The following is a 57,671-nucleotide window of genomic DNA, read 5'->3' as shown; positions in this document are numbered from 1 at the left end:
AGTCGAAGGTCTGGCCATCGGCCGTCGTGATCTTGCCCTTGCCGATGAAATGCGCGTTTTCATCGAGGCTGAAGGCGGCCGCGCGGTTGCTGCCGTTGGCGCCCGAGACGCTGGCGCTGCCACTGCTGAAGCTGGAACCGGCCTGCAGGTCGACGGAATCGAAGGCGACCGTGGCGCCGTCGCCGAACAGCTGGCGCGTCATGGTGGAGAGGAAATCCTGCGCCACGTCGACGGTGGCGTTGCCCAGCGCATCGGTCCGTTGCGACAATCCCTTGGCCGACAGGTCAAGGCCATTTTTCGACAGCGCCACCACGTCTTGCGCCGTGCGCTGCATCAGGGGCGAAGCGGCCAGGCCGGACGCGCCGGCGCCCGCTTTTGGCGGCGCCTGTCCTGCCAGGGGATTGGCGGCGGGCTGGCGCGAGCCGGAAAGGAGGGCGGGGAGCTGGGACATGGTCGGTTCAAATGGGGAAGATAGGCGAATTAACGGCAATATCGCCCCATTCTTTAACCATTAGTGGTGGTGCGACCAGCTACCGTCTGCCGATTCCAGGTAGGACTTGACGGCATCGGCCTGGCCCGTGGCGTGACGCTTGAGTTCGCCACATGCGCAAATGCCCTGATACGGCTGGATATGCGAGCAGGCGGAGACTTTTTGCAGGTAAACCTGCATGGATTTGTGACATTTTACGCACTTGAAGGTGAGGCTGCGGGCGGCTTTCATGGGGTTCCTTGAACTGTTGCGGGGCGTAGAGTTCGTCTACGCGAAGGCGGCGATTTTAACGCACTCCGGCCATGGTTACACGTTGTTGCATCTGCGCCACGCGCACGTCAACTGAATCCGCGCCGTGACGTTGAACGTATATAGGAGGTCGTCTGACCGCCATTGAAGAGGTAGCACCATGGACAAGCGTGACAAGGAAAAGCCTGTACAGCCCGCCAAGGAGCTGGTGAGAAAATGGTTGAAAGCGGAGCTGGAACAGCGCCGGCCCCCGCCCGACCCCGAGCAGATCCGCCGCGAACTGGGCTGGGATTTGCTCAGACTGGGACGCGAACCGCTAGCTCGATGACGCCTTTGCCACGCCCTTAGAGCCTATCCCGGTAGATGAATACATCCCCTGCTGGCGCCCCTCAGAAGCGGGGACGGCGTTGCTCGTCGTCGCGTGGCTCGCCACGCGTCCTCCTCACGCCTTGTCCGCGCTCCAGATGCGCTGCCAGCAGAAGACGCTCCCTACCGGGATAAGCTCTTAGCGCACCGTCAGCACGCTCTTGCCGCCGGACCCAGGCTGCACGAGGATGCGGGTGGCGATGCGCTCCGTCATTTCCTGCACGTGCGAGATGACGCCCACCTTGCGGCCCATCGCTTGCAAGCCGTCGAGCGCATCCATGGCCACGCGCAGGGTTTCCGTGTCCAGGCTGCCGAAGCCCTCGTCGATGAACAGCGATTCCACGCGCACCCGGTTCGAGGATAGCGAGGCCAGGCCCAGCGCCAGCGCCAGCGAGACGAGGAACGATTCGCCGCCAGACAGCGAATGCACGGAGCGCAGTTCGCCGCCCATGTCCTGGTCGCGCACCATCAGGCCCAGCGACGGGTTGTTCGGGTTGTCGATGCGTTCGAGCTGGTAGCGGCGCGCCAGGTGGGCCAGGTGCGCGTTGGCATAGCCGAGCAGCACTTCCAGCGTGAATTGCTGCGCGTAATTGCGGAATTTCTTGCCGTCGGCCGAGCCGATCAGTTCATTCAGGCTGGCCCAGCGCCGCTCGATGAGGGCTTGCGCCTCGATCTGCGCCAGCATCGCTTGCGCGCTGTGGCGCCTGGCGTCGTCCTGCGCGATGGCCAGGCGCAGCCGCGTCGCTTCCTGGTTGGCCGCCTGGCGCTCGGCGCCCAGCGCGTCGAGCGCCGCCTGCAGCATGGCCTCGTCCATTTCCAGTGCTTCCGGCGGCTGCTGCACATGCGCGGCCAGTTGCTGCCGGCGCTCGGCCAGCACGGAAACGGCCGCCGTGTGGCGGTCGGCGATCACTTGCAGGGCATCGCGCTCGGCGCGCATGGCGTCCATGGAGATGGCCAGGCGCGCGCGCAGCTCGTCGAGCGTGGCGGGCGCGTGGCCGGAGTGACGCTGCCGGAATTGCTGCAGCCAGTCGTGCAGGGCGACGGTCGCGGCGTGTTCCTGTTCGCGCAGGGCGGCCAGGCGCTGCGCCAGCTGCGCGCACGCTTCGTCGAGGCGCGTGCGCTGCGCGCTGGCCGCGTGGGCTGCCGCCTGCTGCTGCGCCAACTGGTCTTTGGCCTGCGCGATGGCCGCCGTGAGGCTGCGTTCCACCTCGGCCACGCTCTGCCCCTGCCACAGCGCGTTGCGCTCCGCTTGCAGTGCCGTGAGTTGTTTATCGGCGGCGGCAAAGGCGGCGTGGGATTCCTGCGCCGCTTGCCGCGCCTTGCCGGCCGCCAGCTGCGCCGCTTCCAGCTGCGCGGCCAGGGTCGCCAGCGCGTGGCCGCGCTGGTCCTGGTCCGCCTGCTGTTTCAGCCATTGCCGGCTTTCCGTTTCGCGCGCCGCGCGGAAGGCGGCGGGGCCGGCGCGCCAGCTGTCTTTCCAGCCTTCGGCGTCTTCCACGTCGGCAAACGCGGCATCGAGCTGCGCCAGCAAGCCGTCAAGCGCGCCGCGCGACGTTTCCGCCTTGTCCAGACTGGCCGCCTGCTGTGCCTGCAATTGCGCCAGACGCGTCTGCGTTTCGGCGACGGCGCTAGTGCAGCGCGCGTGTTCGGCGCCGGCCAGTTCGTGCGCCGCCTGCGCCTGCTCACGCCGCGCGCCGGCCTGGCGCAGCGCCGCCTCCTGCTGCGCCAGCGCTTGCAGGGCTGCTACATTGGCCGTCAGCTGCTGCGCGAACCAGTCCGCGCGCTGGTTTGCCGGCGGCAGTTGCAGGGTGTCCGCATGCGGCTGCCATTGCGCGTTCAAGCTATCGATGGCGGGCGGCAGGATGGCCAGTTCCGCATCCGTCTGCGCCTGTTCTCGCGCGGTCGCGGCCAGCGCCGCCTTGTGCGTGGTCAGCCGTTCCAGATTGCTGCGCGCCTGCGCGCGGCAAGCCAGTACCTCATCCTGCAAGCTGGCCAGCATCGCCTGCAGGGCGTCGTCGGCGTGGGTGTACGGGTGTTCCAGCGCGCCGCAGACGGGGCAGGGCTGCTCGTCCTGCAAGGTGGCGCGCAGTTGCTCCACGCTGGCCGCGCATGCCGCTTCCGCCCTTTTCAAGGATTTTTCCGCCTGCGCCAGGCCCGCTTCCAGCAGCGCCGTTTGTGCCGCCTGTGCCGCCAGGGCCGTCGTTTCCGTTTGCGCGGCTTGCGCCAGTTGCGCCGCCCTCGCTTGTCCGTGCGCCAGCTCCTGCTGCTTGCGCGCCAGTTCCGTCCACGTCTTTTCCGCCGCATTCAACTGGCGCGCATGGTCTTCCAGCTGGCCGCGCTGTTGCTGCAGCAGCTGTCCATCGATGGCTTGCACGGCGCACTGCGCCTCGCGCCGCTGCGCATCGTGCGCGGCGAGCGTGGCGGCGGCCGCCGTCAACGCGGCCTGTGCCTCCTGGCCCGCGGCGCCTGCCGCGCGCACCAGCTGCGCCGCGTCGGCCGCCCTGGCGTCGGCAGCATCGGCTTGCGCGGCCGCCTGGCCGGCCTGGGCGAACAACTGGTCCGACAATTGCCATGACGCGGCCAGCGCTTGCCAGTGCTGGTGCGACGCCAGCCACAGGCGGCCCGTTTCCTGCTCCGCCTGCATGGCGTGCTGGTGCTGCTGCAGCTCGTGCAAGGTGGCGCGCGCCGTTTCGTTGGCCTGGTCGGCCGCCAGTGCGCCATCCTGCGCCTGGCGGTGGGCAGGCAAGTGTGCCGCAATGCCGGCATCGAGCGCCTTGGCTTGATCGAGCCGGGGCGCCGCGTCGCGCTGCGCCGTTTCCCTGGCTTGCAAGGCCGCCGTCGCCAGTTGCACGCTGGCGGTCAGCTGCGTTTCGCTGGTCACGGCTTGCGCCGTCTGCGCGCGCGACGCTTCCAGCGCGGCACCGGTGCCGGCGATGTCGTTCGCCAGGCGCGCCACGTCGTCGATGAGGGGTCGCGCCGGCTGCAGCAATTCCCACTGCGCCAGCGCCGCGCGGCGTCCTTCGGACGCGGTGCGTTCGGTGTCCGCGCTATCGAGCGTCTCTTGCGCCGCCGTTATCTGGCTTTGCAGCTTGTGCGTCTCCTGGTGCCAGCGCTGCTGCAGCTCCAGCACCGCCTTGCGCAAGTCGATGGTTTGCAGGGCGGTGTCGGCCGCGCCGCACAGCGCCTCGGTCTCGGCCCGCTCTTCCGGCGACAGGGGCCGCTGGTCGGCCAGTTTTTCGCCCAGGCGTTCGAGGACCAGCTTTTCCTTTTTTGCCCGCTCGAAGGCGCGCATGGAAATGTCGGTATAGATGCTGCTGCCCGTCAAGGTTTCCAGCAACTCGCCCCGTTCATTGTCTTCCGTCTTGAGGAAGGTGGAAAACTCGTTTTGCGCCAGCAGTACGGCGCGCGTGAACTGGTCGAACGACAGGCCGATGCGCTTTTCGATTTCTTCCTTGACTTCCGTCTTGGTGCCGCCGATGGGCTGCAGCGCTGGCAGCTGGTGCAAGCTCATGGCGGTCGCCTGCAATGCCCCTTCGGCCCGGGTACGCGAGCGGCGCACGCTCCAGCGCGCGCGATAGCTGGCACCGTCGTTGCCGACGAAGTCCACTTGCGCGTAACCGTCCGGCGTGCCGCGGCGCAGCAGGGTGCGCGTATCCTGGGCGTTGACGGTTTCCTTGCCCACGTCGGGCAGGGCGCTGCCCCGGCCCAGCACCTTCAGCAAGCGCGGCGTGGCGTCGTACAGGGCCAGGCAAAGGGCGTCGAGCAGGGTGCTCTTGCCCGCGCCCGTGGGGCCGCTGATGGCAAACAGGCCGGAAGACGCCAGCGGTTCCTGCTGGAAGTCGACTTCAAATTCGCCGGCCAGCGAGGCCAGGTTCTTGCCGCTGATTTTCAGTATTTTCATGGTTCTTCAGGTACCGTCAGGCGCCGGGCAGCAGCAGTTCGGCCAGGGCCGACAGTTGTTCGGGCGGCGCGGGCCGGCCGTATTTTTGCAGGTACAGGCGTCGGAAGATGTCGTCGGGCTGCAGCTGGCTCAATTGGTCCAGCGTCATGTTGTCGGGCGCGCTGCTGCGCGCGGCGCTCGACGTTTCGATCTTCGCCAGGCGCACGGGCTTGCCGTCGAGCGCCGTTTCGATGCGCGTGCGCAGGCCCGGTTCCGGCGCATCGAGGCGCACGCGCACTTCCAGGAAGGGCTGCGCTTCCGGTGCGGCGGCGGGTACGTCGAGGGCGGCCAGCTGCGCCAGCACCTCGTCGATCGGCGCCGGTGTGGCGGGCACGCGCAAGAGGGGCACGGCGCGCGGCACCTCGATGGTGCGCACGTCCTTCAGCTGTTCGCCGTCGATGTCCAGGCACAGCACCTGGTGGCGGTAGTGCACTTCCGCAAACGACAGGGGAATCGGGCTGCCGCAATAGCGGATATGCTCCTGGCCGCCCACGGCCTGCGCCTTGTGCAGATGGCCCAGCGCCGCATAGGCGATGGCCGTATCGAAAATCCCCGAGGGCAGCATTTCCGTGCCGCCGATGACGATGCGGCGCTCGGAATCGTTCGACATTTCGCCGCCCACCATGTGGCAGTGGCCCATGGCTAGGATGGCTTGCCCGGGCTGGCGGCGCGCCAGCGCCAGGTCTGTCAATTGCCGGTACAGCAGGGCGATGCCGCCCAGGTAGGCGTCCTGGGTATCGCCGGCCGGCAGTTTCGGCACGTCGCCGGGACGCAGGAAGGGCACGGCCAGGCACCAGGCTTGCACTTGCCCATCGGCGCCCGTCAAAGGCAACAGCAGGCGCTCCAGGTCGATCTGGCCATCTTCGTCGCGCAGCAGATGGCCGATCACGTGCGTGCCGTGTGCGGCCAGCAGGGGGCCGGGCGCTTCGAGCCGGCCGGCCGAATCGTGGTTGCCGGCGACGACGACCAGCTGCAGCGCGGGCAGGCGCGCGCGCGCCTGCTGCAGGAAGACGTACAGCTGCTTTTGCGAGGCGGCCGACGGGTTGGCGTTGTCGAACACGTCGCCGGCCACTAGCAGCACGTCGACCTTTTCGGCCACGAGCGTGTCGAGCAGCCAGTCGAGGAAGCGCTGGTGTTCGTAGCCCCGCTCGTAATTGTGCAGGGTCTGGCCCAGATGCCAGTCGGAAGTGTGCAGCAGGCGCATGGTGGGCCAAGGGTAGGGAAGACAGGCGCCAATATAGCAGGAATGATAGGGGTCAGACCCGCGCCATGCGCCAGCGGCTAAATCAAGTCGTCAGCATCCCGGCGCGATAGGTATTCCGGCCATCCTGTTTGGCCTTGTACAGCAGCACGTCGGCCCGCTGCAGCAGCACGGCGGGGGAAATGTCTTCGTCGCGGTAGAAAGCCAGGCCGATGCTGGCGGAAATGCGCACGGTGATGCCATCGAGTTCGAACGGTTGCTGCATGGCGGCGACGATTTTTTCCGCCAGCACGGCCGCGTCCTCGGGCCGGGTGATCTGTTCCATGATGATGGTGAATTCGTCGCCGCCCAGGCGGGCGACGATGTCGGTGACGCGCATGGTTTGCGTCAGGCGCTGGGCGAAGGCGCGCAGCAGCGCGTCGCCGGTGCCGTGGCCGTGCGTGTCGTTGACGGGCTTGAAACGGTCGATATCCATGTACATGACGGCCATCAGGTGCTGATGCTGGCGGCTCGCGTGCATGGCGTCGCTGAGTTTTTGCTGGAAGCCGGCGCGGTTCGACAAACCCGTCAGCGCGTCGACCTGGGCCAGTTTCAGCAGGCGCTGTTTTTCGCGCTTTTGCACGGTGATATCCTGGCGCATCACGTGAAAGCCCACCACCTGCAGCTTGTCTTCGCCGATCTGCGGGATGTAGATCACTTCCAGGCAGCGCTCGATGCCTTCCTTGTCGTCTTCTTCCTCGAAGCTCAGGGTTTCGCCCGCCAGCACTCTTTCGATGTACGGCGCCACCGTGCGGTAGCGCGCCTCGCCCACCGTGTCGCGCACGCTCTTGCCCAGCGCTTGCCGGCCCGTCAGGCCGAATTCGCGTTCATAGGCGATGTTCAGGAAGCGGTAGACCTGGTCGGCGTCGATGTAGGCGATCATGGCCGGCAGGGTGTCGGCGATGGTGCGCAGGCGCGCTTCGCTTTCCAGCAGCGCCACTTCCGATTCGCGCAGGATGGTGATGTCGTCCAGGCTGCCCACGTAGCCTTCGATCCGGCCGTCGATGAGGATGGGGGCAATTTTGACGGAGACCCATACCAGCCTGCCGCCGCGGTGCAGGCAGCGCAGGGTGGACTGGAACGGCGCATGGCTGCGCGTGAGCTGTTCCAGCGCCACGTGCATCAGCGGATAGTCGTCCGGGTGCAGGGCGCTGGTCCAGCCGGCGCCCAGGGCGGCCGCGCGCGGCAAGCCCGTGATCGATTCGAAGGTGCGGTTGACGTAGGTGCAGCGGCGCTGGCGGTCCAGGCGCACCAGGCCGAGCGGGGAAGCGTCGTTGACGGCGGCCAGTTCGGCCTGTTTCTGGCGCAGTTCCAGTTCCTGCTGGCGGCGCTGCGAGATATCCTCGGCGATGCACAGGATATGTTCGATCTGCTGGCGCTCGTCGAACACGGGTACGGAGACGGCGCGCAGGTAGCGCAGGCTGCCGTCAGCCAGGCGCAGCGGTTTTTCCGTATGGTCGATGACGCCCCGCTCGGCCAGGATGGCGCGGTCGTCCTCGGCGTCGTGCAGGCCGAAGTCGGGCGGGAAGGCCTGGCAATCGGTCTTGCCGATGACGTCGGCGGCCAGGTGGCCGGTGATGTCCTCGGCCGCCTTGTTCCACACTTCCATCTGGCCGAAATTTTCCGGGCGCGCGCTTTTTACGTAGACCAGCACGGGCAGATGGTCGATCAGCGACTGCAGGAAGCTGCGGTTGTCCTGCAGCGCCAGTTCGTCGTGCTTGCGCGCGCTGATGTCGCGCGAGGTGACGGCCACGCCGTCGGCGATCGGCACCACCTGGTGGCGCAGCCAGCGCGTGCCGCCCGAGGCCAGCGGCAGTTCGAATTCATCTTCCAGCGGCTGGCCCGTTTCCATCACCAGCACGAAGCGCTTGAAGAAACGCTCGCCGCGCAGCAGCGGTATCAGCGGCAGCACGCGCTGGCCCAGCAGTTCGGAGCGCGGCTTGCCCAGCATGTCGGCGGCGCGCTCGTTGATGTCGGCAAAGGTGAAGTCTTCCACCGGCTTGCCCGGCGCGGCACGCCAGGCTTTCAGCAGCAGCACGGCATCGAGGCTGCCCTGGTGCGCCGCGCGCAGCAAGGCTTGCGTTTCCGTGGCCTGGCGGATGCTGCGGCGCAGGCGCGCGCTCTGGCGCATCAGCAGGGTCGTAAAGCCGGCAATGAGCACGCTGGCGGCGAGCAGCGCGCCGACATATATCAGGCGGCGGTGTTCGAAGCGCGCCAGGGCGACGGCGCGGCTCACGCCCACCACGGCCAGCAGCGGGTAGCGCGGCAGCTCGTGGTAGCTGTAGATACGGGACGTCGCGTCGACGGGCGGCTCGATCAGCAATTCTTCGGCGGCGTGCTGCGGCGGTCCCGGCATGCGGAAGTCGATGCGGTCGCTGAGGATCAATTGTTCGCCGATGCGCCCCGCCGTCAGGCCGCTGTCGCGCGCCACCAGCATCAGCGCGCCCTGTTCATCGAGGTTCAGGCGGTCGTAGTCGTCGACAAAATACGTGGGGTCGACGAGGATGACGATGGCGCCGGCAAAGCGGCCTTGCGCATCGTTCAGGCGGCGCGCCAGGCGGATGGTCCAGTGCTTGCCGCCCACGTCGAGCAGGGGCGTGTCGACCAGGGCCGTGTCGGACGCATTCGCGGCCAGCGCCCTGAAAAATGCCTGGCCGGCCAGGTTTTCCGGCAGGTAGGCGTTGGCGCTGTCGAGCACATTGCCCTGCGCATCGACGAGGGCGATCGGCAATGCCAGCTTCGACGGCAGCACGCTGTCGAGCAAGCCCTGGCGGCGCGTGAATTCATTCAGGCGCAGGCCGCCGTCCGTTTCCTCGTATTTGAGCTTGAACAATTGCGTGGCGTGATCCGTCTGGCGCAGGGTGAAACTGGTATGGTCGGCCAGGGTCCGCGCCAGCGACTGGCTGACGGCCACGGCGTCGCGCACGGCGCTGGCCCGCTCCTGGCCCACCTGGTAAAAGACGGCCGCCCACAGCGCCAGCAGCAGGATGAGCGCGAACAGGGGCACCAGGCTGAGACGGTACAGGCGGCGGGCAAGGCGTTGCAGGGGTCTTGTTATCGCTATCACGGGCGCTTGCAGGCTATATTCATGGAAAAGGGGAGGGGCGGCGTGGCGCGCATGATAGCCGAAATCGGCCGCCTTGCGCGTCAGCGTGTTGCCGCCGCGGCCATCGTCTGTTCGCGGTCTGTCGCTGGCCTTATTTTGCTTTAAATCAAGTAGCCGTGGTGCCGCGCACGCTAAAAAAAGCACGTCGGCGGCGACACGGGCTGGCGCCGTGGCAGAAAAAGTACAATTGCGCCCCCATCCTCATTAAAATGGATGCTTCTTCCTCCCATATCGAAAGTTGTCATGCAGAGTAAAAAGCCCGACGCGGCACGGCTGGACAAGATCGTGGCTGAAGCGCGGCGCGCCGCCGACCAGCGCGAGAGCGGCTACCGCGAGCGTTCGCTGAAGATGTACCCGTGGGTCTGCGGCCGCTGCATGCGCGAATTTACGCGCGCCAACGTGCAGCAGCTGACGGTGCACCACCGTGACCACAACCACGACAACAATCCGCCCGATGGCAGCAACTGGGAACTGCTGTGCCTGTATTGCCACGACAATGAGCACTCGCGCTACCTGGAAGCGGACCGGGGCGCCGGCCTGCTGTCGGCCGAGGTGGCGCCCGCTACGCACAATCCGTTCGCCGCGCTCGCTGGCCTGATCAAGAAAAAGGACTGAGCGGCCCGTCCGCCTCGCACCCCATGCGCATCTTGCTGACCGAAGACGACCCGCAGCTGGGCCGCGCCACGCAGATCGGCCTGGAACAGGCCGGTCATGCCGTCGACTGGGTCACGAGCGCCGAACACGCGCACACGGCCGTGCGCCTGCACGACTATGGCTGCATTTTGCTCGACCTGGGCTTGCCGGGACAGGATGGCATGCAGGCGCTGGGCGTGCTGCGCGATAATGGCTACAGCGGCGCCGTGCTGGTCGTCACGGCGCGCGACCAGGTGGGCGAGCGCATCGCCGGGCTCGACGCGGGCGCCGACGACTTCATCGTGAAACCGTTCGACCTCGACGAACTGGCCGCGCGCATCCGCAGCGCCTGTCGGCGCGCCACGGGCCGCCTGCGCGAGCACCTCGTGCACGGCGACCTGGTGCTCGATATCGCGGACCGGCAGGTGACGCAAGGGGGATTGCCCGTGATGCTCACGATGAAGGAGTTTCGCATCCTGCAATTGTTGCTGGAACACGGCGGCCGGGTGCTGAGCCGGGAACAGCTGGAGAAAAACCTGTACAGCTGGGGCGATGAAGTGGAAAGCAATGCCGTGCAAGTGCATATCCACCACCTGCGCAAGAAGCTGGGGCGGGACTTGATACGCACCGTGCATGCGATCGGCTATTGCATTGATAAAGCGCAAGCGGCCTGATGAAAAAACGGGCTACCCTGAGGCAGCCCGTTGGCATCGATGATGCGGATGGATTAGCGCATCAGAAATCGACGGTGGCCGACAGCCACAGACGGCGGCCGTCCAGGCTGTTGACATAGCGGTTGGCGTAGGTCAGCGTCGGTGCGCGGTACGGCTGGTAGTCGACGAAGTCCTTGTTGAGCAGGTTGTACACGGCCGCGTTCAGGGTGACGCGCTTGTTCAGCTGGTAGCTGCTGCCCAGGTGCAACATGGTGTAGCCCTTGTAGTCGCCCAGCGCGGCCTTGGCGGCGCGCGTGGAAGCGGAGGTGCCCGGATCGCGGAAGCGCTCGCTGCGGTACTCGGCGCGCAGCCAGCCGTTCCATTCGCGCGAGATATCCCAGCTCAGGCGCGCGTTGACGGCGTGCTTGGGCGTGTCGCTCAGGGGCTTGCCCGCGTTGCTGCCACTCTTCTGTTCGCTTTCCGTGTACGTGTAGTTGGCGCTGGCCGACAGGGTCTTGCCCAGCGGGAAGCGCGTATTCAGCTCGACGCCGCGCGTGACGGCCTCATCCACGTTGACCGACTGGCCAAACGCATCGACGTTGGGCCAGTTGCCGAAGCTGACGCAGCCGGGACGGTTTGGCGACGGACGGTAATCGCAGTTGACGAGGCCTGTGCCCGTCGTGATCTTGTCCTTGAATTGATTGTTGAACAGGGAGCCGCTGGCGGTCCAGCCGGCCAGGTTGTCGAAATACGCGCCGATTTCCGTCGTCGTGCTCGTTTCCGGCTTCAGGTTCGGGCTGCCGACGAGGGGAATCGTGCCCTGGCCGCCGAAACCGTTGATTCCTGGCGACAATTGTTCCACGCGCGGCGTCTTGTAGCCCTTGCTGACGCCGCCCTTGACGGTCCAGCTTGGCGTCGCGTTCCACACGGCATAGGCGCGGGGGCTGGTCTGGCCGCCGAAGATGCTGTGATCGTCATAACGGGCGCCGAAGGTCAGCGCGATATTCTCCAGCACCTGCCATTCGTCTTCCACGAACAGGGCTTTTTGCGTGAATTCGAATTTCTTTGGCGCCACGCCATCCGTCATTTCCGCTTTCCACCATTGCGCGCCGACGGTGGCCATGTGTTTGCCCAACGGCATGACCAATTTGGTGTCGAACACCTGGCTTTCCACTTCCAGGGTGCGCGCGCTGCCGGCGACGGCGCCGGGCGTGCCTGGCGGAATCGTGCGGCCCAGGGTTTCCGTCTTGTTCACCATGTAGCTGCTGTCCAGGGTGCCGAAGCCGAAGCGGCCCGTGTGCGACAGGGTCCACTGGTCGCGGTTGTATTTCTGCTCGGGACCGTAGCCGCCCTGCAAGCCCAAGGTACCCAGTTGCTTCTTCGAATTGTCGTAGGTCTGGCGGCCCGCATCCGCGTCGAGGATGACGGTATGGAAACGGTTGGGTGTGAACGCCAGGCGCGCGCCAAAGTTTTCGATGTCCGCGCGCACGGGGTTGGCGCCCATGTTCGGCACATTTTCCGCACCGGCCGCGTCGTTGTAGCGGATGTTGGCTGCATCGCGGCGCTGCTTGCTGCCGCGCAGGGATAGGCCCAGCAGGTCGGTGGCGATAGGGCCGCTCAGGTAGAAGCGGCCGCTTTTCACGTCGCCGAAATCGGACTCTTCCTGCAGGGTGTAGTCGGCCGAGATGGAACCCATCCACTGCTTGCCCACCTTGCGCGTGATGATGTTGATCACGCCGCCCATGGCGTCCGAGCCGTACAGGGTCGACATGGGGCCGCGGATGATCTCGATGCGCTCGATGGCGGCCAGCGGCGGCATGAAGCTCGTCTGCGTGCCGCCGAAGCCGTTCGGCGTGACATTGCCGGCCGCGTTCTGGCGGCGTCCGTCGATCAGCACCAGGGTGTAGTCGCTGGGCATGCCGCGGATGCTGATGTTCATGCCGCCCGTCTTGTCGCCCGCCGCGCCCACGTCGATGCCTTCCACGCTTTCCAGCGCCTGCGTCAGGTTGCCGAAGCGTTCCTTCGACAGTTCTTCACGCGTCAGCACGGTGATCGAGGCGGGCGCCTGCTTGATATCCTGCTCGAAACCGGAGGCGGAAACCACCACTTCCGGCATGCTGGCAGGCGTGCCCGTCTGGGCGTGGGCCGGCAGGCAGGACAGGGCGGCCAAGGCCAGGGCCAGGGTGGTGGGACGCGGCAGGCGCGCGCGGCGGGGGCTGTTGGACATGCAAACTCCTGAGGGTGAATTAATTATTGGTCTGTATTGTTTGGGTAATGGGAATCATGAAAGCAATAAGAATCATTTACAATTGCAGGCATGGCTTCCCAAAAAATATTTCGCTCCGGATCTTGCGCAGAAGTTCTTAAGAGATTCTTAACGGCTGGCGGCGGCGTGAAAAGCTGGTCGCTGCGGCGCACCCTGCTGGCCGTGCTGCTGGGCCTGACCCTGGCCCTGTGGGTGGGCAGCGCCGCCATCGTGTACGTGGAAGCGCGCCGCGAAAGCCAGGAATTGTTCGACCAGTCGCTGATCGAGACGGGCCATTTGCTGCTGTCGCTGGTGAAAAAGGATGCGCGCGAGCATGGCTTGACGGGGCCCATCGACCTGCCGCTGCGCGGCCATCCGAATCCCCACCAGTATTTGCTGTTCAAGGTGCGCGACGCGCAGCAGCGCGTCCTGTATCGCAACGACGCGGCGTCCGACATCGCCCTGTCGCGCAGCGCGCCGGACGGCCTGTCGTGGACCAGCATCGGCGGCCAGCGCTGGCGTCTGTTTTCGCTGTGGGATCCGCAGCGCAGCCTGCAGCTGCTGGTGGCCGAACCGACCAGCCACCGCGACGACATCAGCCGCGGCTTCTTTTACCGCATCGCGCTGTTCGGCCTGCTACTCGTGGCGCTGGCCACCATCGCCATCTGGTGGAGCATCCACCGCGTGTTTCGCGTGCTGCAGGCGTCCGCCGACGAAGTGTCGGCGCGCACGCCCGACGAACTGACGGACGTGCATGTGCACGGCGCGCCCTCGGAGCTGCATCCGCTGCTGCTGGAAATCAACCGCCTGTTCGGCAGGGTGAGGCACAGCCGCGACAACGAACAGCGCTTCACGGCCGATGCGGCGCACGAGCTGCGTACGCCGCTGGCCGCCATCAAGACCAATCTGCAAGTGCTGCAGCGGGCCCGCAGCGCGGACGAACGCGAGGAATTCATCGCTGCCCTGGGCGCCAGCGTGGAGCGCGCCACGCGCCTCGTCAACCAGTTGCTGGCGCTGGCGCAGCTCGATCCGCAGTCGCAGGCAGAGACGGCGCTGGCGCCGGGCGACCTGGCGCAGCTGCTGGCAGCGCAGGGGACGCAGTGGCAGGCGCTGGCCGCGCCGTACCAGTTGTCGCTGGCGGTCAACGTGGCGCCGGCGCCTTGCGCCCTGCATGCGGACAGCCTGCAGGTATTGCTGCGTAACCTGGTCGACAATGCGCTGCGCTATACCCCGGCGCCGGGCGCCATCGAGATCCGCTGCGGCGTGGAGGCGGGGCGCAGCTACCTGCGCGTGGCCGATACGGGGCCGGGCATCGCCGAGCAATGGCACGCGCGCGTGTTCGAGCGCTTCGTGCGCCTGGGCGGCAGCCAGGTTCCCGGCAGCGGGCTGGGCCTGTCCATCGTGCGTCGCATCGCCGAGCGCCATGGCGCGCAGATCATCCTCGGCGCCGGACTGCAGGGCCGGGGGCTGGCGGTGACGGTCGTGTTTCCCGCAACGTAGCGGGCGCGATCCGATAGCGATAAAACGCACAAGGCGTGTGCAGAATGCGGTATCTTTCTGTTATGCACAGCTCACACCAGCCCATTCTTTTCGATCCCCCCGCTTTATCGCTGGCCGCCGCGCGCGCGCTGCACCTGGCCGCGCAGGGCTTGCTGCAGGCGCGGCGCAAGAAAGCCGTGAAGGCGGACGTGCTGGCCGCCGTGCGGCAGATGGGCGTGCTGCAGATCGACACCATCCACGTGGTGGCGCGCAGCCCCTACCTGGTGCTGTGGAGCCGCCTGGGCGACTATCCGCAGCCGTGGCTGGAGCAGCTGCTGGCCGAGGGCGCACTGTTCGAGTACTGGGCGCACGAGGCTTGCTTCGTGCCCATCGAAGACTATGGCCTGTACCGCCACCGCATGCTGGATCCGGCCGCCATGGGCTGGAAATACTCCGTCAAATGGATGGCCGAGCAGGGCGAGGCCGTCGCTTCGGTGCTGGAACACATCCGCGCCAACGGCGCCGCGCGTTCGGCCGACTTCGAGCGCACGGATGGCCAGGCGGGCGGCTGGTGGAGCTGGAAGCCGGAAAAGCGCTCGCTCGAAGTGCTGTTTACGTCGGGCGTGCTGATGATCGCCAAACGCCACAATTTCCAGCGCTATTACGACCTGGCCGAACGCGTGCTGCCGGGCTGGCACGATGGCTTGCTGCCGTCCGAGGACCAGGTGCGCCGGCGCCTGCTGCTGGCCAGCGTGAAGGCGCTGGGGCTGGCGCGGGCCAGCTGGATCAGCGATTACTTCCGCACCAGGCAACCGCGCGCCAGCCTGGCGCGCGATTTGCAGGCGCTGGTGGACGAGGGCGCACTGCTGCGCTGCACGGTCGATGGCTGGAGTGATGCCGTGTACGTGCATGCCGAGCATGGGGACTTGTTGCGCGACGCGGTGGCCGGCAAGCTGGCGCCCACCCTGACGACGATACTCTCGCCGTTCGATCCCGTCGTCTGGGACCGGCGCCGCGCCCTGGAATTGTTCGGCTTCGACTACCGGCTCGAATGCTACACGCCGGCCGAAAAGCGCCGCTATGGCTATTTCACCTTGCCGATCTTGCGCCGCGGCGCGCTGGTGGGGCGCCTGGACGCCAAGGCGCACCGCGCGCAGGGGCGCTTCGAGATCAAGTCGCTGGCGCTGGAAGACGGCGTGCACCTCAGTACCCGCCTGGCGCAGGACGTGGCCGGCGCCGTGCAGCGCCTGGCGCTCTGGCATGCCTGCCCGGATATTGATATTGCGCAGACGCAGCCGGCAGCCTTCGGCGCGCTGCTGGCCCAGGCCCTGCTCGACGGCGGCGCTGTCGCAAGGCGGGCCGCATGATGCTGCCGCCGGCTCCTCCCCAGCTGCTCGACGCCGATGGCGTCCCCTGCTTTGGCCGCTACACGGGCCAATTGAACGCCTTTGACTGGGCCGCTCTGGCGCCACCCCACGCGCGCGGCGCCCTCTGGCGCCTGTTCCACCACAAGCGCTGGCATTATGTGGCCCTGTCCACGCCCACGCTGTTCTGCGGCGTGGCCATCGTCGACCTGGGCTGGACCAGCACGGCCTTCGCGTATGCCTTCGACCGCCACAAGGGCAAGATCGTGGCCAGTTTTTCGCAGGATGGCGTGCCGGGCTTGAGCGCCACGGTGGCGCCGCATGCGGGCGCCAGCAGCCGTTTCCGCTTCCTCTCGCAAGTGATCTCCATCGAGGCCCAGCCCCAGCAGCGCTACCGTTTGCGGCTCGATTGCGGCCATTTCGGCATCGACGCGGAATTCGGTCCGCCCGTGGCGCCCACCTTGCTGGCCGTGGGGCCCGTGGGCGAGGGCGGCAGCGTGCATGCGACGCAAAAGTCGGGCGGCTTGCCCCTGTGGGGCACCGTGCGCTGCGGCGCCATGGGCTACAGCTTGGACGACGGCGTGGCCAGCTTCGATTATTCGAATGGCTTGCTGGCGCGCGAAACGGAATGGCGCTGGGCTTCGGCGCACAGCCTGGACCTGGGTTTCAACCTGCAGGCCGGCTATTTCGGCGCGCATGAAAACGCGCTGTGGCTCGATGGCCAGCTATATCCGCTGGGCCGCGCGCATTTCGACTTCAATCCCGACAACCCGCTGGCGCCGTGGCATGTGTGGACGGACGACGATTTGCTGAACCTGCACTTCAAGCCGGAAGGCGCGCGCCGCGAGGATAAGAATCTGTGGATCGCCGCCAGCCGCTACATCCAGCCTATCGGCACCTTCAGCGGCTGGGTGCGCACCAGCGCGGACTCTCCCAAGCGCATCGTGGCGCAGCTGGCCGGGGTGACGGAAAGCCACCGCTCGCGCTGGTAGGGGCACGCGGATTTTTCGTGAAATGCAGCGCAAGGTCAAATTCTTTTGGCAACGCATCCCTTACACTGGCGCGTAGTCGCTCCGGCAATCCCGCTCCGGCAATCCATGAGGCCAGAACATGAGTATCCGTAATCTCGACAAGCTGTTCAAGCCGGCCTCGGTGGCCCTGATCGGCGCCACGGCGCGCGAACGCAAGCTGGGCGCCATCGCCCTGTACAACCTGCTGGGCGGCGGCTACCAGGGAGACATTTGGCCCGTCAATCCCAAGTACGACGAGCTGATGGGCCTGAAATGCTACCGCAAGCTGGCGCAGCTGCCGAAAGCGCCGGACCTGGCCATCATCTGCACGCCGCCCGCCACCATCACGGCCCTGATCCGCGAACTGGGTGCGCTGGGCACGCGCGCGGCCATCGTCATGACGTCCGGCCTCGACCCCGTGCGCGAGCAGTCGCTGCGCCTGGCCATGCTGAAGGCGGCCAAGCCGCACCTGCTGCGCATCCTCGGCCCCAACAGCATGGGGCTGCTGGTGCCGAAACTGGGCTTGAACGCCAGCTTCGCCCATGTAGGCGCGACGAGCGGCAAGATCGCCTTCGTCTCGCAATCGGGCGCGCTGGTGTCGGGCGTGCTCGACTGGGCCAATGCGCATGGCGTGGGCTTTTCCAAATTCATTTCGCTAGGCGCCAGCTACGACATCGATTTCGGCGACTTGCTCGACTACCTGGCCGGCGACATCGACACGGCCGCCATCCTGCTGTACATGGAAGATATCCAGGCGGCGCGCAAATTCATGTCGGCGGCGCGGGCGGCCGCGCGCAGCAAGCCCGTCATCGTCCTGAAAGCGGGGCGCGAGGCGGAAGGCGCGGCCATGGCGGCCTGGCATACGGGCGCGCTGGCCGGTTCCGACGCCGTGTACGACGCGGCCATCCGCCGCGCCGGCATGCTGCGCGTGTATTCGGCCGAGGAATTGTTCGACGCCGTGGAAACCCTCACGCATATCCGTTCGCAGCGCGGCGAGCGCCTGGCGATCCTGTGCAACGGCGGCGGCCTGGGCGTGATGGCCACCGACGCCCTGGTGGGCAGCGGCGGCAAGCTGGCCGACCTGTCGCCGGATACCGTCATCGCGCTGGAAAAGGCGCTGCCACGGGGCTGGTCGCACGACAACCCCGTCGGCTTGCCCGGCGACGCGGCCGTGCAGCGCTATGCCGACGCCATCAAGCCGCTGCTCGACGAGCCGCAGGCGGACGCCTTGCTGCTGCTGCACGCGCCCACGGCTATGGTCTCGTCGATCGACATCGCCGAAGCCGTCACGCCGCTGATCAAGGCCACCTCGCGCACGGTGCTGTCGTGCCTGCTGGGCGGCACCACCGTGGCGCCCGCGCGCCAGGTCTTCAACCGGGCCGGCATTCCCACCTACGACACGCCGGAAAAGGCCGTACATGGCTTCATGCAGATCGTGCAGTACCGGCGCAACCAGGAAACCCTGATGCAGGTGCCGGCGCAGCTGCCCATGTCGGCCACGCCGCGCCGCGCGCGCGTGCGCGAAATCGTCGCCGCCGCGCTGGCGGCCGGCCAGACGGTGCTCGGTGAATGCCGCTCGAAGGAAATCCTGGCCGCCTACGGCATTCCCGTCGCCACCACGCGCATGGCGGCCGACGTGGAAGAGGCGCTGGCCGTGGCGGCCGACATCGGCTATCCCGTCGCGTTGAAAATCCACTCGCCCGACATCGCCCACAAATCCGACGTGGGCGGCGTGGCGCTCGACCTCGATACGCCCGACATCCTGCGCACGGCCGCCGCCGCCATGCTCAAGCGCGTGCGCCGCATGCGTCCCGACGCGCTGATCGACGGTTTTACCGTGCAGCAGATGGCGCGCCGGCCGCAGTCGCATGAATTGATCGTCGGCGTGACGACGGACGCCGCCTTCGGCCCCGTGATATTGGTAGGGCAGGGCGGCATCGCGGTGGAAGTGACGGCCGATCACGCCATCGGCCTGCCGCCGCTGAACATGGTGCTGGCGCGCGACATGCTGGCGCGCACGCGCGTGTCGAAGCTGCTGGCCGGCTACCGCAACCAGCCGCCGGCCGACATCGACGCCATCTGCTACACCCTGATCCAGGTGGCCGAACTGGTGGCCGACATCGGCGAGCTGGCCGAACTTGACATCAATCCCCTGGTGGCCGATGCGGATGGCGTGATCGCCCTCGACGCGCGCATCCGCCTGCAGCCGGGCCAGAAGCGCGACCGCCTGGCCATCCGCCCGTATCCGCAGGAGCTGGAAGAGCAGGTGACGTGGATGGACCAGTCCATCCTGCTGCGCCCCATCCGCCCCGAGGACGCGCCGCAGCACATGGACCTGTTCCACGCGCTGGACCCGGACGACGTGCGCCTGCGCTTCTTCACGTCCATGCGCGAGCTGCCCGTGTCGCAGCTGGCGCGCCTGACGCAGATCGATTACGACCGCGCCATGGCCTTCATCGCCACGCACACGGGCCCGGACGGCAAGCCGGAAACCCTGGGCGTGGTGCGCGCCGTGGCCGATCCGGACAATATCCACGCCGATTTCGCCATCGCCGTGCGCTCGGCCCTGAAAGGCAAGGGACTGGGACACATCCTGTTCGAGAAGCTGGTCGACTATTTCCGCAGCCGGGGCACGGAAGCGCTGGTGGGCGAGGCGATGGCGCGCAACAAGGGCATGCAGCGGCTGGTGAAAAGCTTTGGCGGCGAAGTCACGCCGTCGGAAGAGCCGGGCGTCGTCAACCTGCATATCGGCCTGCGCGCGCCGTAAAAGAAAGCGCGGCTGGCCAGCCGCGGGTTTGTGCAGGATCAAACCGGCCCCTGTCGGTAGTCTTTACACTTTCACTTCCAGGATGACATATCCGGCGCATTTTCGGGAGTGAGTGCATGCTTACTGCAACATATATATTGGTTTCCCTGTCGGTGGAACAGGCCAGCATCCGCATGAGCTTGTTGGCTTTTCAGAAATACATGCAGGTGCAACTGCGCCAGCAAAGCAGGCTCAGTTTGGCGCAACTGCAGTACACGGGCGACTGGCTGAACCGGCTGTACCAGGGGAGCTATTGGCGCAAGGTGGAGATGTACCTGATTCCCGCCATCCGCCAGGCCGCGCCCCATGTGGACGGCTTGCTGGACGAGTTGAACGGCTTGAACCACGCGGCGCTGGAAAGCATCAATGTCGTGCAGCAGCGCGCGGGTGCCGCCATCGACCATTCCGAATTACAAGCCGAGCAGCTGTGCGCCGCCATCGACGCCTTTTGCGCGGCCTTGCTGCAGCGCCTGGAAAAGGAAGAGCGCGAGCTGTTCGCGCTGGCGCGCAAGGTCATCGTCGGCGAAGCGTGGTTTGCCATCGCCTACCAGTTCCTCGCCCACGATGCGCGCGCGCAGGAAGCGCGCCGTGGCAAGGCGCAGGTGCTGCCCTTTGTTTTGCCAGCGCCTTTGCCGGCGCCCTTGCCGGCAAGCAGCGGCAGCGCTGAAACGCTGGCGGATGGCGCCGCGTCCGCGCCGCCCGCGCCGGCACAGCCGCTGCGTGCGCAGGCTTGAACGGGTAGCGAGCGCACACCCCGCCAGGCGGTGTCTGCCGGAGGCGTTTTCGCGAGGGCAGCCGACGCGCCGTCATAGGGCAAAAATCCAGGGGAAAGATTCGGGAAAGATTCAGAAAAGATTCAGAAAAGATTCGCTTTATTCATTTGATAACTTGTTCAGTCCTGTCCGATGCAATACCCCGGGCTTTGTTATGATGGTGGTTTTGATCCACGCGAAACCCGTCATGTTCGAATTTCTCTTCAAGCGTTCTGCCAGCAAGACTGCCGTACCCGACCCTGTCGTGGCAGAACAGGCCGCCGCCTCGGCGCAGAGCGCATCGCGCCGCGCCGAACAGGTGGCGCGTGCCCATGCCGTGGCTGGCGACGAGGCTGCCGCCTTTGAATTCATCGTGTCCAGCGAATTTGCCGATGCCCGTCTGATCGCGGCCGAACACGTCCACGCCTTGCCCCTGCTGGAAAAAGTCCACCACGCCATGCGCAACACGGACCGCCGCGTGGCCAAGCTGATGCAGGGCCGCATCGACCTGATCCGTCATCAGGCTGCCGAGACGCAACGCGCCCAGGCCAGCATCGACACGGCCCAGCGCCTGTTGAACGATGAAAAGCTCAGCCCCAACCAGGTAGCCGAACTGGACCGCCAATGGCAGGTCATCAAGGCCACGCCGGAGCTGGCGACCGCCTTTGCCGCCGCGCGCGCCGCCCTGGCCGCCCGCCTGGAAGCGCAAGTGGTGCTGCAGCGCGCCGTGATCGACGCCGTCGCCGCTGCGCGCGCGCTGGCCAGCAATGGCCAGTCCGCCGGCGAGCTGGCGCAGGCGCTGGCCCGCCTGGACGGGGAACATGCGCAGCATGCGCAATCGCCCGAGCGCGGCTCCTTGCCGAAACACCTGGAAAGCGATTTCATCCAGGCGCGCGAGCAGGCGCAGTCCGCCTTGCAAGCCCTGCAGCAACACCAGGCTGTGTTCGACGCGCGCCAGGCCGCGCTGGCCGAATGGCAGGCGCAGGACGCCGCCACGCTCGACGTGGATACCCTGAAGCGCGCATGGCAAGCCCTGCCGCGCCTGCCCGAGTCGCCCTTGTCCGACAGCTTGCAGCAGCAATTTGCGGCCGTGCTGGCCAGCGCGCCGGCGCCCGTGCAGGCGGCAACGCCAGAGGCCGCACCAGCCCATGCGGACCCGGCGCCGCGCAAGCCGCGCGTGGAACACGCACCCGTGTCGAAAGAAGCGACGGAACAGTTCTTCAAGGTGCTCGACGCCATGGAGGCGGCCCTGCAGGATGGCTTGCTGCACGTGGCTTCCGAGCATGACAAGACCTTGCGCGATAGCAAGCACGGCCGTTTGACGCCTGCGCAAGCGGACCGCCTGGCCCATGTGCGCGGAGAATTCAAGCGCCTGGCCGACTGGGCGCGCTGGGGCGGCAACGTGTCGCGCGAGGAATTGGTCAAGGCGGGCGAGGAATTGCCGGCACAGGAACTTCCAATGGCCGAGCTGGCCAAGAAAGTGGGCAGCCTGCGCGAGCGCTGGAAGTCGCTCGATACCTTGTCCGGCCCGGCGCCGAAATCCCTGTGGGAACGTTTCGACGCCGCCTGCAGCCTCGCGTATGCGCCGGCGGCCCAGCATTTCAAGCAATTGGCCGAAGAGCGCCACGGCAATGCGGCCAAGGCCCAGGAATTGATCGCGGAAACGGCGGCCCTGGCGGCCGAAGAAAGTACCGACTGGAAACAAGTCGCCTCCGCTTCGCAGCGCCTGCGCCAGGCCTGGACGCGCCTGGGCACCATCGACCGCAAGGAAAAGAAACGCCTGGATACGGAATTTGGCGCCGCGCTGGACGCCCTGTCGAAGCCGCTGGACACGCAGCGCCAGATCGAGACGGCGCGGCGCGAGCAATTGATCGTCGAAGTGGGCTTGCTCAAGCCATCGGAGCGCAACACGGTCGACATGCTGAAAGCCTTGCAGGATAAATGGCAGGAACTGGCGAAAGCCCTGCCGCTGGAACGCCGCGCGGAACAGGCGCTGTGGCAGCGCTTCCGCGCCGCCTGCGACGATATCTTCGCCAAGCGCAAGGAAACGGCCCACGCGGCCGACCACGAGCGCCGCGAACACCTGCATGCGCGCGAAGCGCTGTGCGCCACGCTGGAAACGGCCGTCGTGCCGGATGGCGACGACAAGTCCCGCACGGCCTTCATCAACCACTTGCTGCGCGACACGCGCGCCGCCTGGAACTCTAGCGGTCCCGTGCCGCGCGCCAGCGAAGCGAAGATCGAGCAGCGCTACCACGCGGCCGTGGCTGGCGTGCAAGCGCAAGCGGACGCCATCGCCGAACGGGCCGGTGCGGCCCAGGCCAACGCCTTGCGCGACAAGCTGCGCCTGGTGCAGGCGCTGGAAGCGTCGCTGGCCGAGGTCGATGCCGGCACTGATGCGGCTGCCTGGACCGAACGCTGGAGCGCCTTGCCGCCGCTCGACACGCAATACGAACGCAGCCTGCAGCAGCGCTTTGCCGCCGCCCAGGCCGCGCTGGGCGAGGGCGCTGACGCCTACGTGCAGCAATTGCAGGCCAACGAGGCCCGCTTGCTCGAGGAAGTCTTGCGCCTGGAAATCGTCGCCGGCGTCGACAGCGGCGCCGAATTTGCCCGCGACCGCCTGAAAATGCAGGTGGAAGTGCTGCAATCGTCGCTGAAATCGGGCCAGAAGCCGCTCACGCAAGTGTCGCAGCTGATGCAACTGTGCGCGATTGCCGCCGCCACCGATGCGCGCACGGCCAGCCGCATCGAAACCCTGCTGCGCCGTATCGGAGGGCATGCCAAATGAGTACCAGCGTCCGCGTCCAGCAAGCTGATTTTGACTTGAGTCAAGAAATCGCACAATTGCGTGCAGGCAACCCCAAGGTAGGCGCCGTCGTCGGCTTTGTCGGCACGGTGCGCGACATGAACGAGGGGCTGGACGTGGCCGCCATGGAGCTCGAGCATTATCCGGGCATGACGGAAAAGTCCATTGTAGCCATCGTCGAGCAGGCGCGCGCACGCTGGCCCCTGTCGGGCGCGCTGGTGATCCACCGCGTGGGGCCGCTGCTGCCGCAGGAACAGATCGTGCTGGTGGCCGTCTCGTCCGCCCACCGGGGCGAGGCGTTCGCCGCTTGCGAGTTCATCATCGACTACCTGAAGACGGAAGCGCCGTTCTGGAAGAAGGAAGATACGCCGGAAGGCGCGCGCTGGGTCGATGCGCGCGACAGCGACGAGACGGCGCTGGACAAATGGGCGACAAAAGCAAGCACCATTTGAATCGTATCTGCCGCGCACGCTAGCATTTGCCCAAATGCAGCGGTTTTCTGCTTTGTGTATGCTTGAAAAGTACTGCCTCACCCCAATTTGGTTAACAACTAATTAACCGGGAGCGCTTTTCATGCGACAAGACAAACTCACTACCAAATTACAGGAAGCCCTGGCCGATGCGCAAAGCTTGGCCGTGGGCAACGACAATCCCTATATCGAACCAGTCCACCTGTTGACGGCCCTGTTGAACCAGGACGACGGCGGCGCCCGTTCGCTCTTGCAGCGGGCCGGCGTCAACGTGGGCGGCCTGTCCAAGGCCCTGGGCGCGTCCATCGAACGCTTGCCGAAGGTGTCGGGCACGGGCGGCGACGTGCAGGTCAGCCGCGAATTCGTGGCTCTGCTGAACCTGGCCGACAAGGAATCGCAAAAGGCGGGCGACCAGTTCGTGTCCAGCGAAATGGTTTTGCTGGCGATGACGGACGACAAATCCGACTGCGGCAAGCTGGCGCGCGAAAATGGCCTGACCCGCAAGGCCCTGGAAGCGGCCATCGAGGCTGTGCGCGGCGGCAACAAGGTCGATTCGCAGGAAGCCGAAGGCCAGCGCGAAGCCTTGAAAAAATACACGCTGGACCTGACGGAGCGGGCGCGCAAGGGCAAGCTCGACCCTGTCATCGGCCGCGACGATGAAATCCGCCGCACCATCCAGATCCTGCAGCGCCGCAGCAAGAACAACCCCGTGCTGATCGGCGAACCGGGCGTGGGCAAGACGGCCATCGTCGAAGGCCTGGCGCAGCGCATCGTCAACGGCGAAGTGCCGGAATCGCTGAAAGGCAAGCGCGTACTGTCGCTGGACATGGCCGCCTTGCTGGCTGGTGCGAAATTCCGCGGCGAATTCGAGGAGCGCCTGAAATCCGTGCTGAAGGAACTGGCCATGGATGAAGGGCAAACCATCGTCTTCATCGACGAAATGCACACCATGGTGGGCGCGGGCAAGGCCGAAGGCGCGATGGATGCCGGCAATATGCTGAAACCGGCGCTGGCGCGCGGCGAACTGCACTGCGTGGGCGCGACCACCCTGGACGAGTACCGCAAGTACATCGAGAAGGATGCCGCGCTGGAACGCCGCTTCCAGAAAGTGCTCGTCGACGAACCGACCGTGGAGGCGACCATCGCCATCCTGCGCGGCTTGCAGGATAAATATGCGCTGCACCACAAGGTGGAAATCACGGACGCGGCCATCATTGCCGCCGCCGAGCTGTCGCACCGCTATATCACGGACCGTTTCCTGCCCGACAAGGCGATCGACCTGATCGATGAAGCGGCGGCGAAGATCAAGATCGAGATCGATTCGAAGCCGGAAGTGATGGACAAGCTGGAACGCCGTTTGATCCAGCTCAAGATCGAGCGCGAAGCTGTCAAGAAGGAAAAGGACGAAGCGTCGTTGCGCCGCCTGGCCTTGATCGAGGAAGAGATCGTCAAGCTGCAGCGCGAATACAATGACTTCGAGGAAATCCTGAAGGCGGAAAAAGCCGTGGTGCAGGGCAGCACGCACATCAAGGAAGAGATCGAGCAAGTCAAGCTGCAGATGGAGCAAGCCACGCGCGAGAGCAACTGGCAGAAAGTGTCGGAATTGCAGTATGGCAAGCTGCCGCAGCTGGAAGCCCAGCTCAAGCAGGCTGACAGCGGCATCCCGAAACTCGACCCTGACCAGCCGAAACTGCTGCGCACGGAAGTGGGCGCCGAGGAAATCGCCGAAGTGGTGTCGCGCGCGACGGGCATACCCGTATCGCGTATGATGCAGGGCGAGCGCGACAAGCTGCTGCACATCGAAGAGAAGCTGCATGAGCGCGTCGTGGGCCAGGATGAAGCGATCACGGCCGTGGCTGACGCCATTCGCCGCTCGCGCGCCGGCCTCTCCGACCCGAACCGTCCCTATGGTTCCTTCATGTTCCTGGGGCCGACGGGTGTCGGCAAGACCGAGCTGAGCAAGGCGCTGGCGACCTTCCTGTTCGATACGGAAGAATCGATGATCCGCATCGATATGAGCGAGTTCATGGAGAAGCACTCCGTGGCCCGTCTGATCGGCGCGCCACCGGGCTACGTGGGCTACGACGAGGGCGGCTACCTGACGGAAGCCGTGCGCCGCAAGCCATACAGCGTGATCCTGCTCGACGAAGTGGAAAAGGCGCATGCCGACGTCTTCAACGTGCTGCTGCAAGTGCTCGACGATGGACGCATGACGGATGGCCAGGGCCGCACGGTGGACTTCAAGAATACCGTCATCATCATGACCTCGAACCTGGGTTCGCATAAAATCCAGGCCATGGAAAGCGATGATCCCGGTGTCGTGAAGCTGGCCGTGATGGCCGAGGTACGCTCGCACTTCCGTCCCGAGTTCGTCAACCGTATCGACGAAATCGTGGTGTTCCACGGCCTCGACGAGAAAAACATCGGCGCGATCGCGAAGATCCAGCTGAAGATCCTCGAAGAACGCCTGGCGCGCATGGACATGGCGCTGAGCTTGACGGACGCGGCCTTGCAGCAGATCGCCGAGGCGGGCTACGACCCGGTGTATGGCGCCCGTCCGCTGAAGCGGGCGATCCAGCAGCAGATCGAAAATCCGCTGTCGAAGCTGATTCTGGAAGGCAAGTTCGGCCCGAAAGACGAAATCCGCATCGACGCCCAGAACGGCAACCTCGTATTTACGGGGGCGCAAGTGGGGCTGGACAAGGTGTAATGTTGCTTGGGGTCTGACCCCGGCAGTGAAAGCAGGGCGGTATCAGGCTAGACCTGATGCCGCCCTTCTTGTTATGATCGGCACTATTTTCTGACTAATTCCGGAGGCGGTACGATGGCAAACACATGGCAAGCAGGGCGGCGCATTGGAGTGGGATTGGCCTTGGCGGCGGCCGTACTGGCCTTGCCTGGCCAAGCTCAGGCTCAGGAAGAAAAGGTCCTGAACATCTATAACTGGTCAGACTATATCGGCGACGATACGATCAAGAATTTTGAGAAGGAAACGGGCATCAAGGTACGCTACGACGTTTTCGACAATAACGAAATCCTCAATGCGAAACTGGTGGCGGGCAAGTCTGGCTACGACATCGTCGTGCCCACGGCCCAGTGGGCGCGCCTGCAGATCGATGCGGGCCTGTTGCGCAAGCTCGACAAGAGCAAGCTGACGAATTTGGGCAACCTGGACCAGAACCTGCAGGCCAAGCTGTCGAAGATCGACCCGAACAACGATTACCTGGTCGACTGGCTGTGGGGCTACACGACGGTGGGCATCAACGTCAACAAGGTCAAGGCCGCGCTGGGCGGCATGCCCATGCCTGACAACGCCTGGGACCTGATCTTCGACCCGAAATACGCGGCGAAGCTGAAATCGTGCGGCGTGTCCTTCCTCGATTCGCCGTCGGAAGTGCTGCCGGCCGCGTTGCAATACCTGGGCAAGCCCGCGTACTCGAAAGCGGCCGCCGATTACCAGGAAGCGGGCAAGGTGCTGCAGGCGATCCGTCCCTACGTGACCCTGTTCAGCTCATCCGGCTACATCAACGACATGGCCAACGGTTCCGTCTGCGTCGCGCTGGGCTGGTCGGGCGACATCAATATCGCGCGCCAGCGCGCCATCGACGCAAAAAACGGCAATGTGATCCAGGTGCTGGTGCCGAAGACGGCCGCCCTGATGTTCGACACCATGGCCATCCCCGCCGACGCGCCCCATCCGAGCAACGCGCACCTGTTCATCAACTATATTTTGCGCCCGCAAGTGCATGCCAGCCTGAGCAACAAGGTGTTTTACGCGAATCCGAATCCGGCCAGCATCAAATATGTGCGCAAGGACATCGGTGAAAACAAGGCCATCTTCCTGTCGGACGCCGACAAGCAGCGCATGGCCGCACCGGAAGCGACCACGGCCGATATCCGCCGCTTGATGACGCGTATCTATACGAAGTTCAAGACGGGAGTGTAAAGTACTAGCTCCCTACAAAACTGTAGCGAGCGGAAGGGAGTTGTGATCGAGAAGCGGAACTGTGCTTTAGTACAGTGAGCATCGCAGATTGCAAATCGCGACGCGCAGTAAGTTTTGTGGGGAGATACAAGGATGGCGCGAGGGACGGGCCTGTAGGCCGTCGCTGGCGCCATGCGATATTGCCGAGGCGAACACTACTCGTGGTAGCGATCCATCAGCTTGTGGTGACTGCCGCGCATTTCTTCGATCAGTTCAAAGGCGACGAAGCCGATGATGGCGGCGAAGATGGCGATGAAGAGAAAAACGACGAAGGTTAACATGGTCTTTCAGCCGCCGTTGGACGGCTGTCCGCTGGGTTGCTCAATGTGCCAGAGCAGCGCTCCAACACGTAGTTGATGCAATTAAACTCTAGCAGATCGGCAGCGCTTTACAAGGCTGCCGAGTTGTAATTCCTGCTAGTATTTGTCCCAGCGCACTTTTTGCGCATTTTCTCTATTTCACTACCAGATCGTGCGCCATCACGGCTTTCAAATAAACACTGATCGGGTCGCCTGGTTCACGTTGGGAGAACCACCACGCGCTGGCCTTGCGCAGTTCCCATTCCTGCTCTTCTCCCGTCAATAGCAGGGCGGCGGCCTGGCCCAGGGTGGGCTGGTGGCCGACGATGAGCACGGTTTCCTTGCCGCCGGGCCAGTTGGCCGCCTTCAGGATATCCTCCGCCTCGGCGCCGGGCGCCAGTTCCGGCATCAGCTTGAACTTGCGCCCCAGCGCTTCCGCCGTTTGCAGGGTGCGCAGGGCGGGGCTGACGAGGATACGGCAATTTTCCGGTAGTTGCGAGGCCAGCCATTCCCCCATGCGGCGCGCCTGTTTCTGGCCTTTGACGGTCAGGGCGCGTTCGAGGTCGGGGACGCCCGGCTCGGCTTCTGCGTGTCGCCACAAGATGAGATCCATGCTGTGCTCCTCTGTGTAGAATTGCCTATTCGCCGACCTCCGCGCCCGGCGTGCCCAGTGAGTGCATCAAATACTGCTGGGCACTGAACGGCGTTTGCTTGCCGCGCGGCTTGCGGCGTGCGTAATGGCCCGTCGGCTCCAGTTCCCATGCATTGGTATTATCCTTCAAATACGGATTCAGGCCCTCGGCGATCACGCGCCGCTTCAGCGCCCGGTCCAGCACGGGGAAGGCCACTTCCACCCTGCGGAACAGGTTGCGGCTCATCCAGTCGGCGCTGGCCAGGTAGACATCGTGCGCCAGGTCGTTGCGGAAGTAGTAAATACGGCTGTGTTCGAGGAAACGGCCGATCACGGAGCGCACCTTGATGTTTTCCGACAGGCCAGGCACGCCCGGCTTCAGGGTGCAGGCGCCACGCACGATCAGGTCGATCTTCACGCCATCGGTCGAGGCCGCATACAGGGCGCGGATCACGGATTCATCCACCAGCGCGTTGACTTTCACGATGATGCGCCCGCGCCGGCCCGAACGGGCGATCTTCGCCTCGTTGCGGATGGCCTTGATGATCTCGCTTTGCAGGCCGAACGGGGCCAGCCACAAATGGTTCAGGTTGTGCGGCTTGGTCAGGCTGGTCAGGTGGATGAAGACTTCATTGACTTCCACGGCCAGGTCCTGGTTGGCCGTCAGCAAGCCGAAGTCCGTGTACAGCTTGGTTGTCGTGGGATGGTAGTTGCCGGTACCCAAGTGGGCGTAGAAGCGCAGGGAGCCTTCTTCGCGGCGGATGACGAGTGCCACCTTGGCATGGGTTTTCAGTCCCACGACGCCGTACACGACTTGCGCGCCGGCTTGCTCGAGCTTGTCGGCCCAGTTGATATTGGCTTCTTCGTCGAAACGCGCCATCAATTCCACGATGACGGTCACTTCCTTGCCCATCTTCGCCGCCGTAATGAGCGACTCCATCAGGTCCGAGTTCATGCCCGTGCGGTAAATCGTCTGCTTGATGGCGACGACGGACGGGTCGTAGGCGGCGCTGCGGATGAAGTCGATGACCGTCTGGAACGACTGGTAGGGGTGGTGCAGCAGGATGTCGTGCTTGGTCAGGGCGGCAAAGATGTCGTTGCCGATGGCTTTGTGCGCGAGGCCGGGGAAAAACGGCGGGAAGCGCAGCTCGGGCTGCTTGACGTGGTCGATCATTTCCGACAGGCGCACCAGGTTCACGGGGCCGTTGACGCGGTACAGGCGGCTTTGATCCAGATTAAACTGGTCGAGCAGGAACTGCGACAATTCTGGCGGGCAATTGCGTGCCACTTCCAGCCGCACGGAGGTGCCGAACTGGCGACCGACCAGCTCGCCCTTCAGGGCCTGGCGCAAATTCTTGACTTCATCCTCGTCCACCCACAGGTCGCTGTCGCGCGTGACCCGGAATTGCGAATAGGCAATCACTTCGCGTCCGGCGAACAAGTCCGAGATATGCGCATGGATGACGGAGGACAATAAACAGAAGGACACGCCATCGCCGGAAATCTCGTCCGGCAGCTTGATGACGCGTGGCAAGACACGGGGCGCCTTGACGATGGCGATCGCCGTGCCGCGGCCGAACGCATCCTTGCCGCTCAGCGAGACGATGAAATTGAGACTCTTGTTGACGACCTGCGGGAACGGGTGGGCCGGGTCGAGGCCGATCGGCGTCAGCAGGGGGCGCACTTCGCGGTCGAAATATTCCTTCACCCACGCGCGCTGTGCCTCGTTGCGGTCGCTGTCGCGCAGCAAATGCACGCCCGCTTCGCGCAGGGCCGGCAAGACGTCGTTATTTAATATCTCGTACTGGCGTTCCACCAGCGCATGGCATTCCTTGCCGATGCGCTCCAGGTTGGCCGCCAGGGCAGGGTGGCCGGCCAGCGAACCGCCGATGCTGCCGGCCGCCAGCAGGCTGGCCACGCGCACCTCGAAGAACTCATCCATATTACTGCTGACGATGCACAGGTAGCGCAGGCGCTCGAGCAGCGGAATGTTCGGGTCTTCCGCCTGGGCCATCACGCGCCGGTTGAAAGTCAGTTGCGACAGCTCGCGGTCAAGCAGGATGCCCGATTTGGTCACTTCCGTGTGCAGTTCAGGTTTCATATTCTTTTGTCTTTGCAGATAGTTAATTCTAGCCGTATTTCATCATGTATGACGCGCTGTGAGTGTAATCATGAAATATGACGTAAGCGTGACATAAGCTGTCATAAAGCGTCGCCCGGCCTGTCATTTTTCACGTAGAAAAGGGGTATTCTCGGGGCGTAGCCAATTATTTCAGGATTTTTTACCCATGTCATAAAGCTGTCATATTCGCTTGCTAGACTGCGCAGCATTCAACCGGGACTTTGAGCCCTAACAACCCTGAGGACTTGATATGCAAATGAAGCAAATGTTCAAATTTATCGTCGTGGGTGCTTCGGCAGCGATGGCATTTTCTTCCGCTTCCGTCATGGCGGCAGATATGACAGGTGCTGGCGCAACCTTCCCGTACCCTATCTACGCCAAATGGGCTGAGACGTACAAAGCCAATACCGGCAACGGCCTGAACTACCAGTCCGTCGGTTCCGGCGCCGGCATCAAGCAAATCAAGGCCAAGACTGTTGAATTCGGCGCCTCGGACATGCCTTTGAAGGCAGAAGAGCTGGAAGAAGCGGGCCTGATGCAGTTCCCGGCCATCATGGGCGGCGTGGTCACCATCGTCAACCTGGACGGCGTAACCCCAGGCCAGCTGAAAATGACGGGTAAAGTCGTTGGCGACATCTACCTGGGCAAGATCACCAAGTGGAGCGCGCCGGAAATCGCCGCACTGAACACGGGCGTCAAGCTGCCGGACACGGAAATTACCGTGGTACACCGCGCCGACGGTTCGGGCACGTCCTTCCTGTTCACCGACTTCCTGTCGAAAACCAACCCGGAATTCAAATCGAAAATCGGTGCTGGCTCGGCTGTGAAATGGGCCGTGGGCGTGGGCGGCAAGGGTAACGAAGGCGTCGCCGCCAACGTGCAGCGTATCAAGGGTTCGATCGGCTACGTCGAGTGGGCTTACGCCAAGAAAAACAAGATGTCGCATACCCAGCTGCAAAACAAGGATGGCAACTACCTGCAACCTGACGACGAAAACTTCAAGGCAGCAGCCGCTTCCGCACCTTGGACGCAAACCCCAGGCTTCGGCGTGGTTCTGACCGACCAAGCTGGCAAGAACAGCTGGCCGATCACCGGCGTGTCGTTCATCCTGATGCACAAAGTCCAGGCTGACGCAGCCAAGGCCAAGGAAGTCCTGAAATTCTTCGACTGGGCCTACAAAAACGGCGGCCCAGCTGCCGTTGAACTGGACTACGTGCCAATGCCGGCATCGGTCGTGAAACTGGTGCAAGAGTCGTGGAAAGCCAACCTGAAAGACGCATCGGGCAAGTCGATCTACTGATCCGATAGTCTGCATGCCTGACTAAGTACCCATCCTTGCCCCCGCCAGCAGCACGGCGGCGGGGCAGGGAGTTAGCCAGGACCGCCCGCAAGCCCTTGCAGACGGTCCTGGCTAAAAAAGCAAGATAAAACAAGAGTTCAAAACAGCAATACCGGCAGTACCACCCACATCTGGCACAATATGAGCGCACAATCTACCTCCTCCACGATCCCCATGCCAGGCGGCACCATGACCGATTCCATCAGTCACGCGCAAATGCTTTCCACCATGCGCAAGCAGCGCATCCAGGATTTTTTGTTCCACAAGGTGACGATGCTGTTCGCCCTGTCGGTGCTGATCGTCCTGGTCGGCATCATCATTTCGCTGATCATGGAATCGATACCGGCCTTCCAGACCTTCGGCCTGCATTTCATCGTGTCCGCGGAATGGGATCCCGTCAATGACCAGTACGGCGCCCTGATCCCCATCATCGGCACCCTGGTGACGTCCGTCATCGCCTTGCTGATCGCCTTTCCCGTCAGCTTCGGCATCGCCCTGTTCCTCACGGAAATTTGCCCGGCCTGGCTGCGCCGCCCGCTGGGCACGGCTGTCGAGCTGCTGGCCGGCGTGCCATCGATCATCTACGGCATCTGGGGCCTGTTCGTCTTCGCGCCCCTGTTCGCCGACCACGTCCAGCCTTTGCTGAAAGCCACCCTGGGCAACGTCCCCGTCATCGGCCAGCTGTTCAGCGGCCCCATGATGGGCATCGGCTTGCTGACGGCCGGACTGGTGCTGGCCATCATGATCATCCCCTTCATCGCTTCCGTGATGCGCGACGTGTTCGAGATCGTGCCTGCCGTGCTGAAGGAATCCGCATACGGCCTGGGTTGCACGCGCTGGGAAGTGGTGCGCAAGATTGTCTTGCCTTACACCAAGACCGGCGTCGTCGGCGGCGTCATGCTGGGCCTGGGCCGCGCGCTGGGCGAGACCATGGCCGTGACCTTCGTCATCGGTAACGCGAACAAGCTGTCGTGGTCGCTGTTTGCCGCCGGTAACAGCATCACCTCGCTGCTGGCGAACGAATTCGGCGAAGCGCAATCGGCGCTGCACGTGTCCTCGCTGTTCTCGCTGGCACTGATCCTGTTTGTCATCACCTTTATCGTCTTATCCGCCGCCAAGCTGATGCTGGCTGGCATGTCCCGCAAGGAAGGCACGAAATGAGCCAAGTAAGCACTCTCGACGTTCCGGCCAAGCCGGCCATGAACCCCGTCTACCGCAAGCGCCTGCTGATGCACCGCGTCGGCATCGCCCTGTCGGTGGCCGCCATGGCCCTGGGCCTGGCCGTGCTCGTGTGGATCCTGTTCACCCTGGTGATCAAGGGTTTCGGCGCCTTGTCCGTCGACCTGTTCACGCAAACGACGCCGGCTCCCGGCAGCGAAGGCGGCGGCCTGATCAATGCCATCGTCGGCAGCGCCCTGATGGTGGGCCTGGCAACCGTCGTCAGCACCCCGATCGGCATCCTGGCCGGCATCTACCTGGCCGAATACGGCGAAGAAAACAAGCTGGCGCAAGTGACGCGCTTCGTCACGGACATCATGCTGTCGGCACCATCGATCGTCATCGGCCTGTTCGTGTATGCGCTGTACGTGGCCCACGTGAAACACTTCTCCGGCTACGCGGGCGCTATCGCCCTGTCGCTGATCGCCGTGCCGGTGGTGGTGCGCACGACGGACAATATGCTGCGTCTGGTACCGAACAGCCTGCTGGAAGCCGCGTTTGCCCTGGGCGCGCCGCGCTGGAAGGTCGCCACCCTGGTGCGCTTGCGCGCCGTCAAGGCGGGCGTCATCACCGGCGTACTGCTGGCATTGGCCCGCATCGCCGGCGAAACGGCACCGCTGCTGTTCACGGCCCTGAATAACCAGTTCCAAAGCTTCAACATGAATGCGCCGATGGCCAACTTGCCGTCCGTCATCGCATCGTTTGCGATGAGCCCGTACGACAACTGGCGCTCGCTGGCCTGGGGCGGCGCACTGCTGATCACCTTCAGCGTGCTGGCCCTGAATATCCTGTCGCGCACCGTGTTCAGCCAAAAAGTCCCTAATTAAACAGATACCGAGCGAAGCGAACCCATATGAATACGCAAATGAATCCAGCACAAGACCTGGCACCAAAGAAAAAAACCATCGAAATTTCGGGCCTGAACTTTTTTTACGGCAAAACGCAAAGCTTGCATAACGTCAACCTGGACATCCACGAAAAGAAGGTTACCGCTTTCATCGGCCCGTCCGGTTGCGGTAAATCAACCCTGCTGCGCACCCTGAACCGCATGTACGACCTGTACCCGGGCCAGCGCGCGGAAGGCTCGATCCTGTACCGCGGCCGCAACGTGCTCGACGCCGACCAGGACGTCAACATGCTGCGCGCCAAGGTCGGCATGGTGTTCCAGAAGCCGACGCCGTTCCCCATGTCCGTGTACGACAATATCGCTTTCGGCGTGCGTCTGTATGAAGATCTGTCGAAGGGCGAGATGGACGAGCGCGTCGAGTGGGCCCTGAAAAAGGCCGCGCTGTGGGGCGAAGTCAAGGATAAGCTGAGCAAGAGCGGCCTGTCGCTGTCGGGCGGCCAGCAGCAGCGTTTGTGCATCGCGCGCGGTGTGGCCGTGAAGCCGGACGTCTTGCTGCTCGACGAGCCGACCTCGGCGCTGGACCCGATCTCGACCTCGAAAGTGGAAGAGCTGATCAGCGAATTGAAACAGGATTACACGATCGCCATCGTGACGCACAATATGCAGCAGGCGGCGCGCTGCTCCGACTACACGGCCTATATGTACCTGGGCGAGCTGGTGGAATTCGGCGAAACGGACCAGATCTTCATGAATCCGGCCCGCAAGGAAACGCAGGATTACATCACGGGCCGCTTCGGCTGATCCGCCCCGCGCATACACAACAACTGAATACGGAGAGACGGCATGATAGGCGAACATTCATCCAAGCAATACGACAACGAACTCGAAGCGATCCGCTCGAAAGTGCTCCTGATGGGCGGCATCGTTGAAACCCAGTTCCTCGACGCGATGACGTGCTTCCGCATCGGCAATCCGGAACGCGCCGACCGCGTGATGCGCGAAGACGACGTCGTCAACCAGCTGGAAGTGTCGCTGGACGACGCCTGCAGCCATCTGATCGTGCGCCGCCAGCCGGCCGCCAACGACTTGCGCACCATCATGGCCACCATCAAGGTGATTACCGACCTCGAACGCGTAGGCGACGAGGCGACGAAAATCGCCCGCGTGGCGAAGAATCTGCACAAGCGCGGCAACGGCGTCGTCAACCACTACGAGATGGTGCGCGGCATTGCCAACACGGCCACCGACATGCTGCACGATGCGCTGGACGCATTCGCGCGCAACGATGGCAAGCAGGCCTTACAATTAATTGCACAAGATGCCATCATCGACCACGAGTTTCGGTCTATCATGCGCAACTTGATAACCTTTATGATGGAAGACCCGCGCACGATTTCGGCGGCGCTCGATACCCTGTGGGTGGCCAAGGCCATCGAACGGATCGGCGACCATGCGAAAAACATCGCCGAATACGTGATTTACGTGGTTGAAGGCAAGGACATCCGCCACACCAAGGTGGCTGCTCCCGCCATTTCCGAGGAGCTCCCTGAGTAAGCTTTATGGCATCTGATAAAACCACGGTATTGATTGTTGAAGATGAGCCGGCCATCGTTGAACTGGTGACCTATTCGCTGCGCGAATCCGGCTGGAATTGCTGTTCCGTACAAAACGTCGCCGATGCCTGGGAATTCATCCAGCACCGCACGCCGCACCTGATCCTGCTGGACTGGATGCTGCCGGACCAGACGGGTTTGCGCCTGCTGTCGCGCATCCGCGCCGACCGCAATTTCGCCGCCATCCCCGTCATCATGCTCACCGCCAAGAGCATGGAAGAAGACAAGCTGGCCGGCTTGAACAGCGGGGCCGACGATTACGTCACCAAGCCGTTCTCGCCGCGCGAGCTGCTGGCCCGCGCCAAGGCCTTGCTGCGACGCAAGAGTCCGGAACACGCGCAGGCGCCCATGCGCGCCGGCAACGTGGCCCTGGACCCCGTCAGCTGCACGGTGATGATGGATGAACAGAAGATCGATATCGGCCACGCCGAATACAAGCTGCTGAAATTCCTGCTGGCCCATCCGGAACGCGTGTTTTCGCGCAGCCAGCTGCTCGACAAGGTGTGGGGCGACCATGTGGTGATCGAGGAACGCACGGTCGATGTCCACGTATTGCGCTTGCGCAAAGCCTTGAAAGAGGCGGAAAGCCTGATCAAGACGGTGCGCAGCGTCGGCTACATGTTGTCTGAAAAGTAAAGTTTGACTCTATGAATCCGAAATTGCTGTTCTGGGTACCGGCCGCCCTGCGCATGGTGCTGGCGCTGCTGGGCGTGGCCGTCGTCTGGTATCTGTTTGGCGCCACGTATGCGCTGGGCATCGCCTTCGTGCTGATGGCCATGATGGTGTTCGTGCAGCTGTCGTATCTGTTCCAGCTGAGTAACTGGCTGGACAATCCGCAAAGCGCCAAGCTGCCCGACGGCTGGGGCGCCTGGACCAGCATTTTCGCGCGCCTGTACCGCATGCGCCGCGACGACGAGAAAAACCAGGCCGAGCTGACGGAATGGCTGGCGCGTTTCCGCCAGGCCATGCACCTGCTGCCCGACGGCGTCGTCATCATGGATGACGTGCTGTTCCTCGAATGGTGCAATCCTGCCGCCGAGAAACATCTGGGTCTCACGCACGAGCGCGACAAGGGCATGCGCGTGACGAACCTGATCCGCAGCCCCGAGTTCATGGATTACATCATCCTGGGCCGCTACGACCAGCCGCTGACGATCACCTTCCGCAACCGCAAGCTGATCGTGCAGATCATTCCATTTGAAAACCGCCGCCAGATTCTCGTCACGCACGATGTGACGGAGACGGAACGCATCGAAATGATGCGCCGCGACTTCATCGCCAACGCCTCGCACGAGCTGCGCACGCCGCTGACGGTCATCGTGGGCTTCCTGGAAATCGCTTCCGCCGAGCTGGACCTGGACGCCGCCACGCGCGCCGCCCACCTCAAGCTGATGACGGAGCAGGGCCACCGCATGCAGCATCTGATCGAGGACATGCTGACCCTGTCGCGCCTGGAATCGGTCGACTATCCGCTGCGTCCCGAACCGGTGGATATCAAGAAACTCATGCAGCAAGTCTTGCGCGACGCCAAAGGTTTGTCGGCCGGCAAGCATGAAGTGACCATGGAATGCAACGGTCCCGACGTGCTGGGCAGCTACGACGAGCTGTATAGCGCGTTCGGCAACCTGGCGTCGAACGCCGTGCGCTACACGCCGGCCGGCGGCACCATCACCTTGCGCTGGCAGGATGGCCCGGCCGGTCCGCAATTCATCGCGCAAGATACGGGCATCGGCATCAGCCAGGAACATATTTCGCGCCTGACGGAACGTTTCTACCGCGTCGACAAGAGCCGTTCGCGCGAAACCCAGGGCACGGGCCTGGGCCTGGCCATCGTCAAGCACGTGTTGCTGCGCCATGGCGGGACCTTGGCCATCCAGTCCGTGGCCGACAAGGGCAGCAGTTTTATTGTCAGCATGCCAAAATCGGTCGTCACGCCGCTGCAGGGCGAGCTGCTGGTCAAGTAGGGCCGGGGGCATGGCCCCCCATGTTTCCTGCGCGACTAGTGCAAGGTTGGCATAAGTCGTTACAATCAGGCCATGACTTTAATCAACGCCTCTTTTCGCCACGCCGGCGCGCAGCAACTGGCCCAGTCGCTGCAGGCCGCGCGCCAGGATACGCTTTCCCTGTTCGACTGTTATGTTACTGCCGGCCTGGACGTGGTGGCCGGCATGCCGCGCCATTCGCGGCTCACGCCGCCCCTCTGGCAACTTGCGCAGATCGCCTGGTTTGCCGAGTGGTTCATCCTGCGCGAAGCCGCTACCAGCCATCCGGCCGACGCCATTTATAACTCCCTGCTGACGCGCGGCGACGACTTGTTCGACGCCAACATGGTGGAGCACCGCGCGCGCTGGAAGCTGGAACTGCCCAGTCCGGGCGCCGTGAAGACGTATTGCCGCGAAGTACTCGACCGGGTGCTGGACAAACTCTCGCGCGAAGCCAATGTCGACAGCGCCCTGGCGCCGTACCGGCTGGCTCTGGCGCATGAAGACTTGTGCGGCGAAGAAATGCTGGCAGGTTTGCAATGGCTGGGCCTGGAAGCACCGGAGTCCCTGTCGGCCAGCCCGGCCTTGCCGCCGGGCGCGGGCGAGATCGCGTTTCCTGGGGGCACCATCGAACTGGGCTCGCCGCGCGGGACCGGTTTTGCCTTCGACAATGAATCGCCGCCCTACAGTTGCTACGTGGCGCCGTTTTCCATCGATGCCTGCGCCGTATCCAATGCCCAGTATGCCGATTTTGTCGCGGACGGCGGCTACCAGAACCGCCAGTTCTGGAGCGCTGCCGGCAGCGCCTGGCTGATGCAGCAGGAGCGCTCGTCGCCCCTGTACTGGCTGCGCGAAGCGACACAGTGGCGCACCATGCGTTTCGGCCAGCGCACGACCTTGCCGCCGAACGAAGCCGTGCGCCACATCAACCTGTTTGAAGCGCAGGCGTACTGCGCCTGGGCGGGGCGCCGCCTGGCGACCGAGGCGGAATGGGAGTATGCTGCACTGTCCGGCCATCCGCGCTTTCACTGGGGCCAGGTGTGGGAGTGGACGGCGACGCCGTTCGAACCGTATCCGGGCTTTGCGGTGGATGCCTGGCGCGAATATTCCGCGCCGTATTTCATGCAGTACCAGGTGCTGCGCGGCGCCGCCTTCGCCACGCCGCCGCGCCTGCATTCGGCCCGCATGCGCGCCTTCCACGCGCCCGAGCGGGGCGACGTCTTTGCCGGCCTGCGCACCTGCGCCTGGTAAGCACGCAAAGAGTAGTAACCATTTCAGGAATTCTTTTGAGTACAGATAACGCCCCGCAGTTCATTCCCAAACGCATCACGCCCACGCCGGAACAGGTCGCCATCCAGACGGCGCAAAAGAAAGTGGTGCTGATCGACGCCAATGCCGGCGCGGCCAAGACGACGACCCTGGCCCTGCGCCTGGCCGAGGCGCTGCACCGGGGCCGCGCGCCCGAACGCATGCTGGCCCTCGTATTCACCGAGGCGGCACGCGTGGCCCTGCGCCAGCGCCTGCTGGAAGTGGGCGTGCCGCTGGGCGTCGTCAAGCGCCTGACCATCGACACTTTCGACGCCTTTGCCGCCAAGGTGCTGTTGCAGCTGGAAAACATGCAGGTGGCAGCCATGCGCAGCGATGAAGAGTTGCGCCCGGTTGCCTGGGAAGCACTGGAAGTCGTGTCGGAAAAGTATGCTCACCGTTATCCGCTGGAAATCAATACGACCAACGGGGCGATCGCCGAGTTTTTGAAACTGCAATTGCGCACCAAGGCGCGCCTGGATTTCCAGAATCCCGACTTCGAGAGCAATTCCCTGGATGACAACCTGGAGCTGCTGGGCATGTCGCGCACGCATTATCTGTGGCTGCGCGAATACGAAGGCTTGCGCGGCGCCGACACGGGCGATATCCAGTTCCGCGCGCCATTTGACGCCACCTACGACCTGGTGCGCATGCTCGACGGCGACGAGCCGCTGCGCCAGCAATTGCCCGCCTTCCAGATCATCGTCGCCGATGAATTGCACGATTTGAACGAAGCGTCGTTCCGGCTGCTGACCATGCTGATACGCCGCGGCAACGCGTTTTTCTGCGGCGCGGGCGACAAGGACCAGGTCATCTACACGTGGTCGGGCGCCGACCACCGCTTCCTGCGCCAGCGCTTCGAACAGGAGTTCCCGGCCTTGCAGCGCCTGCCGCTGACGGCCTCCTACCGCTACGGCCCGCAGCTGGCGCACGCCGTGGGTGTGCTGAAAAACAAGGCCAGCGTCTCGGCCCTGTCGCGCGCCACCCACATCGAGCTGCTCGAGTACGACCATGCGCAGCCGCAAGCGTGCAGCGCCCAGCTGATCGCCGCGCTCGAGCACGCGCATGCGGGCACGACGGCCATCTTGCTGCGCGACCGCGACCAGGCGATCCGCGTGGAAACGGCGCTGTTCCAGAGCGGCATCGCATATGGCCTGGTGGACATGAACAGCTATCTGCTGAGCCTGGAAGTGCTGATGCTGCGCGGCATGGTCGCCATCGCCCGCAAGGATTTGCACGCGATCAAGAGCGGCCCGCGCCGCGGCGAAATCCTCGAAGCCCTCGTGGCCTTCGCGGAAATCCCGTTTACGCGCACGGAATTGCAGCAAGCCAAGGCCGACGTGGCCAACTATCCCGACTTGCTGGAAGGTTTCTTGACGAACCAGTTGGCCAAGTCGCAGAACCAGGACAAGGCGGCGCTGACCCTGGCCGCCGTCGATTACCTGCGCGCGCTGCCTCCCGACGCCCTGGCGGGCGACGCCCTGCAGCACATCTTTGACTTGATGCAGTTGGAACAGACGGCGCGCCGCATCTATGTCGACCCGGCGCAGGCCAGAGTGGTGGCCCGTTCCCTGCACGGCTTCATTGCCGTGTGCCGCGAAGCGGGCGTGGCGCTGGGCGGCTTTGCCGGCTGGCTGGGCGAGATGGAAGACGCCGTGACGGTCTCGACCGGCAAGGCCAAACTGGTCATCGCCTGCATCGACCAGATCAAGGGTCTCGAATACCACCACGTGATTCTGCCTTACCTGGCCGTCGACGAGTTCCCGCGCAGCAAGACCGACCCGCTGGAAGAGGAAAACCGTTTCTATGTGGCCGCCACCCGCGCGCGCGACAGGCTCACCTTGCTGACGCCGCAAGACCCTGCTTACCAGAGCCGCTACATCGCCGCCCTGCAGCTTAAACAAAAGATTGTTGCGCCCAAGTCATAGATCTTTTGCTGAATGCCTGCTTTTTGCGAAAGACGAAAGCGGGCATACTGTACTGGTGTGATTGACAGCAATCTAACCAGACAGGGAGCAAGATATGAAAGTGTTTTTGACAGGCGCAGCGGGTTTTATCGGTAGTTCCATCGCGGCGGGCCTCGTGCGCGCCGGCCATCAGGTCACGGGCCTCGTGCGCAAACCGGAACAGGTGGCCGAACTGGCCAAGATCGGCGTGTTGGGCGTGCAGGGCGAGTTGAACGACCGCGAGCTGCTCATCGAGCAGGCGAGGGCGGCGGACGCCGTCATCAACGCGGCCAGCAGCGACCACCGGGGCGCCGTCGAGGCGATTCTCGACGCGCTGGCTGGCACGAACAAAGTGTTCCTGCATACGAGCGGCTCGTCCATCGTGGGCGACGCCTCGGGCGGCGAGGGCACCGAGCAGATCTATTATGAAGACAAGTTGCCGGCGCCCACGGCCGACAAGGCGGCCCGCGTCGCCATCGACGACCTGGTGCTGGCCAGCGCAGGCAAGGGCGTGCGCGCGAGCGTGCTGTGCAACACCCTGATCTACGGCCATGGCGCCTTGCCGCGCGACAGCGTGCAACTGCCCCGTCTGCTCAAGCAGGCACGCAAGAGCGGCATCGTGCGCCACGTGGGACCGGGCCGCAACATCTGGTCGAACGTGCATATCGACGACGTCGTCAGCCTGTATTTGCTGGCCCTGGAAAAGTCGCCTGCCGGCACGTTTTACTTTGTCGAATCGGGCGAAGCGGCTTTCCGCGACATGACGGCCGCCATCGCCACGGCACTGGACTTCGGTCCTGCGCAGGATTGGCCGCTGCCCGAGGCGATAGCCGAATGGGGCTACGAGATGGCTTCCTACGGCCTCGGCTCCAACAGCCGCGTGCGCGGCGAGCGGGCGCGCAAGCTGCTGGGCTGGCAGCCGCAGGGACCGTCCGTGCTGGCATGGATCAAGAACGACATGCTGCACCCGCCGCATGCCATCGGCGTTTGATGCAGCTCAGCAAAACCTCATCAGTGTGCGCTAGCGAACGGTGCTTTGTGGCGATCGGGAGTATGATGGCTCTGCTTGGTTGAGACGCACTGCCGTGAAGTTGGCGGCATGTTCGATCTTCCAGCAGGTCAGCCGGTCGCCTCAAGGATCGGCACCAGATTTCCGTCGCCGGCGCGCGTGCGCCATGCGGCTGTGCACTGCAACTCCAGGTCGCGGTGTGGACTGCGAACCCCTTCAAGGCCGGCTCTAGCCGGTCTTTTTTTTGCCCGTTGTTTCCATCGCTGCGCCATTCACCGCTGTCTTTCCGCCATTCGCCTAAGCGCTGTTTTCCCATCCCTGAATTGCGCGTATCTTTACGATCAACCAACTTCAAGGGGTGACCGTGAAACCTGAACCAGCTTATTGCCGCCGTACCCAGCTGCTGTGGGGCGTGCTGCTGATCGCCACCGGCGCCATCATCCTGCTGGACCGGCTCGATATGATCTATCTCCACGATTACTATTCACTATGGCATTATTGGCCGGTGATACTGGTCGTTTTCGGCTTGAACAAGCTGCTCACGCCAGTGTCCGCCAAGCAGGTATTGAGCGGTCTGTGGCTGATCTTTTTCGCCGCCTGGTGGTATGTATCGTATGAAGAACTGTGGAACTTGAGTTTTTATAACAGCTGGCCCGCCTTGCTGATCGCCTGGGGCGTGGGCCTTGTGCTGGAGCCGCTGTTGAACAAACATTTTATTGCCTACCGGGAGTCCGAGCATGAAAAATAAACCGCCGCTGCACTCGCCATCGCAGATCGTGCTGGGCGTCATCGTCATCGGCCTGGGACTGTTGTTCCTGCTCGATAACCTCGGTTTCATCGATGTGCGCTACACCTTCCGTTTCTGGCCCACGGCGCTGATCGTGTTTGGCCTGCTGAAACTGTCGCAAAGCCGCAGCGCGAACGGTTATTTATTGGGTGGCATGCTGGTGCTGCTGGGCGTGGCCTGGACCCTCAAGCACATGGGCATCTTCTACATGAACTGGGACTTGCTGTGGCCCCTGCTGATCATCGGCCTGGGCGTGGCCGTGGTGTCGAAGTCCCTGCCCGGCGCGCAGCAGCGCCAGCGCCGCCGGCGCTTTGCCGCACAACAAGATGGAAGCGCTGCGCCCGACTCGTTTGGCCAGGCCAGGAATGGCGCCGTGTCGCTGGACAAGGATGCCGCCGATGCCACTGCGGCGCCCGGCGCCGGCGGCCAGGCGGACGATGACAGCATCATCGAGGTGACGGCCATCCTCGGCGGCTATGTGCGGCGCGTGTCGTCGCAGCGCTTCAAGGGCGGCGATATCAATGTCATCATGGCCGGCTGCGAAATCGACTTGCGCCAGGCGTCGATCGAAGGCGAAGCCGTGCTCAACGTATTTGCCCTGTGCGGCGGCGTCACCATCAAGATTCCGCCCGACTGGAGCGTCGTGCTGCAGGGCACGCCCATCCTCGGCGGCTTTGAAGAAAAGACCATCGTGCCGCCGAACCAGAACAAGCGTCTGTATGTGACGGGCTACGCCATCATGGGCGGCCTGGAAATCCGCAACTAGGCGCGCATGTCGGGGCCCTTGTCGAAGCGGCGCAGCGCCGTGGTGGTGTTCCTGGTCTGCATCGCGCTGGGTCTGGCCCTGGCCTTTATTCTGGCCAAGGTGGCGCACGCGCCCTGGCTCAATGCCGTCGTGCTGGTGGTGCCCGCCACGCTCGTATATGCGATCGGTTCGGGGTTTTCCGCGTTTTACCTGTGCCGCGCCTACCCCTTGCATGCCCGCCATCCGCTCGCCATTGCCGGCGTGGTGGGCGTGGCGGCCCTGTTCGCGGGCTTGCTGTGGGCCACCCTGTTGCAATTTCTGAATAGCGTCAGCCTGTTGCTGGAGCTGCGCTGGCTGGGCGTGAACCTGACGCAATCGCTGCTGGCCCTGTTCTTCGGCCTGGGCGTGCTGCTGTATTGTCTTGCTGCTGCAGTGCATTATCTGTTGCTGGAATTCGTGCGCGCCAGGATGGCCGAGCAGCGGGGGCTGGAAGCGCAGCTGACGGCGCAGGAAGCGCAATTGCGCATGCTGCGCACGCAAATCGATCCGCATTTCCTGTTCAACAGCTTGAACTCCATCAGCGCCTTGACGTCTATCGATGTGGCGGGCGCGCGCCAGATGACGGTGCAGCTGGCCAGTTTCTTTCGCCAGAGCCTGAGCCTGGAAGCGCACAAGCACATCACCGTGGAGCAGGAACTGGTGCTGATCCGCCATTTTCTTGCCATTGAGCACGTACGTTTTGGCGAACGCCTGCAAGTGGCGGAAAGCATCGACACTGCCGCGCTGGCGTGTCTGCTGCCGCCTATGCTGATACAGCCGCTGGTGGAAAATGCCGTCAAGCATGGTATCTGCGGCTTGACGGAGGGCGGCCTGATCGCCATCGAGGCCCGGCGCGCAGGCAGCCTGCTGCAGATCGCCGTGCGCAATCCGGTTGATGCAGATCAAGGGCCTGCCCGCGGCAATGGCGTGGGCCTGGAAAATGTGCGCCAGCGCCTGGCCGGTGCGTATGGCCACGAAGCCAGCGTGCACTGGGGTCGGCGCGACGGCCAGTTCGAAGTGATGATTTCCATGCCGGCGCAGACCGGCGACACGGAGGAAGCATGATGCAGGCAAGAATGCGGGTCGCCATCGTTGACGATGAGCTGCTGGCGCGCAGCGTGTTGCGCGAATACCTGGCGCGCCACGACGATATCGACATCGTGGCCGAGTGCGCCAACGGCTTCGAGGCCGTCAAGGCCATCGCGGAGCTGGAACCGGAACTGGTGTTTCTCGACATCCAGATGCCGCGCCTGGACGGTTTTGAAGTGGCGGAACTGATCGGCGCAAAGACGCGCTTGATCTTTGTCACGGCCTATGACCAGTACGCCTTGAAGGCCTTCGAATGCCATGCGCTGGACTACCTGCTGAAACCGTTCAGCGAACAGCGCTTCGACCAGGCGCTGGCCCATGCGCGCGCCAGCCGCAGCACGCCCGAGACGGTGCTGACGGTGGCGCGCGAAGCGGCCACGCGCGCAGCGCCACTGGACCGCGTGCTGATACGCGACGGCGCCAAGGTCCACGTCATCGCCAGCGCGCGCATCGATTACATCGAGGCGCAGGATGACTACATCAGCATCCGTTCCGAGGGCAAGTCCTACCTGAAAAGCCAGCGCCTGAGCGAGCTGGAAACCCAGCTCGACCCCGCCAAATTCCTGCGCGTGCACCGGTCATACCTGCTCAATATCGACGGCATCCGCCGCATCGAGGCAGCAACGAAAGACAGCCACGTGGCCATCCTGCGCGATGACACGAGGATACCCGTGAGCAAGGCGGGGTATCAGAAGTTGAGGTTACTGGTGGGCTAGCATGTTCTGTGGCGGAGATACTTAATCATTTAAGCATGATATCATCTGGAGGTGATTGTGAATGCGCCGAGGACATGGCCTGTCTCGTTTCACGATGATTTCGACGCGGAATTCGATGCTTTGCCGATAGATGTTCAGGATGAATTGCTGGCGAGTGCCGATGCGCTGTCGAAGCTGGGTCCGGCTGCCGGACGGCCTCATGTCGGGACGTTGAAGAATCCTGAACACCCGAACATGAAAGAGCTGCGGTTCAAGGCCAACAACGGGGCAGAGGTGTGGCGCGCGGTCTTTGCTTTCGATACAAGGCGAGAGGCGGTCATTCTGGTTGCGGCAGCCAAGCAGGGTGTCGATGAGGCCAGGTTTTACAGGGATTTGTTATCCAAGGCCAATGCACGCTACGAGCAACACCTCAAGAAACTGGATGCGGCGAAAGCAAGGCAGGACAAAGGCAGCAGGTGATTTTAGGTACAGGAGTTTGCCATGGGAAGAAATCTGAACGACGTCATCCACAGTTTGCCGGCCGAGCGGCAGGCAAAAATTGCGGCTTTGTCCCAGGAAAAGATGCAAGAAATGATAGCGCACGCCGCCACGCTGACGGATTTCCGCAAGGCCGTGGGCAAGACCCAGGCGGAGGTTGCCAGGGAACTCGGGATTCAACAGCATGCCGTTTCGCAACTAGAAAAGCGTAGCGATACCTATGTATCGACCTTGCGCCGGTTTCTGCAATCGCTGGGCATGACATTGGAACTGTCGGTCGTTGCGCAAAACGGCGTTCGTATCGAACTGCAGAATTTTCTGCGCAGCCAGGAAGTTGATGCCGATGTCGATGACAGCGGACTTCCTGCGTCTGCGATCCCTCCAGGAAAACGGAAAGCCGGCGTGTCGCGCAAGCGGGCTGGCAATACCTGAAGAGATTATTCACCGGCCAGTTGCACATCCCACCACGTGGGCAGCAGCTGGCGGATTTCCGGGCGGGAAAAACGGTCGTCGATCAGGTAGACGACGCCCTTGTCCGATTGCGTGCGGATGACCCTGCCTGCCGCCTGCACCACCTTTTGCATGCCCGGATACAAGTACGTGTAGTCGTAGCCGGCGCCGAAGATGTCGCCCATGCGCTGGCGGATCTGTTCGTTGACGGGGTTGATCTGCGGCAAACCCAGGGTGGCGATGAAGGCGCCGATCAGGCGCGCGCCGGGCAAATCGATGCCTTCGCCGAACGCGCCGCCGAGCACGGCAAAGCCGATGCCGCGCGTGTCCAGGCCGAAACGGCCCAGGAATTGTGCGCGGGCAGCGTCGTCCATGCGGCGCGGCTGTTGCCAGAGTGGCACGTCCGGGTAATGCTGGGCGAACAAGTGGGCCGTCTTTTCCATGTAGTCGAAGCTGCTGAAGAAGGCCAGGTAGTTGCCCGGCGTTTCTGCGTATTGCTTCGCCATCAGCTGGGCGATGGGCAGCAGCGAGGCGGCGCGGTGCTGGTAGCGCGTGGAAATGCTGTCGGCCACGCGCACGGACAATTGCTCCGCCTGGAACGGCGATTCCACGTCGACCCAGGCCGTGTTTTCCGGCATGCCCAAAGTGTCGCTGTAGTAATTCCACGGACTCAGGGTGGCGGAAAACAGGGCCGTGCTGTGGCTGGCCGCGAAGCGTTCCTTGAGAAACGGTGCCGGGACGATGTTGCGGAGGCAGACGGTGGAACCGGTATCCGTCTTGCTGACGTCGAACAGCGAATGCTCGCCAAAGCTTTCCGCCAGGCGGTTGATCAGCAGCACGTCAAAGTAAAAGCGCTGCAAGTCCTCGTCCAGCGCGGCGGCATGCTCGGCCAGGTAGTCGCCGATGGCCGTCGCCACGCCTTGCAGGGCGCCAAAGAATTTGTCCGGCAACGCCGCATGCACGTGGTAATCGCCATCCTGTTCTTTCAACAAGGCCGTCCACTGGCGCGAGAGGCGGTCCAGCGGCTTTTTCAAGCCCTCCGGCGCGAACTTGCGCAGCATTTTCAGGTCGATCTGCGCCAGCTCGGCCGAATACATACTGCGCGCGCGCGACACCATATTGTGCGCTTCGTCGACCAGCACATTGACTTTCCAGTCGTGGGCCAGGGTCATGCTGTACAGCATCGCGCTGAGGTCGAAGTAATAATTGTAGTCGCCGATGACGACGTCGCTCCAGCGGGCCAGCTCCATGCCCAGGTAATACGGGCAAATACCTTGCTGCAAGGCGATGGCGCGCACGGCTTCCTTGTCCAGGATCAAACCGCTGGCGAGCGCCACCTCGCGCGCCAGCGGCAAGCGGTCGTAAAAACCCTTGGCCAGCGGACACGATTGGCCATGACAGGCTTTGTCAGGATGTTCGCAGGCGCTGCTCTTGGCGCTCAGTTCCAGCACGCGCAGCGGCAGCAGGGGCGCGCTATCCTTGAGGATGGCGCAGGCATCGAGCGCCATCTGGCGTCCCGGCACCTTGGCGGCGAGGAAAAACAGTTTATCCAGGCTATGCGCAGCCGTCGCCTTCAACATGGGAAACAGGCTGCCCACCGTCTTGCCGATGCCGGTCGGCGCCTGCGCCAGCAAGCCGCAGCCACGGCTGCTGGCCTTGTACATGGCTTCGGCCAGCTGGCGCTGCCCCGGGCGGAAGTTGGCATGGGGAAACGCCATGCTGGTCAGCTGTGCATCGCGGCTGGCGCGGTGCGCCAGTTCCTGCTCGGCCCAGTCGAGGAAGAGGGCGCAATGCTGTTCGAAGAAAAGGCGCAACGCCTCGGCCGTGCACTCCTCGTGCATGACCGTTTCCTTCTGGCTCGCGATATCGAAATACACGAGCGCCACGCGCAGCATGGGCAGGTTCAGCTGCTGGCACAGCAAATGGCCGTAGATGCGTGCCTGCGCCCAGTGCAACTGGCGGTGGTTGGCGGGCATCGTGTCCAGCTCGCCCCGGTAAGTCTTGATTTCTTCCAGCTGGCGCCGCGCCGGATCGTAGCCGTCGGCGCGGCCCCGCACGTGCAGGGGGCCGAAGTCGCCGGACAGGCTGATTTCGCACTGGTAATCGTCGTCGCGCCGGGAAGTGACGGTGGCGTGCCCGGCCATGCCTTCCTGCGCCGTGGGGGACGGGGTGAAGCGCAAGTCCAGGTCGCCTGCCTTGGCCGTGAATTCGCACATGGCCCGCACGGCGATCGTGTACTTCCTGACGCTCATGCGGCCGCCTCCCACTGCAGGTAGCACACGCTGACGGGCATGGCGTGTTCGGCGCAATACGCGATCCAGCGCAGCTGGTTGTCTTGCAGGCGGTCGCCCGGACCCTTGACTTCGATCATGCGGTAGCGCCGTTCGGCCGGCCAGAACTGGATTAAATCGGGAAAGCCGCTGCGGTTGCTTTTGATGTCGAGCAAGATGCGCTCGAACGCCTTTTTCAGGTGGATGGCCGGGATGCAGGCCAGCGCCAGGTCCAGCAAGCCGTCGTCCAGCACGTCCCAGCTGACGAAGGGCGAGACGATGCCGTGCTTGGCGGCAAGCGTGGCGCGGATGGCGGCGTGGTAGCTGCCGTCGTCCAGTTGCGCCAGGCAAGCGGCGAAGTCCAGGCTGCGGCGCTGGTAAAAGTCGGCGCTGTGCAAGTCGGCCGGACCACGGTGGAACGGGTGGAAGAAGGCGCCCGGCATGGCCTTGAAGATGGCGGGCCAGCACAGCAGGCCGAACAGCGAGTTGATCAGGGTGTTTTCCACGTAATACACGGGCGCGTCATCCCGCATCAGGTGTTGCTGCACCACCCCTTCCACGTAGCACGCCTGTTCAGGGCAGGGCAGCAGCAGGTCGATGCGTTCCACGCTTGCCGCCGCGCTGGCCGCCTGCTTCGCGTGGCCCAGCTTGCGCCGCAAACGGGGGGCCATGCGCAGCAGCAATTGCTGTTCCGCTTCGCTTTCCGGCGCGGCCAGGGCGATCGTCAGGCGCTCGTAGGCTGCTTGCGGCTGCTCATCTTTTTCCAGCACGCGGATGGCGCGGCCACGCGCGCCCGGATAGCGGCAATCGGCGTAGGCGCGGTAGGCGGCCGGCCAGTCCTGGCATTTTTCCAGGTGCTGGGCGATCTGGAAGCGCAGCTTGTCGCGCCGGCTGGCCAGCCAGGTATTGTCCTGCGACAAGGGCAGCGCCGCCAGTTCCTGCAGCACTTCGTCCGCGGGCGCGCTGTCGTTGTAGCGTTCGCGGCACTGGTGCAGCACTTCATAGTGCTCGATATCCTGGCGCGTGCGAAAACCGCGCGAAGCGGGCGAGAATTCCACTTTTTCATACTGGTACACGCCCAGGTCGGACAGCACGAATTCCGACCAGTCCTGGTGATAGTTGCCAAAGTAAATCAGGCGCAAACGGTCGCACAGGGCTTGCAGGCCGAGGCGGTACAGCACGTCGCCGGAAGCGGGGTGCCACGCGGAGAACGGCTTCTCATTCACATGCTGTTCGCGCAAGGCGTCCAATTGTTCCGCCTTGCGCGCCGCCTTCAGGGGCGCGGCGAGGTCGAAGGCCTGGGCGATTTCCGCTTTCAGCAGCAGGTCGAACAGCTCGTCTAGAGAAATGACCGGATCGGCTGCCACCCAGCCGGTGGCCAGCAGGGGCAGGGCGGCCGCGCGCGTGTCGCCGATTTCCGGGTAATTGAGCTTGCTTGCGCGAAACAAGCAACCCTTGCGCATGACGAGGCGCACGAACAGGGCGCGCGACGGCTGCGGCAGTGCGCCGAATGCGGCGATGAACTGCGTTTCCTCAACACTCAGCAGATCGGCGTAACGCGCGCTGATCCAGCTCAGCACGTCCTGGAAATTATCCAGATAGTACAGGGGATTTTCCAGGACTCTCAACATGGGTGCAATAGGGCAAGGTGATCGGTTTTACTGTGTTTATATACAGTTTAAACCTTCAGCCGCCGCTTGCCCAGCGATTTTATGTTCAGCCAGCCGTGCTGTAGGCAAAACAGCTGTCGAACTTTTCGTAGGGAATCAGCTCCACGCGCAGGCCGGCCAGTTCGATATCGCTCAGCAAGCCCCGGTGCGCTTCCTTGCGTCCCTTCGGCAACAGCACGTCGTAATCGATGATGTCCCTGGCCAGCAAGGCTTGCAGCACTTCGGCCTGGCGCGCCGTCAGGTAGCGCGCATGCGTGCCCAGGGTGTTGGCCAGTTGTTCCTTGAATTCATCATCGCTGACGTCGTTGTACGTATCCTGATCGGCCATGCTGTTCAACAACATGTGAAACAGGAAATCCTGCAGGTTCTTTGCCAGGTATTGGGCTTCATCCTGGTCATGCCACAGCAGCACGACGGGCATGTCGCCGTCTTGCTGGCCAGACGCGAAAAAGCAGTAGTGGTCGCCCGCGCCCGTTTGCGCGAACGGGATGAAGCGGAAGGCGGGATCGATCTGCCGGTAATCGTCGGGATCGGCCAGTTCTTCCATGGCTGCCGCTGCGGCTTTGACGCTCAGCAACTCGAAATCGTCCGCATGCAGCAGCAGGGTGGGCCGCTCGGTCAAGGTGGGATAGACCAGCTTGTACCAGTCGGGGCCGTATTCGCCCACGGCCAGCATGCCGTCGCGGTCCAGCTGCCGGTACAGCGCAGGATAAGTGAAGCTGTACTGCTGTTCAATTTCTGCCAGTGTCATGTTTGCCCTGTTCAACGTGAGTCATGCGGCAATGATAGCCGAGGCGATGGCGCGCACGGCTGGCCCCATGGCGACAATGATGCGCATAATTAATAAACATTTTAGTTTACTTATATGGCGTGCTCACGTAGTCTGGCCAGACCATTTCCATCGAGCCCGCATGAAAAACATCATCCTGATTTCCGCCGCCTGTTTGCTGGCGCTGCTGTCGACCATCGGCGCCTCCCTGCCGTACCCGATCCTGCCGCCCCTGTTCGCGGCCGAGGCGCCGAATGCCTTCAACAATTTCCTCGGCTTGCCATCGAAACTGCTGTTCGGTCTGGCACTGACCATCAACCCGCTGGGCTTGCTGATCGGCTCGGCCTTGCTGGGGCCGCTGTCGGATCGCTATGGCCGCCGCCCCTTGCTGATGCGCACGGCCGTGGGCGCCGCCATCGGCCATGCGATTACGGCCTGGGCGCTGGTGATCCAGTCCTACCCCCTGTTCATCGTCGCCCGTTTCATCACCGGTTTGCTGGAGGGAAACGGCGCCGTGGCGCGCGCCATGCTGGCCGACCAGCTGACGGGGCCGCTGCGCCTGCGCGCCATGTCCTGGCTGAATGGCGCGTTTTACCTGGGCTGGCTGGTGGGGCCGATCCTGGCGGGCGCCACCCTGCATTGGGGCGTGACGGTGCCGTTCTGGATCGCCGCCGCCGCCCTGATGCTCGTCGCCGTGCTGGTGGCCGCGGGCTTGCCGCGCGAAACGCCGTCCCTGCTGACGACGTCGTGGTGGCAAGTGGCGCGCGACCGCCATTCGCTCAATTTGCTGCGCCATGACGAGCTGCGCACCCTGTTCATCGTGCAGCTGGCGCTGACCTGCGGCGTGGCCAGCTTTTACGAGTTCTATCCGCTGTGGCTGGTCGAGACGGCCAATTACCATGCGCAAGAGATTGCCTGGGTGAATGTGGGCCTGTGCGGCACGATGACCATCACCTCGCTGCTGGCGGGCGGTCCCAGCCGCCATGCGCCGTTGCTGCGCGCCAGCTGGTATGCGTGCGGCGTGGCGCTGGCCGTGGGGATCTTGGCGCTGGGCAATATCTGGGTGGGCATCGCCGCCATCGTGCTGTTCGGCATTCCGAATGCGCTGTACAACACGGTGATCCAGGGCTGGTGCGCCGAGAGCTTCAGCGCGCACGGCCAGGGCGCCGTGATGGGCTTGCTGGCCACCACCTTTTGCGTCGCCAACATCGTCGTCGCCCTCAGCGGCTCCGTGCTGACCCTGATCGACACGCGGCTGATTCTCGTCGCGGGCGCCTTGTCCGCCGCCTGGGCCGCGTGGCGCATGGCCGCCTGGCGCCGCCAGCTGGCCGGCGCCGTCGATGCCGAGGTGGTGGCATGAATACGTCCGAGCAGACGCTGTTCTTGCTGAAGATGCGCGGGCCGCAGACGGCGCAGCAGCTGGCGGCCTTGCTCGATATCACCTCCATGGGCGCGCGGCGCCAGCTGGAAGCGGCGCAGGACAAGGGCCTGGTGGCTTGCGGGGACGTGGCCGACAAGGTGGGGCGCCCGTCGCGGCGCTGGCAGTTGACGCCAGCGGGCCACGCGCGCTTTCCCGACCGCCATGCCGACCTGACCCTGGAATTGATCGCGCAAGTAAAAACCCTGTTCGGCGACGAGGGGCTGGATAGACTGATCGGCGCGCGCGAGCGCAGCAGCGAAGCCGCCTACGGCAAGCTGGTCGACCCGGGGCTTGATCTGGCGCAACGGGTGGACAGCCTGGCGCGGGCGCGCGATGGCGAAGGTTACATGGCCCATGCGGAACCGCAGGACAATGGCAGTGTCTTGCTGGTGGAAAACCATTGCCCGATCTGTGCGGCCGCCAAGGCGTGCCAGAATTTCTGCCGCGCCGAACTGGCCATCTTTCAGCGGGTATTGGGGGACGATTGCACGGTGGAACGCAGCGAATATCTGCTGGAGGGGGGGCGGCGCTGCGTGTACAGGATCATACCTATCGGGACCTGAAGAATCAGGCCCCGATAGCTGCGAACGGACTTCTTGTCAAATTACTTCTTGGCAGCCTTCGGCTTGGCGGCAGGCGCCGCCTTTTCAGCCGCGGCGGTGGCGCCGCCCGTCGCCTTTTCCGTGGCTTGCGCCACTTGCGCGCTGGCCTTGGCGATCTGCTCTTCCACCGTTTTCACGGCCTGTTTCGTGGCCTTGGTCACTTGTTCGTAGCCGAGGAAGGCGTTGTCGATGGCGGCCTTGACGATGGCGACGGCGTTTTCCGAGCCTGGCGGCACGTTTTTCGTCACGTCGTAGATCAGGGCGCTCAAATTGCTTTTCGCTTCGGCCACATGGGCTTCGGCGGCCGTGGTGAATTCCGTGTGGATTTCCTTGATGATGTCGTCGAGTTGCTGTTTATACGCTTTCGCGCCGGCCACGCCCGGTTGCAGCTGGGCGGCGGCGGCGGCCATGGCGGCCTTCGGATCCTTGGCCTGGCTGATTTCCTTGCTGGCGGCAAGGCCATCCTCGATGCCGGACTTGGCGGTGGCCATGTTCAGCGCCAAGACCTGTTCCACGCCTTGCACGGCCTTGGAGGTGAGGGTGTTGAAGGTCATCAGCTGGAATTCAAACAGGGCCTTGGTGGCCGTTGCGAATTGTTCGGGATTCGTAAACATGTGGTCTCCTCGGTTTGAATAGATACGTTCTTATCGTTCCATACTCTTTCGACGCCGCATTGCCATCGCTTGCTCTCAAGCCGGTGCCCCGTGTGGTCATGGCCCCATTATTTAACAAGCGCCGGTTTTTCGCAACGGCTATCTTTGTAGGGGCCCGAGGCCAGTTCCCAGCCGAATCCCAGGGTCGATTGGGCGCACGACAGGGTGCCGTCGATCTTGCTGCGCCATTTGTACCAGGGGGCAGGTCCGGCCATTGCGCCAGCGCAAACTGCCAGCAGGGCAGTGGCGATAAGGTATTTCATGGGTGCTCCGAAAGAAATGCTTGCGGGCATTGTAGCGCGCTTGCCCGTCAGGGGGCGGGCGCTTGCGGCGCGGCGGCGGGCAGCTGCAGGGTGAAGGTGGTACCGCTGCCGTCGCCGGTGCTGCTGGCAACATGGATATGGCCGCCCAGCACGCCCGTGACGATGTTGTGCGCCACATGCAGGCCCAGGCCCGAACCGCCGGAACCGAGCTTGGTCGTGAAGAAGGGGTCGTAGACATGCACGAGGTCATCGGCGGCGATGCCCACGCCCGTGTCGGCGATGGACAGGGTGATCGTCTGCCCGTCGTCGCTGCCGCGCGCGGCGATGGCGATGGTGCCGCCGCTGCGGCCCTCGAAGGCATGGCGCAGGCAGTTTTCCAGCAGGTTGCTCAGAACCTGGCCCAGCGGACCCGGATAGCTGTCCATGGCCAGGCCCTCGGGCACGTCTTGCGTCAGGCTCAGGCCGGCGGCCTTGAGCGGCGTCGACATGGGCAGCATCAGTTCGGCGATGAACTGGCGCAGCAGGAAGTGGCGGCGCTGCGAGCTGGCGCGGTCGACGGCGATCTGCTTGAAGCTCGACACCAGGTCGGCGGCGCGCTGCAGGTTGCGCAGCATGATGGCGTCCGCCTCGCTGGCCTGGGTCAGATAGGCGCCCAGTTCGGAGCGGCGCAAGCCGTCGAGGAAGCTGGCCTGGATTTCGCGCGTGCGCTCGGCCATCGTGGTGGCCACCACCAGGCCGTTGCCGATCGGCGTATTGAGTTCGTGCGCGATGCCGGCCACCAGCGCGCCCAGCGCGGCCAGCTTGTCGCGGCGCACCAGTTCTTCTTGCGTGATGGACAGATTTTCCAGCGCGGCGGCCAATTCGAGGTTCATCTGCTCCGAGTGTTCCTTGGCCTGCGTCAAGGCGGCCGTGCGTTCGGCCACCAGCTCTTCCAGGTGGGCGCGGTGGCGCTGCAGCTCGCGTTCGTGGCGCATGCGGCCAATCGCGATGCCGGCCAGGTCGGTGGCCGTGTCGATCAGTTCCAGGTCGCGCGCGTCGGGCTGGCGCACTTCGCGGTAGTACATGGCGAAGGAGCCGAGCACGGTGCCATCCTGGCCGAAGATGGGGCGCGACCAGCAGGCGCGCAAGCCGAATGGCGCCGCCAGCTCGCGGTAGGGCGCCCACAGCGGATCGCGCATGATGTCGGTGACGACCACCGGTTCGCGCAGGAACATGGCCGTGCCGCAGGAGCCCACGCCGGGGCCGATGGCCACGCCTTCGAGCAGGGCCATGTATTCGGCCGGAAGGCTGGGGCCGGCCGCGCTATGCATGTGGATGCCGTCGTCGTCGAGCAGCATGATGGAGCAGAGTACGCCGCGCGACTGGCCCTCGATCAGCAGCAGCAAGTGGTTCAGCGTGGGGATCAGCGGCGCGCCCTTGGCGACCATTTCCAGCAGGGCGCTCTGGCCCGAGCGCATCGCTTCGGCGAGGTTGCGTTCGGTCAAGTCGATGATGCGCGCATGCACCAGCTGGCGGCCGGGCACGGACAGGCGCATCAGCCGGATTTCGCAGGCGATCGGGTGGCTGTCGCGGTGGCAGCAGCTGGCGCGGAAGACGACGATCTTGCCTTGCAAGGTATCGCGGATCTTTTCTTCCAGCAGTTGCGGCGAGGCGCGGCCATCGCCCTGGTGCCTGGGGAACAGCGGCTCCATGCCGCCTTGCAGCAGTTCGGCCAGCGGCATGCCGAACAATTCCTCGGCCAGGTGGTTGGCATCGATCAGCAGGCGGTTGTCGATATCGAACAGCAGCACGGCGTCGGGCGAACCGGCCAGGATGGAGTGGTAATTGACTTCCAGCGTTTGCGGATGCAGGGGGCGCGGCGGCGTGGCGGCGCGCGGCGCGGGCGCCTCGGCCTTGTGCAGCGCCAGTTCCATGAGGATTTTTTCCGCCACGTCGCGCGCATTGAAGGGCATCTTGATGTAGTCGGAAGCGCCGGCGCCCACGCTGCGGCCTTGCTCTTCGGCGCTGGGGGTGGCCGACATCAGCAGCAGGGGCACGCCGTGGCGTCCGCCCGCATTGCGCAGACGCATGCAAGTGGCGCCGATATTCGTGCCCGCCAGGGCCGCGTCGAGCAGGATCAGGTCCGTGCCGCCGGCCGCCAGTTCCACGCCTTCGTCGATATCGCCCGCCAGCCCCGTACCCAGGTTATGCCGGTCCAGCACATACAGCAGTTCGCGCACATCGTTCGGCGAATTGCTGACCAGCAGCACATTGGCCCGGTCAGTGATGGAAGAAATCAACTGGTTCATGGTGTCGCGCCCTTACGCGTTTCATGGGCCTAGTATTACATCAAGGCAAGTAGGAGTAAACGATAATTCTTGATGACCAAAAGCAACCTGTTCAAGCCGCATTTAGCGCTGCTGGTGCCGCTTCCAGGTCGGCGCGCGCCTGTTCGATGCGCGGGTAATTATCCTCGATCCAGTCGACCAGCACGGCCAGGCGTTCGGCCGCCTCGCGTCCCAGCGGCGTGAGGCTGTACTCCACCTTGGGCGGGATCACCAGGTAGGCCTGGCGCAGCACGAAGCCGTCGCCCGCCAGCGCTTCCAGGGTTTGCGCCAGCATTTTTTCGCTGACGCCGCCCACTTCGCGGCGCAGTTCGCTGAAGCGCCGCGTGCCGCTCAGCAGCAGTACCAGCACCAGCACGGCCCAGCGGCTGGTCAGGTGGCTGAGCACGGCGCGCGACGGGCAGGCGGCCGCCAGCAGGTGCGCGCCCTGGTTTTGGCGGGCGAGGGCGGCGCGCAGGCTGGCGCCGGGAGTGTCTGTGGACATGATAGTTGGCCTTCGAAGTTTGGTATCCAAGAGTACTTACCAAAAGGTACGTACTTACAATTGGTAAGTAATAGTCCTATTATAGGGTTTTACCACCCACGTACCAAGGAGAAATCATGATCGTCATCACCGGCGCCACAGGCAACCTGGGCCAGCACGTCATTGCCAGCCTGCTCAAATCCGTCCCTGCAGCCAACATCATCGCCGCCGTGCGCAACCCGGCCAAGGCCGCCAGCCTGGCCGCACTGGGCGTGCAAGTGCGCCAGGCCGATTACAACGATGGCGCCAGCCTCGATGCGGCGTTCAAGGGTGCAACGAAAATCCTGCTGATCTCGTCGAGCGAAGTGGGCCAGCGCGCGCAGCAGCACCAGAACGTCATCGATGCGGCCAGGCGCGCCGGCGTAGCCTTGCTGGCCTATACCAGCGTCTTGCGCGCCGACACGTCGCCGCTGGGCCTGGCCGCCGAGCACGTCGTCACGGAAGCGGCCATCCGCGCATCCGGCTTGCCATACACTTTCCTGCGCAACGGCTGGTACCTGGAAAACCATACGGAACACCTGGCGCCCGTGCTCGAGCATGGCGTCGTGCTGGGCGCGGCGCAAAACGGGCGCTTCTCGTCGGCCGCGCGCGCCGACTACGCGGCGGCCGCCGCTGCCGTGCTGACGGCGGCCCAGCCGCAAGCCATCTATGAACTGGCGGGCGACCAGGGCTTTACCCTGGCGGAATATGCGGCCGAAGTGGCGCGCCAGTCGGGCAAGGCGATCGCGTACAAGGATATGCCGCAGGCGGACTTCAAGGCGGCGCTGGTGGGCGTGGGCGTGCCGGAAGGCTTTGCCGACTTGCTGGCCGATTCCGATGCGGGCGCGGCCAAGGGCGGCCTGGAAGACCATGGCAAGCAATTGAGCGCGCTGATTGGCCGTCCGACGACGAGCCTGCATGACGCCGTGAAGGCGGCGCTGGCCAAATAAGGGGAGGGTGCCGCAGGGATGCGGCATTCTGGAATCATTCTGG

At 64.0% G+C, this 57,671-nt stretch carries 47 protein-coding genes (1 of these 47 running past the window's edge); 31 read left to right on the top strand and 16 right to left on the bottom strand.

Features of this window, described 5'->3' with window-relative positions; genetic code table 11:
* Positions 1-451: the 5' portion of a hypothetical protein gene (locus NCG91_RS26155; protein WP_251351814.1), read on the bottom strand. The gene continues 425 nt to the left of window position 1, outside the view; only the first 451 of its 876 coding nucleotides appear in the window; the start codon lies at positions 449-451; the stop codon falls past the left edge of the window.
* Positions 452-511: 60 nt separating this feature from the next.
* Entirely contained in the window at positions 512-721 is a 210-nt protein-coding gene (locus tag NCG91_RS26150; protein WP_034755039.1) for a hypothetical protein, read from the bottom strand.
* A 178-nt stretch (positions 722-899) separates the two neighbouring features.
* On the opposite strand from NCG91_RS26150, the gene NCG91_RS26145 reads away from it, so the two are divergent.
* Positions 900-1,067 carry a hypothetical protein gene (locus tag NCG91_RS26145; protein WP_171984974.1) on the top strand — a complete coding sequence of 56 codons (168 nt, stop codon included), beginning with the start codon at positions 900-902 and terminating at the stop codon, positions 1,065-1,067.
* A gap of 177 nt (positions 1,068-1,244) precedes the next feature.
* Here NCG91_RS26145 and NCG91_RS26140 read toward each other — a convergent pair whose 3' ends face one another.
* The 3 genes from NCG91_RS26140 to NCG91_RS26130 all read right to left on the bottom strand — a co-directional run bounded on the left by NCG91_RS26140 (position 1,245) and on the right by NCG91_RS26130 (position 9,349).
* Complete coding sequence (locus NCG91_RS26140) at positions 1,245-5,003, bottom strand: AAA family ATPase (protein WP_251351813.1); 3,759 nt, start codon at positions 5,001-5,003, stop codon at positions 1,245-1,247.
* A gap of 16 nt (positions 5,004-5,019) precedes the next feature.
* Positions 5,020-6,246 (bottom strand): exonuclease SbcCD subunit D C-terminal domain-containing protein, encoded by a 1,227-nt coding sequence (locus NCG91_RS26135; RefSeq protein WP_251351812.1) that lies wholly within the window; start codon positions 6,244-6,246, stop codon positions 5,020-5,022.
* A gap of 82 nt (positions 6,247-6,328) precedes the next feature.
* Complete coding sequence (locus NCG91_RS26130) at positions 6,329-9,349, bottom strand: PAS domain-containing protein (RefSeq protein WP_251351811.1); 3,021 nt, start codon at positions 9,347-9,349, stop codon at positions 6,329-6,331.
* A 282-nt stretch (positions 9,350-9,631) separates the two neighbouring features.
* Between NCG91_RS26130 and NCG91_RS26125 the strand changes: the two genes are divergently transcribed.
* Both NCG91_RS26125 and NCG91_RS26120 read left to right on the top strand, forming a co-directional pair.
* Positions 9,632-10,003: a YajD family HNH nuclease gene (locus NCG91_RS26125; RefSeq protein WP_034755042.1), complete on the top strand. Its 372-nt coding sequence runs from the start codon at positions 9,632-9,634 to the stop codon at positions 10,001-10,003.
* A gap of 23 nt (positions 10,004-10,026) precedes the next feature.
* Positions 10,027-10,695, top strand: a complete 669-nt coding sequence (locus tag NCG91_RS26120) for a response regulator (protein WP_251351810.1) — start codon at positions 10,027-10,029, stop codon at positions 10,693-10,695.
* A 61-nt stretch (positions 10,696-10,756) separates the two neighbouring features.
* Here NCG91_RS26120 and NCG91_RS26115 read toward each other — a convergent pair whose 3' ends face one another.
* Positions 10,757-12,901: a TonB-dependent receptor domain-containing protein gene (locus NCG91_RS26115; protein ID WP_251351809.1), complete on the bottom strand. Its 2,145-nt coding sequence runs from the start codon at positions 12,899-12,901 to the stop codon at positions 10,757-10,759.
* 165 nt (positions 12,902-13,066) lie between these two features.
* Between NCG91_RS26115 and NCG91_RS26110 the strand changes: the two genes are divergently transcribed.
* From NCG91_RS26110 to NCG91_RS26070, 9 genes are all read left to right on the top strand, one after another.
* Positions 13,067-14,419 carry an ATP-binding protein gene (locus NCG91_RS26110; protein ID WP_251351808.1) on the top strand — a complete coding sequence of 451 codons (1,353 nt, stop codon included), beginning with the start codon at positions 13,067-13,069 and terminating at the stop codon, positions 14,417-14,419.
* 62 nt (positions 14,420-14,481) lie between these two features.
* Positions 14,482-15,765, top strand: coding sequence for a winged helix-turn-helix domain-containing protein (locus NCG91_RS26105; RefSeq protein ID WP_251351807.1), 1,284 nt, complete (start codon positions 14,482-14,484; stop codon positions 15,763-15,765).
* Complete coding sequence (locus NCG91_RS26100; protein WP_251351806.1) at positions 15,762-16,754, top strand: DUF2804 domain-containing protein; 993 nt, start codon at positions 15,762-15,764, stop codon at positions 16,752-16,754. The genes NCG91_RS26105 and NCG91_RS26100 overlap by 4 nt, the downstream gene beginning before the upstream one ends.
* A gap of 118 nt (positions 16,755-16,872) precedes the next feature.
* Positions 16,873-19,539, top strand: a complete 2,667-nt coding sequence (locus tag NCG91_RS26095; protein WP_251351805.1) for a bifunctional acetate--CoA ligase family protein/GNAT family N-acetyltransferase — start codon at positions 16,873-16,875, stop codon at positions 19,537-19,539.
* A gap of 116 nt (positions 19,540-19,655) precedes the next feature.
* A complete protein-coding gene (locus NCG91_RS26090) occupies positions 19,656-20,312 on the top strand; it encodes a hemerythrin domain-containing protein (protein ID WP_251351804.1) in 657 nt (218 codons plus the stop codon).
* A 226-nt stretch (positions 20,313-20,538) separates the two neighbouring features.
* Positions 20,539-23,118 carry a DUF349 domain-containing protein gene (locus NCG91_RS26085; RefSeq protein WP_251351803.1) on the top strand — a complete coding sequence of 860 codons (2,580 nt, stop codon included), beginning with the start codon at positions 20,539-20,541 and terminating at the stop codon, positions 23,116-23,118.
* The gene (moaE, locus tag NCG91_RS26080; RefSeq protein WP_251351802.1) at positions 23,115-23,588 is read left to right on the top strand and encodes a molybdopterin synthase catalytic subunit MoaE; all 474 of its coding nucleotides are present in this window, start codon (positions 23,115-23,117) and stop codon (positions 23,586-23,588) included. Before NCG91_RS26085 ends, moaE begins: the two co-directional genes overlap by 4 nt.
* 121 nt (positions 23,589-23,709) lie before the next feature.
* Positions 23,710-26,316: an ATP-dependent chaperone ClpB gene (clpB, locus tag NCG91_RS26075; protein ID WP_251351801.1), complete on the top strand. Its 2,607-nt coding sequence runs from the start codon at positions 23,710-23,712 to the stop codon at positions 26,314-26,316.
* A gap of 114 nt (positions 26,317-26,430) precedes the next feature.
* Positions 26,431-27,552 (top strand): polyamine ABC transporter substrate-binding protein, encoded by a 1,122-nt coding sequence (locus tag NCG91_RS26070; RefSeq protein ID WP_077402136.1) that lies wholly within the window; start codon positions 26,431-26,433, stop codon positions 27,550-27,552.
* Between the two features lie 194 nt (positions 27,553-27,746).
* Here NCG91_RS26070 and NCG91_RS28080 read toward each other — a convergent pair whose 3' ends face one another.
* From NCG91_RS28080 to ppk1, 3 genes are all read right to left on the bottom strand, one after another.
* Positions 27,747-27,872 (bottom strand): hypothetical protein, encoded by a 126-nt coding sequence (locus NCG91_RS28080; protein WP_257218666.1) that lies wholly within the window; start codon positions 27,870-27,872, stop codon positions 27,747-27,749.
* Positions 27,873-28,044: 172 nt separating this feature from the next.
* The gene (sixA, locus tag NCG91_RS26065) at positions 28,045-28,503 is read right to left on the bottom strand and encodes a phosphohistidine phosphatase SixA (protein ID WP_070254143.1); all 459 of its coding nucleotides are present in this window, start codon (positions 28,501-28,503) and stop codon (positions 28,045-28,047) included.
* A 25-nt stretch (positions 28,504-28,528) separates the two neighbouring features.
* Entirely contained in the window at positions 28,529-30,622 is a 2,094-nt protein-coding gene (gene ppk1, locus NCG91_RS26060; RefSeq protein WP_099664711.1) for a polyphosphate kinase 1, read from the bottom strand.
* Positions 30,623-30,893: 271 nt separating this feature from the next.
* Here ppk1 and pstS point away from each other — a divergent pair, with 271 nt between their 5' ends.
* The 16 genes from pstS (at position 30,894) to NCG91_RS25980 (ending at position 46,187) form a co-directional block, all read left to right on the top strand.
* Positions 30,894-31,943 (top strand): phosphate ABC transporter substrate-binding protein PstS, encoded by a 1,050-nt coding sequence (pstS, locus tag NCG91_RS26055; RefSeq protein WP_099664710.1) that lies wholly within the window; start codon positions 30,894-30,896, stop codon positions 31,941-31,943.
* Positions 31,944-32,171: 228 nt separating this feature from the next.
* Entirely contained in the window at positions 32,172-33,143 is a 972-nt protein-coding gene (pstC, locus tag NCG91_RS26050; protein ID WP_099664709.1) for a phosphate ABC transporter permease subunit PstC, read from the top strand.
* A complete protein-coding gene (pstA, locus tag NCG91_RS26045) occupies positions 33,140-34,027 on the top strand; it encodes a phosphate ABC transporter permease PstA (protein ID WP_077402151.1) in 888 nt (295 codons plus the stop codon). Before pstC ends, pstA begins: the two co-directional genes overlap by 4 nt.
* A 38-nt stretch (positions 34,028-34,065) precedes the next feature.
* Complete coding sequence (pstB, locus tag NCG91_RS26040) at positions 34,066-34,848, top strand: phosphate ABC transporter ATP-binding protein PstB (RefSeq protein ID WP_010396817.1); 783 nt, start codon at positions 34,066-34,068, stop codon at positions 34,846-34,848.
* A 42-nt stretch (positions 34,849-34,890) separates the two neighbouring features.
* Positions 34,891-35,601 (top strand): phosphate signaling complex protein PhoU, encoded by a 711-nt coding sequence (phoU, locus tag NCG91_RS26035; protein WP_034778131.1) that lies wholly within the window; start codon positions 34,891-34,893, stop codon positions 35,599-35,601.
* Positions 35,602-35,606: 5 nt separating this feature from the next.
* Positions 35,607-36,296: a response regulator gene (locus tag NCG91_RS26030; protein ID WP_034755074.1), complete on the top strand. Its 690-nt coding sequence runs from the start codon at positions 35,607-35,609 to the stop codon at positions 36,294-36,296.
* An 11-nt stretch (positions 36,297-36,307) separates the two neighbouring features.
* Positions 36,308-37,624 (top strand): phosphate regulon sensor histidine kinase PhoR, encoded by a 1,317-nt coding sequence (gene phoR / locus NCG91_RS26025; RefSeq protein WP_034778134.1) that lies wholly within the window; start codon positions 36,308-36,310, stop codon positions 37,622-37,624.
* A 72-nt stretch (positions 37,625-37,696) separates the two neighbouring features.
* Positions 37,697-38,893, top strand: a complete 1,197-nt coding sequence (gene senA, locus NCG91_RS26020) for a selenoneine synthase SenA (RefSeq protein WP_251351800.1) — start codon at positions 37,697-37,699, stop codon at positions 38,891-38,893.
* A 35-nt stretch (positions 38,894-38,928) separates the two neighbouring features.
* Complete coding sequence (locus tag NCG91_RS26015; protein WP_251351799.1) at positions 38,929-40,875, top strand: UvrD-helicase domain-containing protein; 1,947 nt, start codon at positions 38,929-38,931, stop codon at positions 40,873-40,875.
* A gap of 94 nt (positions 40,876-40,969) precedes the next feature.
* Positions 40,970-41,884, top strand: coding sequence for an NAD-dependent epimerase/dehydratase family protein (locus NCG91_RS26010; protein ID WP_251351798.1), 915 nt, complete (start codon positions 40,970-40,972; stop codon positions 41,882-41,884).
* 382 nt (positions 41,885-42,266) lie between these two features.
* A complete protein-coding gene (locus NCG91_RS26005) occupies positions 42,267-42,650 on the top strand; it encodes a LiaF transmembrane domain-containing protein (protein ID WP_099668154.1) in 384 nt (127 codons plus the stop codon).
* Complete coding sequence (locus NCG91_RS26000; protein WP_251351797.1) at positions 42,640-43,455, top strand: LiaI-LiaF-like domain-containing protein; 816 nt, start codon at positions 42,640-42,642, stop codon at positions 43,453-43,455. Before NCG91_RS26005 ends, NCG91_RS26000 begins: the two co-directional genes overlap by 11 nt.
* A gap of 6 nt (positions 43,456-43,461) precedes the next feature.
* Positions 43,462-44,538, top strand: a complete 1,077-nt coding sequence (locus tag NCG91_RS25995) for a sensor histidine kinase (protein WP_251351796.1) — start codon at positions 43,462-43,464, stop codon at positions 44,536-44,538.
* 11 nt (positions 44,539-44,549) lie between these two features.
* Positions 44,550-45,278 carry a LytR/AlgR family response regulator transcription factor gene (locus NCG91_RS25990; protein WP_251351831.1) on the top strand — a complete coding sequence of 243 codons (729 nt, stop codon included), beginning with the start codon at positions 44,550-44,552 and terminating at the stop codon, positions 45,276-45,278.
* Between the two features lie 57 nt (positions 45,279-45,335).
* Positions 45,336-45,737: a type II toxin-antitoxin system RelE/ParE family toxin gene (locus NCG91_RS25985; RefSeq protein WP_251351795.1), complete on the top strand. Its 402-nt coding sequence runs from the start codon at positions 45,336-45,338 to the stop codon at positions 45,735-45,737.
* Positions 45,738-45,758: 21 nt separating this feature from the next.
* Complete coding sequence (locus NCG91_RS25980) at positions 45,759-46,187, top strand: XRE family transcriptional regulator (protein ID WP_251351794.1); 429 nt, start codon at positions 45,759-45,761, stop codon at positions 46,185-46,187.
* Positions 46,188-46,192: 5 nt separating this feature from the next.
* On the opposite strand, the gene NCG91_RS25975 is transcribed toward NCG91_RS25980, so the two are convergent.
* The 3 genes from NCG91_RS25975 to NCG91_RS25965 all read right to left on the bottom strand — a co-directional run bounded on the left by NCG91_RS25975 (position 46,193) and on the right by NCG91_RS25965 (position 50,896).
* Complete coding sequence (locus NCG91_RS25975) at positions 46,193-48,457, bottom strand: ATP-dependent DNA helicase (protein WP_251351793.1); 2,265 nt, start codon at positions 48,455-48,457, stop codon at positions 46,193-46,195.
* Positions 48,454-50,106 carry a VRR-NUC domain-containing protein gene (locus NCG91_RS25970; protein WP_251351792.1) on the bottom strand — a complete coding sequence of 551 codons (1,653 nt, stop codon included), beginning with the start codon at positions 50,104-50,106 and terminating at the stop codon, positions 48,454-48,456. The genes NCG91_RS25975 and NCG91_RS25970 overlap by 4 nt, the downstream gene beginning before the upstream one ends.
* 85 nt (positions 50,107-50,191) lie before the next feature.
* Positions 50,192-50,896, bottom strand: coding sequence for an SMI1/KNR4 family protein (locus NCG91_RS25965; RefSeq protein WP_251351791.1), 705 nt, complete (start codon positions 50,894-50,896; stop codon positions 50,192-50,194).
* 160 nt (positions 50,897-51,056) lie between these two features.
* Here NCG91_RS25965 and NCG91_RS25960 point away from each other — a divergent pair, with 160 nt between their 5' ends.
* Together NCG91_RS25960 and NCG91_RS25955 are read left to right on the top strand one after the other, a co-directional pair.
* On the top strand, positions 51,057-52,274 hold the full coding sequence (locus tag NCG91_RS25960) for an MFS transporter (protein WP_251351790.1): 1,218 nt from the start codon (positions 51,057-51,059) through the stop codon (positions 52,272-52,274).
* On the top strand, positions 52,271-52,897 hold the full coding sequence (locus tag NCG91_RS25955) for a helix-turn-helix transcriptional regulator (RefSeq protein WP_251351789.1): 627 nt from the start codon (positions 52,271-52,273) through the stop codon (positions 52,895-52,897). Before NCG91_RS25960 ends, NCG91_RS25955 begins: the two co-directional genes overlap by 4 nt.
* 41 nt (positions 52,898-52,938) lie before the next feature.
* Here the strand turns inward: NCG91_RS25955 and phaP are convergent, their stop codons facing one another.
* The 4 genes from phaP to NCG91_RS25935 form a co-directional block, all read right to left on the bottom strand.
* Positions 52,939-53,550, bottom strand: coding sequence for a TIGR01841 family phasin (phaP, locus tag NCG91_RS25950; protein ID WP_077402186.1), 612 nt, complete (start codon positions 53,548-53,550; stop codon positions 52,939-52,941).
* Positions 53,551-53,657: 107 nt separating this feature from the next.
* A complete protein-coding gene (locus tag NCG91_RS25945) occupies positions 53,658-53,852 on the bottom strand; it encodes a hypothetical protein (RefSeq protein ID WP_099664698.1) in 195 nt (64 codons plus the stop codon).
* A 47-nt stretch (positions 53,853-53,899) separates the two neighbouring features.
* Entirely contained in the window at positions 53,900-56,140 is a 2,241-nt protein-coding gene (locus NCG91_RS25940) for an ATP-binding protein (protein ID WP_251351788.1), read from the bottom strand.
* A gap of 91 nt (positions 56,141-56,231) precedes the next feature.
* Complete coding sequence (locus tag NCG91_RS25935; protein WP_099664696.1) at positions 56,232-56,660, bottom strand: winged helix-turn-helix transcriptional regulator; 429 nt, start codon at positions 56,658-56,660, stop codon at positions 56,232-56,234.
* Positions 56,661-56,776: 116 nt separating this feature from the next.
* Here NCG91_RS25935 and NCG91_RS25930 point away from each other — a divergent pair, with 116 nt between their 5' ends.
* Positions 56,777-57,628, top strand: coding sequence for an SDR family oxidoreductase (locus tag NCG91_RS25930; RefSeq protein WP_251351787.1), 852 nt, complete (start codon positions 56,777-56,779; stop codon positions 57,626-57,628).
* The last annotated feature ends 43 nt before the right edge of the window (positions 57,629-57,671 follow it).

It is taken from the genome of Janthinobacterium kumbetense (genome assembly GCF_023703445.1).
Classification (GTDB): Bacteria; Pseudomonadota; Gammaproteobacteria; order Burkholderiales; family Burkholderiaceae_D; genus Janthinobacterium; species Janthinobacterium kumbetense.
The sequence above is the reverse complement of the archived record's forward strand: the minus strand, read 5'-3'. Positions and strand labels throughout refer to the sequence as shown.

Bases quoted from the DNA above. Each gene is read 5' to 3' on its own strand.
- NCG91_RS26090 (WP_251351804.1), top strand. From the start codon at position 19,656: ATGCTTACTGCAACATATATATTGGTTTCCCTGTCGGTGGAACAGGCC.
- NCG91_RS26120 (WP_251351810.1), top strand. From the start codon at position 10,027: ATGCGCATCTTGCTGACCGAAGACGACCCGCAGCTGGGCCGCGCCACG.
- NCG91_RS26095 (WP_251351805.1), top strand. From the start codon at position 16,873: ATGAGTATCCGTAATCTCGACAAGCTGTTCAAGCCGGCCTCGGTGGCC.
- NCG91_RS26030 (WP_034755074.1), top strand. From the start codon at position 35,607: ATGGCATCTGATAAAACCACGGTATTGATTGTTGAAGATGAGCCGGCC.
- NCG91_RS25995 (WP_251351796.1), top strand. From the start codon at position 43,462: ATGTCGGGGCCCTTGTCGAAGCGGCGCAGCGCCGTGGTGGTGTTCCTG.
- NCG91_RS25930 (WP_251351787.1), top strand. From the start codon at position 56,777: ATGATCGTCATCACCGGCGCCACAGGCAACCTGGGCCAGCACGTCATT.
- ppk1 (WP_099664711.1), bottom strand. From the start codon at position 30,622: ATGAAACCTGAACTGCACACGGAAGTGACCAAATCGGGCATCCTGCTT.
- NCG91_RS25960 (WP_251351790.1), top strand. From the start codon at position 51,057: ATGAAAAACATCATCCTGATTTCCGCCGCCTGTTTGCTGGCGCTGCTG.
- senA (WP_251351800.1), top strand. From the start codon at position 37,697: ATGACTTTAATCAACGCCTCTTTTCGCCACGCCGGCGCGCAGCAACTG.
- NCG91_RS28080 (WP_257218666.1), bottom strand. From the start codon at position 27,872: ATGTTAACCTTCGTCGTTTTTCTCTTCATCGCCATCTTCGCCGCCATC.
- phoR (WP_034778134.1), top strand. From the start codon at position 36,308: ATGAATCCGAAATTGCTGTTCTGGGTACCGGCCGCCCTGCGCATGGTG.
- NCG91_RS26150 (WP_034755039.1), bottom strand. From the start codon at position 721: ATGAAAGCCGCCCGCAGCCTCACCTTCAAGTGCGTAAAATGTCACAAA.
- pstS (WP_099664710.1), top strand. From the start codon at position 30,894: ATGCAAATGAAGCAAATGTTCAAATTTATCGTCGTGGGTGCTTCGGCA.
- NCG91_RS25955 (WP_251351789.1), top strand. From the start codon at position 52,271: ATGAATACGTCCGAGCAGACGCTGTTCTTGCTGAAGATGCGCGGGCCG.
- NCG91_RS26000 (WP_251351797.1), top strand. From the start codon at position 42,640: ATGAAAAATAAACCGCCGCTGCACTCGCCATCGCAGATCGTGCTGGGC.
- NCG91_RS26085 (WP_251351803.1), top strand. From the start codon at position 20,539: ATGTTCGAATTTCTCTTCAAGCGTTCTGCCAGCAAGACTGCCGTACCC.
- NCG91_RS26125 (WP_034755042.1), top strand. From the start codon at position 9,632: ATGCAGAGTAAAAAGCCCGACGCGGCACGGCTGGACAAGATCGTGGCT.
- NCG91_RS26140 (WP_251351813.1), bottom strand. From the start codon at position 5,003: ATGAAAATACTGAAAATCAGCGGCAAGAACCTGGCCTCGCTGGCCGGC.
- NCG91_RS25980 (WP_251351794.1), top strand. From the start codon at position 45,759: ATGGGAAGAAATCTGAACGACGTCATCCACAGTTTGCCGGCCGAGCGG.
- NCG91_RS26115 (WP_251351809.1), bottom strand. From the start codon at position 12,901: ATGTCCAACAGCCCCCGCCGCGCGCGCCTGCCGCGTCCCACCACCCTG.
- NCG91_RS26010 (WP_251351798.1), top strand. From the start codon at position 40,970: ATGAAAGTGTTTTTGACAGGCGCAGCGGGTTTTATCGGTAGTTCCATC.
- NCG91_RS26145 (WP_171984974.1), top strand. From the start codon at position 900: ATGGACAAGCGTGACAAGGAAAAGCCTGTACAGCCCGCCAAGGAGCTG.
- NCG91_RS26100 (WP_251351806.1), top strand. From the start codon at position 15,762: ATGATGCTGCCGCCGGCTCCTCCCCAGCTGCTCGACGCCGATGGCGTC.
- NCG91_RS25975 (WP_251351793.1), bottom strand. From the start codon at position 48,457: ATGAGCGTCAGGAAGTACACGATCGCCGTGCGGGCCATGTGCGAATTC.
- pstA (WP_077402151.1), top strand. From the start codon at position 33,140: ATGAGCCAAGTAAGCACTCTCGACGTTCCGGCCAAGCCGGCCATGAAC.
- moaE (WP_251351802.1), top strand. From the start codon at position 23,115: ATGAGTACCAGCGTCCGCGTCCAGCAAGCTGATTTTGACTTGAGTCAA.
- pstB (WP_010396817.1), top strand. From the start codon at position 34,066: ATGAATCCAGCACAAGACCTGGCACCAAAGAAAAAAACCATCGAAATT.
- NCG91_RS25965 (WP_251351791.1), bottom strand. From the start codon at position 50,896: ATGACACTGGCAGAAATTGAACAGCAGTACAGCTTCACTTATCCTGCG.
- NCG91_RS26070 (WP_077402136.1), top strand. From the start codon at position 26,431: ATGGCAAACACATGGCAAGCAGGGCGGCGCATTGGAGTGGGATTGGCC.
- sixA (WP_070254143.1), bottom strand. From the start codon at position 28,503: ATGGATCTCATCTTGTGGCGACACGCAGAAGCCGAGCCGGGCGTCCCC.
- phoU (WP_034778131.1), top strand. From the start codon at position 34,891: ATGATAGGCGAACATTCATCCAAGCAATACGACAACGAACTCGAAGCG.
- phaP (WP_077402186.1), bottom strand. From the start codon at position 53,550: ATGTTTACGAATCCCGAACAATTCGCAACGGCCACCAAGGCCCTGTTT.
- NCG91_RS25970 (WP_251351792.1), bottom strand. From the start codon at position 50,106: ATGTTGAGAGTCCTGGAAAATCCCCTGTACTATCTGGATAATTTCCAG.
- pstC (WP_099664709.1), top strand. From the start codon at position 32,172: ATGACCGATTCCATCAGTCACGCGCAAATGCTTTCCACCATGCGCAAG.
- NCG91_RS25935 (WP_099664696.1), bottom strand. From the start codon at position 56,660: ATGTCCACAGACACTCCCGGCGCCAGCCTGCGCGCCGCCCTCGCCCGC.
- NCG91_RS26105 (WP_251351807.1), top strand. From the start codon at position 14,482: ATGCACAGCTCACACCAGCCCATTCTTTTCGATCCCCCCGCTTTATCG.
- NCG91_RS25940 (WP_251351788.1), bottom strand. From the start codon at position 56,140: ATGAACCAGTTGATTTCTTCCATCACTGACCGGGCCAATGTGCTGCTG.
- clpB (WP_251351801.1), top strand. From the start codon at position 23,710: ATGCGACAAGACAAACTCACTACCAAATTACAGGAAGCCCTGGCCGAT.
- NCG91_RS25945 (WP_099664698.1), bottom strand. From the start codon at position 53,852: ATGAAATACCTTATCGCCACTGCCCTGCTGGCAGTTTGCGCTGGCGCA.
- NCG91_RS26135 (WP_251351812.1), bottom strand. From the start codon at position 6,246: ATGCGCCTGCTGCACACTTCCGACTGGCATCTGGGCCAGACCCTGCAC.
- NCG91_RS25990 (WP_251351831.1), top strand. From the start codon at position 44,550: ATGCGGGTCGCCATCGTTGACGATGAGCTGCTGGCGCGCAGCGTGTTG.